This is a genomic window from Oleiagrimonas soli, from assembly GCF_000761445.1.
GTDB classification, from domain to species: Bacteria; Pseudomonadota; Gammaproteobacteria; order Xanthomonadales; family Rhodanobacteraceae; genus Oleiagrimonas; species Oleiagrimonas soli.
On the sequence record NZ_KN196471.1, the window covers coordinates 241,764 to 296,402 of the forward strand.

Annotated in this window: 43 protein-coding genes and 1 pseudogene; 24 read left to right on the top strand and 20 right to left on the bottom strand. The window is 66.9% G+C overall.

Annotated elements, in window-relative coordinates; genetic code table 11:
* Positions 1–171: 171 nt before the first annotated feature.
* The 12 genes from LF63_RS14825 to ilvN all read left to right on the top strand — a co-directional run bounded on the left by LF63_RS14825 (position 172) and on the right by ilvN (position 15,712).
* Positions 172–1,299: a homoserine dehydrogenase family protein gene (locus LF63_RS14825; protein WP_043104552.1), complete on the top strand. Its 1,128-nt coding sequence runs from the start codon at positions 172–174 to the stop codon at positions 1,297–1,299.
* The gene (locus LF63_RS14830; RefSeq protein ID WP_043104410.1) at positions 1,296–2,240 is read left to right on the top strand and encodes a homoserine kinase; all 945 of its coding nucleotides are present in this window, start codon (positions 1,296–1,298) and stop codon (positions 2,238–2,240) included. The genes LF63_RS14825 and LF63_RS14830 overlap by 4 nt, the downstream gene beginning before the upstream one ends.
* Positions 2,228–3,526 (top strand): threonine synthase, encoded by a 1,299-nt coding sequence (thrC, locus tag LF63_RS14835; RefSeq protein ID WP_043104412.1) that lies wholly within the window; start codon positions 2,228–2,230, stop codon positions 3,524–3,526. The genes LF63_RS14830 and thrC overlap by 13 nt, the downstream gene beginning before the upstream one ends.
* Before the next feature lie 681 nt (positions 3,527–4,207).
* Positions 4,208–5,818 (top strand): 2-isopropylmalate synthase, encoded by a 1,611-nt coding sequence (locus LF63_RS14840; protein ID WP_043104414.1) that lies wholly within the window; start codon positions 4,208–4,210, stop codon positions 5,816–5,818.
* Positions 5,819–6,116: 298 nt separating this feature from the next.
* The gene (locus tag LF63_RS14845; protein WP_043104416.1) at positions 6,117–7,172 is read left to right on the top strand and encodes a branched-chain amino acid transaminase; all 1,056 of its coding nucleotides are present in this window, start codon (positions 6,117–6,119) and stop codon (positions 7,170–7,172) included.
* Positions 7,169–8,590, top strand: a complete 1,422-nt coding sequence (gene leuC, locus LF63_RS14850; RefSeq protein WP_043104418.1) for a 3-isopropylmalate dehydratase large subunit — start codon at positions 7,169–7,171, stop codon at positions 8,588–8,590. The genes LF63_RS14845 and leuC overlap by 4 nt, the downstream gene beginning before the upstream one ends.
* A 175-nt stretch (positions 8,591–8,765) precedes the next feature.
* Positions 8,766–9,350 carry a 3-isopropylmalate dehydratase small subunit gene (gene leuD / locus LF63_RS14855; RefSeq protein WP_043104421.1) on the top strand — a complete coding sequence of 195 codons (585 nt, stop codon included), beginning with the start codon at positions 8,766–8,768 and terminating at the stop codon, positions 9,348–9,350.
* Positions 9,351–9,678: 328 nt separating this feature from the next.
* Positions 9,679–10,776 carry a 3-isopropylmalate dehydrogenase gene (gene leuB, locus LF63_RS14860; RefSeq protein WP_043104422.1) on the top strand — a complete coding sequence of 366 codons (1,098 nt, stop codon included), beginning with the start codon at positions 9,679–9,681 and terminating at the stop codon, positions 10,774–10,776.
* 10 nt (positions 10,777–10,786) lie between these two features.
* Complete coding sequence (ilvD, locus tag LF63_RS14865; protein ID WP_043104425.1) at positions 10,787–12,466, top strand: dihydroxy-acid dehydratase; 1,680 nt, start codon at positions 10,787–10,789, stop codon at positions 12,464–12,466.
* Positions 12,467–12,503: 37 nt separating this feature from the next.
* A complete protein-coding gene (ilvC, locus tag LF63_RS14870; protein WP_043104554.1) occupies positions 12,504–13,526 on the top strand; it encodes a ketol-acid reductoisomerase in 1,023 nt (340 codons plus the stop codon).
* A 94-nt stretch (positions 13,527–13,620) separates the two neighbouring features.
* Positions 13,621–15,429, top strand: a complete 1,809-nt coding sequence (gene ilvB, locus LF63_RS14875) for a biosynthetic-type acetolactate synthase large subunit (RefSeq protein WP_052395349.1) — start codon at positions 13,621–13,623, stop codon at positions 15,427–15,429.
* A 25-nt stretch (positions 15,430–15,454) separates the two neighbouring features.
* Positions 15,455–15,712, top strand: a complete 258-nt coding sequence (ilvN, locus tag LF63_RS14880; protein ID WP_043104430.1) for an acetolactate synthase small subunit — start codon at positions 15,455–15,457, stop codon at positions 15,710–15,712.
* A 523-nt stretch (positions 15,713–16,235) separates the two neighbouring features.
* On the opposite strand, the gene LF63_RS15380 is transcribed toward ilvN, so the two are convergent.
* Entirely contained in the window at positions 16,236–16,583 is a 348-nt protein-coding gene (locus tag LF63_RS15380) for a VOC family protein (RefSeq protein ID WP_052395351.1), read from the bottom strand.
* 216 nt (positions 16,584–16,799) lie between these two features.
* On the opposite strand from LF63_RS15380, the gene ubiA reads away from it, so the two are divergent.
* Complete coding sequence (gene ubiA / locus LF63_RS14890; RefSeq protein ID WP_043104559.1) at positions 16,800–17,693, top strand: 4-hydroxybenzoate octaprenyltransferase; 894 nt, start codon at positions 16,800–16,802, stop codon at positions 17,691–17,693.
* Between the two features lie 16 nt (positions 17,694–17,709).
* On the opposite strand, the gene LF63_RS14895 is transcribed toward ubiA, so the two are convergent.
* The 3 genes from LF63_RS14895 to LF63_RS14900 all read right to left on the bottom strand — a co-directional run bounded on the left by LF63_RS14895 (position 17,710) and on the right by LF63_RS14900 (position 19,296).
* A complete protein-coding gene (locus LF63_RS14895; RefSeq protein ID WP_052395352.1) occupies positions 17,710–18,429 on the bottom strand; it encodes a ComF family protein in 720 nt (239 codons plus the stop codon).
* A 75-nt stretch (positions 18,430–18,504) separates the two neighbouring features.
* On the bottom strand, positions 18,505–19,047 hold the full coding sequence (locus LF63_RS15625) for a YfbU family protein (protein WP_081945299.1): 543 nt from the start codon (positions 19,045–19,047) through the stop codon (positions 18,505–18,507).
* A 42-nt stretch (positions 19,048–19,089) separates the two neighbouring features.
* Entirely contained in the window at positions 19,090–19,296 is a 207-nt protein-coding gene (locus tag LF63_RS14900; protein WP_043104432.1) for a hypothetical protein, read from the bottom strand.
* 158 nt (positions 19,297–19,454) lie between these two features.
* Here LF63_RS14900 and bioB point away from each other — a divergent pair, with 158 nt between their 5' ends.
* Positions 19,455–20,480: a biotin synthase BioB gene (bioB, locus tag LF63_RS14905; RefSeq protein ID WP_043104433.1), complete on the top strand. Its 1,026-nt coding sequence runs from the start codon at positions 19,455–19,457 to the stop codon at positions 20,478–20,480.
* A 12-nt stretch (positions 20,481–20,492) separates the two neighbouring features.
* Here bioB and LF63_RS14910 read toward each other — a convergent pair whose 3' ends face one another.
* The gene (locus tag LF63_RS14910; protein WP_152569395.1) at positions 20,493–21,302 is read right to left on the bottom strand and encodes an SdiA-regulated domain-containing protein; all 810 of its coding nucleotides are present in this window, start codon (positions 21,300–21,302) and stop codon (positions 20,493–20,495) included.
* Between the two features lie 68 nt (positions 21,303–21,370).
* Between LF63_RS14910 and bioF the strand changes: the two genes are divergently transcribed.
* From bioF to bioC, 3 genes are read left to right on the top strand one after another with little or no spacing between them, the layout of a single operon-like run.
* Positions 21,371–22,567, top strand: coding sequence for an 8-amino-7-oxononanoate synthase (gene bioF, locus LF63_RS14915; RefSeq protein WP_043104436.1), 1,197 nt, complete (start codon positions 21,371–21,373; stop codon positions 22,565–22,567).
* 22 nt (positions 22,568–22,589) lie between these two features.
* Positions 22,590–23,366 (top strand): pimeloyl-ACP methyl ester esterase BioH, encoded by a 777-nt coding sequence (gene bioH, locus LF63_RS14920; RefSeq protein WP_081945300.1) that lies wholly within the window; start codon positions 22,590–22,592, stop codon positions 23,364–23,366.
* Entirely contained in the window at positions 23,363–24,250 is an 888-nt protein-coding gene (gene bioC / locus LF63_RS14925; protein WP_043104438.1) for a malonyl-ACP O-methyltransferase BioC, read from the top strand. The genes bioH and bioC overlap by 4 nt, the downstream gene beginning before the upstream one ends.
* Positions 24,251–24,311: 61 nt before the next feature.
* On the opposite strand, the gene LF63_RS14930 is transcribed toward bioC, so the two are convergent.
* From LF63_RS14930 to LF63_RS16340, 6 genes and pseudogenes are all read right to left on the bottom strand, one after another.
* Positions 24,312–25,139 (bottom strand): transporter, encoded by an 828-nt coding sequence (locus LF63_RS14930; protein ID WP_043104440.1) that lies wholly within the window; start codon positions 25,137–25,139, stop codon positions 24,312–24,314.
* A 93-nt stretch (positions 25,140–25,232) separates the two neighbouring features.
* The gene (locus LF63_RS14935) at positions 25,233–25,958 is read right to left on the bottom strand and encodes a hypothetical protein (protein ID WP_043104441.1); all 726 of its coding nucleotides are present in this window, start codon (positions 25,956–25,958) and stop codon (positions 25,233–25,235) included.
* A 212-nt stretch (positions 25,959–26,170) separates the two neighbouring features.
* Entirely contained in the window at positions 26,171–26,731 is a 561-nt protein-coding gene (locus tag LF63_RS14940; protein WP_043104443.1) for a DNA-3-methyladenine glycosylase I, read from the bottom strand.
* Positions 26,732–26,823: 92 nt separating this feature from the next.
* On the bottom strand, positions 26,824–27,558 hold the full coding sequence (locus LF63_RS14945) for an MHYT domain-containing protein (RefSeq protein WP_235205385.1): 735 nt from the start codon (positions 27,556–27,558) through the stop codon (positions 26,824–26,826).
* A gap of 120 nt (positions 27,559–27,678) precedes the next feature.
* Positions 27,679–28,147 (bottom strand): pyridoxal-phosphate dependent enzyme (locus LF63_RS16335; protein WP_235205386.1); only part of this gene is annotated, 469 nt, incomplete at its 5' end.
* Position 28,148: 1 nt separating this feature from the next.
* Positions 28,149–28,596 (bottom strand): annotated as a pseudogene (locus tag LF63_RS16340) (pyridoxal-phosphate dependent enzyme); the annotation flags it as partial.
* A 72-nt stretch (positions 28,597–28,668) separates the two neighbouring features.
* On the opposite strand from LF63_RS16340, the gene pepN reads away from it, so the two are divergent.
* Positions 28,669–31,302 carry an aminopeptidase N gene (gene pepN / locus LF63_RS14955; protein ID WP_043104448.1) on the top strand — a complete coding sequence of 878 codons (2,634 nt, stop codon included), beginning with the start codon at positions 28,669–28,671 and terminating at the stop codon, positions 31,300–31,302.
* A gap of 82 nt (positions 31,303–31,384) precedes the next feature.
* Positions 31,385–31,879, top strand: coding sequence for a hypothetical protein (locus LF63_RS15385; protein ID WP_052395357.1), 495 nt, complete (start codon positions 31,385–31,387; stop codon positions 31,877–31,879).
* Positions 31,880–31,997: 118 nt separating this feature from the next.
* Here LF63_RS15385 and LF63_RS14965 read toward each other — a convergent pair whose 3' ends face one another.
* The gene (locus tag LF63_RS14965; RefSeq protein ID WP_043104451.1) at positions 31,998–32,189 is read right to left on the bottom strand and encodes a hypothetical protein; all 192 of its coding nucleotides are present in this window, start codon (positions 32,187–32,189) and stop codon (positions 31,998–32,000) included.
* Between the two features lie 609 nt (positions 32,190–32,798).
* On the opposite strand from LF63_RS14965, the gene mnmG reads away from it, so the two are divergent.
* The gene (gene mnmG / locus LF63_RS14970; protein WP_043104452.1) at positions 32,799–34,676 is read left to right on the top strand and encodes a tRNA uridine-5-carboxymethylaminomethyl(34) synthesis enzyme MnmG; all 1,878 of its coding nucleotides are present in this window, start codon (positions 32,799–32,801) and stop codon (positions 34,674–34,676) included.
* A gap of 55 nt (positions 34,677–34,731) precedes the next feature.
* On the opposite strand, the gene LF63_RS14975 is transcribed toward mnmG, so the two are convergent.
* Positions 34,732–35,337 (bottom strand): hypothetical protein, encoded by a 606-nt coding sequence (locus tag LF63_RS14975; protein ID WP_052395359.1) that lies wholly within the window; start codon positions 35,335–35,337, stop codon positions 34,732–34,734.
* Between the two features lie 240 nt (positions 35,338–35,577).
* Here LF63_RS14975 and LF63_RS14980 point away from each other — a divergent pair, with 240 nt between their 5' ends.
* Positions 35,578–37,425 carry an autotransporter domain-containing protein gene (locus tag LF63_RS14980; RefSeq protein ID WP_043104453.1) on the top strand — a complete coding sequence of 616 codons (1,848 nt, stop codon included), beginning with the start codon at positions 35,578–35,580 and terminating at the stop codon, positions 37,423–37,425.
* A 138-nt stretch (positions 37,426–37,563) separates the two neighbouring features.
* On the opposite strand, the gene LF63_RS14985 is transcribed toward LF63_RS14980, so the two are convergent.
* The 3 genes from LF63_RS14985 to LF63_RS14995 all read right to left on the bottom strand — a co-directional run bounded on the left by LF63_RS14985 (position 37,564) and on the right by LF63_RS14995 (position 45,256).
* Positions 37,564–38,415 (bottom strand): DUF1481 domain-containing protein, encoded by an 852-nt coding sequence (locus tag LF63_RS14985; protein ID WP_043104457.1) that lies wholly within the window; start codon positions 38,413–38,415, stop codon positions 37,564–37,566.
* A gap of 268 nt (positions 38,416–38,683) precedes the next feature.
* A complete protein-coding gene (locus LF63_RS14990) occupies positions 38,684–41,746 on the bottom strand; it encodes a TonB-dependent receptor (RefSeq protein WP_043104459.1) in 3,063 nt (1,020 codons plus the stop codon).
* 462 nt (positions 41,747–42,208) lie between these two features.
* Positions 42,209–45,256, bottom strand: a complete 3,048-nt coding sequence (locus tag LF63_RS14995) for a TonB-dependent receptor (protein ID WP_043104462.1) — start codon at positions 45,254–45,256, stop codon at positions 42,209–42,211.
* A gap of 263 nt (positions 45,257–45,519) precedes the next feature.
* Here LF63_RS14995 and LF63_RS15000 point away from each other — a divergent pair, with 263 nt between their 5' ends.
* Positions 45,520–46,053 (top strand): helix-turn-helix domain-containing protein, encoded by a 534-nt coding sequence (locus tag LF63_RS15000; protein ID WP_043104464.1) that lies wholly within the window; start codon positions 45,520–45,522, stop codon positions 46,051–46,053.
* 78 nt (positions 46,054–46,131) lie between these two features.
* Here the strand turns inward: LF63_RS15000 and glyS are convergent, their stop codons facing one another.
* Together glyS and glyQ are read right to left on the bottom strand one after the other, a co-directional pair.
* Entirely contained in the window at positions 46,132–48,276 is a 2,145-nt protein-coding gene (gene glyS, locus LF63_RS15005; RefSeq protein ID WP_043104466.1) for a glycine--tRNA ligase subunit beta, read from the bottom strand.
* Positions 48,269–49,183, bottom strand: a complete 915-nt coding sequence (gene glyQ, locus LF63_RS15010; protein WP_043104573.1) for a glycine--tRNA ligase subunit alpha — start codon at positions 49,181–49,183, stop codon at positions 48,269–48,271. The genes glyS and glyQ overlap by 8 nt, the downstream gene beginning before the upstream one ends.
* Before the next feature lie 63 nt (positions 49,184–49,246).
* On the opposite strand from glyQ, the gene LF63_RS15015 reads away from it, so the two are divergent.
* Both LF63_RS15015 and LF63_RS15020 read left to right on the top strand, forming a co-directional pair.
* Positions 49,247–51,079, top strand: a complete 1,833-nt coding sequence (locus LF63_RS15015) for a GspE/PulE family protein (RefSeq protein ID WP_043104467.1) — start codon at positions 49,247–49,249, stop codon at positions 51,077–51,079.
* Between the two features lie 75 nt (positions 51,080–51,154).
* Positions 51,155–51,976, top strand: coding sequence for a BPSS1780 family membrane protein (locus LF63_RS15020; protein WP_043104469.1), 822 nt, complete (start codon positions 51,155–51,157; stop codon positions 51,974–51,976).
* A 124-nt stretch (positions 51,977–52,100) separates the two neighbouring features.
* On the opposite strand, the gene LF63_RS15025 is transcribed toward LF63_RS15020, so the two are convergent.
* Both LF63_RS15025 and LF63_RS15030 read right to left on the bottom strand, forming a co-directional pair.
* Positions 52,101–52,784: a rhomboid family intramembrane serine protease gene (locus LF63_RS15025; protein ID WP_043104470.1), complete on the bottom strand. Its 684-nt coding sequence runs from the start codon at positions 52,782–52,784 to the stop codon at positions 52,101–52,103.
* A 19-nt stretch (positions 52,785–52,803) separates the two neighbouring features.
* A complete protein-coding gene (locus LF63_RS15030; protein ID WP_043104471.1) occupies positions 52,804–54,402 on the bottom strand; it encodes an ExeA family protein in 1,599 nt (532 codons plus the stop codon).
* Positions 54,403–54,639 lie beyond the last annotated feature (237 nt).

A 54,639-nucleotide genomic window follows, 5' to 3' on the forward strand; every position in this document is an offset into this window, starting at 1 on the left:
ACGACGACCACGACCATGACGACCACCGGCACCGGTACCACCGGCCCGGGGCAGGTGTTCGTGCGCGACTGATTCCATCACGCAAACGGCCCGCCCCGCACCGGACGGGGCCGTGATGCGACCCCCGACGACGCAGGACACGGGCCTCTCCAGGGAGGCAACACCGTGAACATGCACGCATCGCAACTGGACCCCGACTGCCTGCAGCCGCGGACGCCCGCGCCGACGCCCGCCCTGCGGCGGCTGACCGTGGGCGTGGTCGGGCCCGGTCGCGTCGGCAGTGCGTTGCTGGAACAGCTGCGCGCCGCGCGCGAACGTCTGCGGCGCGAACAGCACATCGACGTGCACCTGCGCGTGGTCGCGGACAGCCGGCGCATGTGGCTGGACAGCGACGACGATGCGCTCAACGCCCGCCACGGCGGCGCGCAGACCTGGCGACCGTCCAGCCTCGACGACGTCGCAGCCTGCCTGCATGGCGCGCCGGGCGCGGTGATCGTCGACTGCAGCGCCAGCGAGGCCGTCGCCGCGCGCTACGCCGACTGGCTCGCCGCCGGCCTGCATGTGGTCACGCCGAACAAGCTCGCGCCCAGCGGGCCGCTGCCGCACTGGCGCGCACTGCAGGACCTTGCCCGCACGCAGCGCGTGCAGCTGCGCTACGAAGCCACGGTCGGCGCGGGCCTGCCGGTGGTGCAGACCCTGCGCGACCTGCTCGACACCGGCGACGAACTGATCGCGCTGGAAGGCATGCTGTCCGGCACCCTGGCCTGGCTGTGCGATGCCTACGACGGCCAGCGCCCGTTTTCCGCACTGGTGCGCGAAGCCCATGAGTTGGGCTACACCGAACCTGATCCGCGCGCCGATCTGGACGGCCTGGACGTGGCGCGCAAACTGGTGATCCTGGCGCGCGAAAGCGGTCGCGGGCTTTCCCTCGACGACGTCTCGGTGCAGTCTCTGGTGCCGGACGCCCTGCGCCACGTCGATCGCGAGCATTTCATGGACCACTTGCACCTGCTGGACGCGCCGATGGCGGCGCGGCACGCCGAAGCCGCCGCCCAGGGCGCGGTGCTACGCCACGTCGGCCGCCTCGATGCGGACGGCCGCGCCCACGTCGGCCTGGTCGCGCTACCCGCCGGACACGCCTTCGCGCAGGCGCGCGGCGCCGACAACATCGTGCAGTTCCATACCCGCCGCTACGCCGACACGCCGCTGCGCGTGCAGGGTCCCGGCGCCGGCCCCGACGTCACCGCCGGCGGCGTGTTCACCGATCTGCTGCGCGTGGCCGCGGAGGCACGCGCATGAGCGCGGACATTACCAACGAAGCCTGCGCCTGGGCGCCGGCCAGCGTCGGCAACATCGGCGTCGGCTTCGACCTGCTCGGCCACAGCCTCGACGGCGCCGGCGACCGCGCGCGCGTGCGCCGCATCGACGAACCGGTGGTGCGCATCGACGGCATCGACGGCTGCGTCACCGACTTGCCGCGCGAAGCCGCCGCCAACACCGCCGGACAGGCGCTGATCGCGCTGCGCGAGGCACTGGGCCTGCCGTTCGGCTTCGCTTTACATCTGCACAAGGGCATCGCGCTGGGCTCGGGCATGGGCGGTTCGGCGTCCTCGTGCGTGGCCGCGCTGGTCGCCGCCAATGCGTTGCTGGATGAACCACTTTCACGCGAAGCGCTGTACCCGTTCGCACTCGACGGCGAGGCCGTGGCCAGCGGCGGTCGCCACGGTGACAACCTCGGCGGCATGCTGCTCGGCGGCCTGGTGCTGACCACCGAGAAACACCTGATCCGCCTGGACGTGCCCGACGCCTGGCATTGCGCGCTGGTGCATCCGCACGTCGTGCTGGAGACGCGCCGCGCCCGCGAGGCGCTGGCCGGCGCCTACGCCATCGGCGAATTCGTCGCCCAGAGCGCGCACCTCGCGCTAGTGCTGACCGGCTGCCAGCGCGGCGACGCCGAGCTGGTGCGCGACGGTCTGCGCGACGTGCTGGTGGAGCCGCGCCGCGCGCCGCTGATTCCCGGCTTCGACGCCGTGAAGCGCGCCGCGCTGGACCACGGTGCGCTCGGCGCGAGCATTTCCGGCGCCGGTCCCAGCGTGTTCGGCTGGTTCGAGCGACGCGCCGAAGCCGAGGCCGCCGCCGACGCCATGGCCCGCGCCTTCGCCGCGCACGGCCTCGACAGCGACCGCTTCGTCGCGCCGATCAACGGCCCCGCCGCACGGCTCGAACCATGCGCTTCCTGAGCACGCGCGGCGACGCGCCCGCCGTCGGCCTGAGCGCCGCCATCGCCGCCGGCCTGGCTCCGGACGGCGGTCTCTACGTCCCCGCCGCGTTTCCGCGCGCGGACCTCGACGCCATCGCGCCCGACGCGACGCTGCCCGAGATCGCCGCCTGGCTGCTGCGCCCGTGGTTCGCCGGCGATCCGCTGGCCGCGCACCTCGACGCGATCTGCCGCGAAGCGCTGGCCTTCGACACGCCGCTGCGCCCGCTGCCGTGGGACGACACCTATTTGCTGGAGCTGTTCCACGGCCCGACCGCCGCCTTCAAGGATGTCGGCGCGCGCTTCCTCGCCGCCTGCATGCGCCGGCTGCGCGCGCCGAGCGACCCGCCGCTGACCATCCTGGTCGCCACCTCCGGCGACACCGGCGCCGCCGTGGGCGCGGCCTTCCATCGCCTACCGGGCTTTCGCGTCGTGATCCTGTATCCGGACGGCCGCGTATCGCCGCGCCAGGCGCATCAGCTGGGCTGCTTCGGCGACAACGTGCACGCGTTCCGCGTCGCCGGCAGCTTCGACGACTGCCAGCGCATGGTGAAGACGGCCCTCGGCGACACCGACCTGCAGGCACGCACGCCGCTGAGTTCGGCCAACAGCATCAGCCTCGGCCGCCTGCTGCCGCAGATGAGCTACTACGCGCAGGCAGCCTTGCGCCTGCATGCCGAGCACGGCGTCGCGCCCGACTTCGTGGTGCCGACCGGCAACCTCGGCAACGCCCTGGCCTGCGTCTGGGCGCGCACGATGGGCCTGCCCATCGGCAAGGTGCATCTGGCCTGCAACGCCAACGCGGTGTTGCCCGACTTCCTCGCCGGCGCGGACTACGCGCCGCGCGCCAGCGTCGCCACGCTCGCCAACGCCATGGACGTGGGCGCACCGAGCAACGCCGAACGTCTGCGCTGGATGTTCGACGACGACTTCATCCGAGCGCAGTTCACCGCGCAGAGCGTCGACGACGTCGCCATCCGCGACACCGTGCGCGCGCTGGCCGCCGAACATGACTTGGTCGTGTGCCCGCACACCGCGACCGCGCTGCACGTGCTCGCGCGGCTTCGCGATGCAGACCCGTCGCGCCTGCGCGTCGCCGTGGCGACCGCGCATCCGGCCAAGTTCGAAGGCGTGATTGAACCACTGATCGGTCGTTCCGTGCCGGTGCCTTCCACCCTGGACCATTTGCTGCGCCGCGTTGCCCATGCCGAACCGTTGCCGGCGGACGACGATGCGCTGCGCGAGGTTTTGCTCGATAGCGTTCGATGACACAACGCGGACAACCTGTGTCTGCTGGCCGAACGGAGTACGAGGGTATTCCCGCAGAAGTCGCTGGGTTCCGGCTTTCGCCGGAATGACGGTCGGAGGGAACCCCGGCTCCTGGAGCTTGAACTACGAACCAAGGATGTGACGCTGGCGTAGCCTCAAGGAAGCATCACCATTCCCCATAGCATCCAAATGCGACTGTCATTCCAGCGAAAGCCGGGCAAGCGTGAAGCGCGCAGAACGTCCGAAGGACAGCCCCGGAGGGGCGAGCGCAGCGAGTCACCCAGCGACCTACCGCCACACCATGATGATCCATACCGGACCAAGCTATCACCACGCATATGCAATCTAGCCATATGGACGTCTATCCATCCGCGCACATTTTTCGTTGACAGTTCCGAAAACCCTGCGTAGGTTCGGTAGACATGTCGCAGCACACGCGCCAGCACGAAAACGCCTCGACCGGCTTCGCCCCGGTCCGCGCGCTGCTGTCGTCGCTGCGTGACGTCGCACTCGTGCGCATCGAGCTAGCCCTAATCCTAGTCGTAGTCATTATTACCAGCGGAGGTGCGGGTTAAGGGCACGCGTCCACGATTAGCGCAACACGGACACAGTCAAGAACCCCGCACCCGGAAACGGATGCGGGGTTTTTTGTTGCCCTTGGCCTGCCCAGCGGAGCCTCGGATGAACCAGCAGAACCCCACATCGCCACGCGCCACCGACGACGACCGCGTTGCCGTCGACGACCATGTACGCGTCTTCGACACCACCCTGCGCGACGGCGAGCAGGCGCCCGGCTTCTCCATGAACCGGTCGCAGAAGATCCGTCTGGCGCACGCCCTGGAGGAACTGGGCGTGGACGTGATCGAAGCCGGCTTCCCGCAGGCCTCGCCCGACGACTTCGCCGCTGTCGCGCAGATCGCCGGCGAACTCCGGCGCAGCACGGTGTGCGGCCTGTCGCGCTGCCTGCCCGGCGACATCGAGACCACCGCACGCGCGCTGGAAAAGGCGAAGTCCGCGCGCATCCACCTGTTCCTGTCGACCAGTCCGCTGCACCGCGAACACAAGCTCGGCATGAGCAAGCAACAGGTGATCGACACCGCCGTCGACGCCGTGCGCCGCGCCCGCGCGCTGTGCGACGACGTCGAATTCTCCGCCGAGGACGCGCTGCGCACCGAGCACGATTTCCTCGCCGAGATCTTCTCCGCCGTGCTCGACGCCGGCGCGGTGACCCTGAACGCGCCGGACACCGTCGGCTACACCACGCCGACCGAAGTCGCCGAACTGTTCGCGTGGCTGCGCGCCAACGTGCGCGGCGCCGAGCGCGCGGTGTTTTCCGCGCACTGCCACGACGACCTGGGCCTGGCCGTCGCCAACAGCCTGGCCGCCATCGGCGCCGGCGCGCGCCAGGTCGAGTGCACCATCAACGGCATCGGCGAGCGCGCCGGCAACGCCGCGCTGGAAGAGATCGTCATGGCGCTGCGCGTGCGCGCGCCGCACTACGCCGTCGACACCCGCATCGACGCGCGCCGCCTCTATCCGACCTCGCGCCTGCTCTCGCGCCTGACCGGCCAGGCGCTGCCGCGCAACAAGGCCGTGGTCGGCGAGAACGCCTTCGCGCACGAATCAGGCATCCATCAGCACGGCATGCTCAAGCACCGCGGCACCTACGAAATCATGCGCGCCGAGGACGTCGGCGTGCCGCCCTCGCGCCTGGTGCTGGGCAAGCATTCGGGCCGCCACGCGCTGCGCCAGCGCCTGGAAGAACTGGGCTACACGCCGGACGAAGACCGTCTCGGCGTCATCTTCGACGCCTTCAAGCAGCTCGCCGACCGCAAGCGCGAAATCCACGACGGAGATCTGGAAGCCCTGGCGCTGGGCCGCGATCCGGACCAGCCCGGCCCGTGGCGCATCGAGCAGCTGCACGCGGCCTCGCACCTGCGCGGCGGCGCGTCGGCCTCGCTGAAATTGCGCCACGACGACGGCCGCGAGGTCAGCGAAGCGGCCATCGGCGACGGTCCGGTCGACGCCGTGGTGCGCGCGGTCGAACGCGCCACCGGCGAGGCGCTGCCGCTGACCGATTTCCGCATTCTCTCCGCCAGCGAAGGCGGCGACGCGCAGGGCCAGGCCGTGCTCGTGGTCGACCGCGAACAACGCCAGTGGTGCGGTCACGGCTGGTCCACCGACATCGTCGAAGCCGCCGCGCTGGCCGCGCTGGACGTGGCCAACGCCATCGCCCGCGACCACGCGCGCCAAACCCGCAAGACGCCCGCCGCGAAGGTGGTCAACGCATGAGTACGCAGACCGCCCGCATGTCATGGCCGCGCTCGCGCACATGGCGCCGCACGCGCATCCGCTACGCCATGCGCCCCCCTTCGGCCGTCATCCCGGCGAATGCCGGGACCCAGTGCCTGCCCGGCGCATCGAAGTCGCTGGGTGACTCGCTGCGCTCGCCCCTTCGTGGCCGTCCTTCGGACGTTCTGCGCGCTTCGCGCTTGTCCGGCTTTCGCCGGGATGACGAAGCTCGCGTTCTACGCACTTCACGCGACACCCACGCATCACGCGACACCCACGCACACCCCATGAGGACCCCATGAGCGACTCCACCCTGATCTGGCAGAACGGCACGCTGAAGCCCTGGCACGAGGCCACGGTGCACGTCAGCGCGCACGCGCTGCACTACGGCTCCTCGGTGTTCGAGGGCGAGCGCGTCTACGCCACGCCCGACGGCCCGCGTTTCTTCCGCCTGGCCGACCACACCCGCCGTCTGTTCGCCTCGGCGCGCGTGTACGGCATCGACATCGGCTACACGGCGGACGAGATCGACGACGCCTGCCGCGAGGTCGTGCGCGCCAATGGCATGGACGCGGCCTACGTGCGACCGGTGGTGTTCCGCGGCGCCGGCGGTCTGGGCATCCTGCCGAAGGACGACGTGGTCGACGTCGCCATACTCGCGCTGCCGTGGGGCAGCTACCACGGCGACGCGCGCGAGCAGGGCGCGGACGTGTGCGTGAGCAGCTGGAACCGCGCCGCGCCGAACACCTTCCCGAGCTGGGCCAAGGCCGGCGGCAACTACCTCAACAGCCAGCTGATCGCGCTGGAAGCACGCCGCGGCGGCTACGCCGAGGGCATCGCGCTGGGCTGCGACGGCCTGCTCAGCGAGGGCGCAGGCGAGAACCTGTTCCTGGTGCTCAACTGCGAACTGGTGACGCCGCCGACCAGCGCCGGCGTGCTGGTCGGCATCACCCGCGACAGCATCATCGCGCTGGCCGGCGAGCTGGGCATCCCCTTCGCCGAGCGCGCGCTGCCGCGCGAGGCGCTGCTGTACGCCGACGAGATCTTCCTGTGCGGCACCGCCGCCGAAATCACCCCGGTGCGCACGATCGACGGCACGCCCGTCGGCCACGGCGGCGTCGGCCCGATCACCCGCGCGCTGCAGGACGCCTTCTTCGGCCTGTTCGACGGCCGCACCGAAGACCGCTGGGGCTGGCTCACGGGACTAGACGAGCCCGCTTCGACAAGAGCTGCAAGGGACCCGAGGCACGCTGAATCTATCTCAGCGGTCATCCATGACCGCGAAAAGCACAAAGCGGCCATCCGTGGCCGCACTGTTCGAGAAGCGCCGGATCCGATGGAGGCCTCCACATGACTACCCCACGCACCCTGTTCGAGAAAGTCTGGGACGCCCATCAGGTCGTCGCCGAGAAGCCCGATGCGCCGGCCGTGCTCTACATCGACCTGCACCTGGTGCACGAAGTCACCTCGCCGCAGGCGTTCGACGAACTGCGCCGCCGCGAACTGCCGGTGCGTCGCCCGGATCGCACGCTGGCCACGCTGGACCATTCCACGCCGACCCTGCCCGCCGCCGCCGACGGCACGCGTCCCTACACCACGGCGCAGGCCGAGGCGCAGGTGCACACGCTGGAGAACAACTGCGCCGCATTCGGCATCGAACTGCACGGCTGGGACAGCGACGCGCGCGGCATCGTCCACGTGATCGGCCCCGAACTCGGCGCCACGCAGCCGGGCATGACCATCGTCTGCGGCGACAGCCACACCTCCACGCACGGCGCGTTCGGCGCGCTGGCGTTCGGCATCGGCACCACCGAGGTCGGTCACGTGCTGGCCACGCAGTGCCTGCTGCAGCGCAAGCCGAAGACCTTCGCCATTCACGTCGACCATGCGCTGCCGGCCGGCGTCTCGGCCAAGGATCTGGTACTGCACGTGATCGCCACCATCGGCGTCGGCGGCGGCACCGGCCACGTGCTGGAATTCCGCGGTCCGGCCATCGAGGCGCTGTCGATGGAAGAGCGCATGACGGTGTGCAACATGGCCATCGAGGCCGGCGCGCGCGCCGGCATGATCGCGCCGGACGACACCACATTCGCCTGGCTGAAGGGCCGTCCGCGCGCGCCGCAGGGCGATGCCTGGGACCGCGCCGTCGCGCACTGGAAGACGCTGAAGAGCGACGACGGCGCGCGCTACGACCGCGAAGTCCGCATCGATGCATCCACCGTGCGACCGACCGTCACCTATGGCACCCATCCGGGCATGGCCGCGGCGATGGACGCGCCGGTGCCGGCCGCCGCCAATGCGCAGGAATCCCGCGCGCTGGACTATATGCAGGTCACCGCCGGCAAGGCGATGGCCGGCACGCCGGTCGACGTGGTGTTCGTCGGCAGCTGCACCAACTCGCGCCTGCCGGACCTGCGCGCCGCCGCCGAGGTGCTGCGCGGGCGCAGCGTCGCCGAAGGCGTGCGCATGCTGGTGGTCCCCGGTTCCGAATCGGTGCGCCGCGCCGCCGAGGCCGAGGGTCTGCACGAAGTATTCACCGCCGCCGGCGCCGAGTGGCGCGTGCCCGGCTGCTCGATGTGCATCGCCATGAACGGCGACCTGGCCCAGCCCGGCCAGCTGGTGGTGTCGACTTCCAACCGCAACTTCGAGGGCCGCCAGGGCAAGGGCGCGCGCACGGTGCTGGCCAGTCCGGCCACCGCCGCCGCCTCCGCCGTGGCCGGCTGCATCGCCGATCCACGCAGCTTCTTCCAGACCTCGGAGGCCGCGGCATGACGCGCGTCTGTCCGAACCCGTTTGTCCTCTGCCTCCGCCCGCGGGCCACTCGATATCGGCCGGCGAAGCACCTGCGCCTCCTCCCTGCGCGCTTCGCCTCTTGCCACTCGCCCGCATCTGGCCTCCCCGGAACGGGCGGACAGAGGACTTTTTTCTCGCTTCACGGAGCCGCCCGATGAAACCGCTGACCCAACTGCGCTCGCGCACCGCTGTGCTGGCGCACACCAACATCGACACCGACCGCATCATTCCGGCGCGCTTCCTGACCACCACCGAACGCACCGGTCTCGGCGAGCATGCCTTCGAGGACTGGCGCTACCGCGCCGACGGCAGCGACAACCCGGATTTCGAGCTCAATCGTCCCGAGGCGCGCGGTTGCCAGATCCTCGTCGCCGGCCGCAACTTCGGCTGCGGTTCCTCGCGCGAGCATGCGCCGTGGGCGCTGCTGGACTTCGGCATCCAGGCGGTGCTGTCCAGCGAGATCGCCGACATCTTCCGCTCCAACGCGCTGAAGAACGGCCTGCTCGCGGTGGTCGTCAGCGAGGCCGAGCACCGCTGGCTGCTGGACCACCCCGGCGTGGAGCTGCGCATCGACGTCGCCGGCGGTTTCATCGAGCTGCCCGACGACGGCCGCTTCGCCTTCGAGCTGGACGGCTTCGCGCGCCACTGTCTGCTGCACGGCGTGGACCAGCTCGGCTTCATCCGGCAGCACGCCGCGGAAATCGAGGCGTTCGAGCAACGCGTGGAGCAAGCCGCATGACGCTTGCACCGAAAGCTTCCTCCACGCGTCCCGCCGACATGCTCCGCGGCCGCTCCACGCGCATTTCCACCGCAGGCATCTCCTTCGGTCATACCGCGGTCACTTTCTTCGGCCACGCCGCGAGCACTCCCTTCAGTCGTCATCCCGGCGAAAGCCGGACAAGCGCGAAGCGCGCAGAACGTCCGAAGGACGGCCCCGAAGGGGCGAGCGCAGCGAGTCACCCAGTGCCTGTCCGGCACATCGGAGTCGCTGGGTCCCGGCTTTCGCCGGGATGACGGACAAAACACCTCTTCCGCAACGCATCGAACACACCCGAGGAACAGATCCCATGCAAGCCCACCTGGTCACCCTTCCCGGCGACGGCATCGGCCCCGAGGTCACCGCCGCCGCCGTCGATGTGCTCAAGCACGTCGCCGCCCATCACGGCCACGACTTCCGCTTCAGCGAACACGCCATCGGCGGCGCCGCTATCGACGCCACCGGCGAACCGCTGCCGGACGCCACCCGCGAAGCCTGCCTGGCCGCCGACGCGGTGCTGCTGGGTGCGGTCGGCGGGCCGAAGTGGTCCGACCCGAACGCCAAGGTGCGTCCCGAGCAGGGCCTGCTGGCGCTGCGCGCGGCGCTCGGCGTGTTTGCCAACCTGCGTCCGCTGAAGGTGCATCCGCGCCTGGCCGAGCGCTCGCCGCTGAAGACCGAACGCCTGAAGGACGTCGATTTCGTGGTCGTGCGCGAACTGACCGGCGGTGCGTACTTCGGCGCCAAGACCCGCGACAAGGAGCGCGCCACCGACGAATGCGCCTACACCGTCGCCGAGATCGAGCGCGTGCTGCGTCGCGGCTTCGAGCTGGCCAGCCAGCGCGGTCGCCACCTGACCTCGGTGGACAAGGCCAACGTGCTGGAGACTTCGCGCCTGTGGCGGCATACCGCCGAGCAGGTCGCACGCGACTATCCCGAGGTGCATCTGGAACATCAGCTGGTCGACTCGATGGCGATGCTGATGCTGACGCAGCCGTCGCGCTACGACGTGATCGTCACCGAGAACCTGTTCGGCGACATCCTCACCGACGAGGCCGCCGCGCTGGCCGGTTCGCTGGGCCTGCTGCCCTCGGCGTCGCTGGGCGACCATCACGGCGGCCTGTACGAGCCGATCCACGGCTCGGCCCCGGACATCGCCGGACAGGACGCCGCCAACCCGCTCGGCGCCATCGCCAGCGCCGCGCTGTTGCTGCGCCACGCACTGGGTCTGGAAGCCGAGGCCGCCGTCGTCGAGGCTGCGGTCGAGCACGTGGTCGAGCACGGCCCGTGGACGCGCGACCTCGGCGGCACGGCCACCACGTCGCAGGTGCGCGATGCGGTGATCGCCGCGCTGGATCTGGACGAGGACTGCAGGCCGGCGTTCCTCGCCGGCATGCGGGCCTGCGGCTGAGGGGCGGCGCATGCGAAGCGACACGATGAAGAAAGGCCCGGACCGCGCCCCGGCGCGCGCGATGATGCGCGCCACCGGCCTGGACGACGACGCCATCGGCAAGCCGCTGGTCGCCGTGGTGCACACCTGGTCCAACGTCAGCCCGTGCAACCTCAACCTGCGCGATCTGGCCAACGAGGTCGCCGACGGCATCCGCGCCGCGGGCGGCACGCCGGTCGAGTTCAACACCATCGCCGTCACCGATGGCATGGCGATGGGCACGCCGGGCATGCGCGCCTCGCTGGTCAGCCGCGAGGTCATCGCCGATTCCATCGAGCTGGCCGTCAACGGCCACTGCCTCGACGCGATGGTGGTGCTGTGCGGCTGCGACAAGACCATTCCCGCCGCCGCGATGGCGCTGGCGCGCCTGGATATTCCGGGCGTGGCGCTGTACGGCGGCAGCATCGGCCACGGCAAGCTCCACGGCAAATCGATCACCGTGCAGGACGTGTTCGAGGCCGTCGGCGCGCACGGCGCGGGCAAGATATCCGACGCCGAGCTGACCCAGGTCGAGACCCGCGCCTGCCCCGGCGCCGGCGCCTGCGGCGGCCAGTACACCGCCAACACCATGGCGATGATCCTGACCACGCTGGGCCTCTCGCCGGTCGGCTTCAACGACGTGCCAGCCACGCACCCGGACAAGGCCGCGGTGGCGCGCTGCTGCGGCGAACTGGTGATGGAATGCTTCGCGGCCTCGCGCACGCCGCGCCAGCTGATGACGCGCGAGGCCTTCGTCAACGCTGCGCGCCTGGTCGCCGCCACCGCCGGCTCCACCAACGCCGCGCTGCACCTGCTGGCGATCGCGCACGAAGCCGGCGTGGAGCTGGACCTGGAGGACTTCAACGCCGCCTCCGAGCAGACCCCGGTGATCGCCGACCTGATGCCCGCCGGACGCTACAGCGCAGTGGAGATGTTCGAGGCCGGCGGCGTCGCCGCGATCGCCAACGAACTGCGCCGCGCCGGCATGCTCAGCGATACGCCGACCGTCACCGGCCGCCACTTCTTCGCCGAACTCGACGACGCGCCGCCGGCGCAGGTCGCGCACGATCTGGTGCGTTCGGTCGACGCGCCGATCAAGCCGCGCGGCGGCTACGCGATCCTGTACGGCAACCTCGCGCCGCAGGGCTGCATCCTGAAGCTGGCGGGCCTCGGCCGCAGCGGCTTCACCGGCACCGCGCGCGTGTTCGAGAGCGAGGAAGACGCCTTCGCCGCGGTGCAGAACGACCGCATCAAGAAGGGTGACTTCATCGTCATCCGCAACGAGGGACCGGCCGGCGGCCCGGGCATGCGCGAGATGCTCGGCGTCACCGCCGCGCTGATCGGCCGCGGCCTCGGCGACGACGTCGCGCTGATGACCGACGGCCGCTTTTCCGGCGCCACGCGCGGTTTCATGGTCGGCCACGTCGCCCCCGAGGCGGCGCGCGGCGGACCCATCGCCCTGCTGCGCGAAGGCGACCGCATCGTCATCGACGGCGAGGCCCGCACGCTCAGCACCGACGCCGACCTCGACGCCCGCCGCGAAAGCTGGAACGCACCGCCGCCCAAGGTCACGCGCGGCGCGCTGGCCAAGTACGCGCAGCTGGTCGGCTCGGCCTCGGCCGGCGCCGTCACCAACGGCTCCACCCCCTACCGCTGGCGCACGTCCGCCTGAACGCACCACCCATTCCGCATACCCCATGGAGAACATCATGAGCACCGCCACCACCGACCTTCTGCAAGACGCCCGCATCGCCGTTCTCGGCTACGGCAGCCAGGGCCGCGCGCACGCGCTGAACCTGCACGAATCCGGCCTCGACGTGGTCGTCGGCGCACGCGAGGGCGGCCCGTCCTGGAAGCGCGCGCAGGAAGACGGCCTGAAGGTCGCCACGCCCGCCGACGCGGTCAAGGACGCCGACCTCGTCGCCGTGCTGACGCCGGACATGACCCAACCCAAGCTGTACGAAGAAGCCATCGCGCCCAACATCAAGCCCGGCGCGGCGCTGCTGTTCGCGCACGGCTTCAACGTCCACTTCGGCCGCATCGCGCCGCGCGACGACATCGACGTCAATCTGGTCGCGCCCAAGGGCCCCGGCGCGCTGGTGCGCAGCGAATACCAGCGCGGTCGCGGCGTGCCGTGCCTGGTCGCCGTGGCGCAGGACGCCACCGGTCAGGCCGAAGCCAAGGCGCGCGCCTACGCGGCCGGCATCGGCGGCGCGCGCGCCATGCTCATCCAGACCGACTTCAAGGAAGAGACCGAGACCGACCTGTTCGGCGAGCAGGCCGTGCTGTGCGGCGGCGCCAGCGAGCTGGTGCTGAAGGGCTTCGAGACCCTGACCGAAGCCGGCTATCAGCCCGAGATCGCCTACTACGAGGTGATGCACGAGCTGAAGCTGATCGTCGACCTGTTCTACGAGGGCGGCCTGGCGAAGATGCTGCAGTTCGTCTCCGAGACCGCGCAGTACGGCGACTACACGCGCGGTCCGCGCATCGTCGACGCCGACACCAAGGCGCGCATGAAGCAGGTGCTGACCGAAATCCAGGACGGCACCTTCGCCCGCGAATGGACGGCCGAATACGACGCCGGCCTGCCCAACTACAAAAAGTTCAAGCAGGCCGACCTGGAGCACCCCATCGAGAAGGTCGGTGCCCAGCTGCGCGCGCGCATGGCCTGGCTGCACAAGGACAAGCAGGCCGCGGCCGCCGCCGGCGAGCCGATGAAGAAAGCCGGCTGATCCGCGGGCCGGCCTCCGCGCGGAGGCCGGCCTTCGCTTTCGCAGATGCAGGGAACACGCAGTGAACGCTTCCGCTTTGCCCGCTGAACAACCGATGTCCACACCCGCCAAGACCGGCGCCGACGTCGTCGTGCAGGTCCTCGCCGGCGAGGGCGTGGACGTGCTGTTCGGCTATTCCGGCGGCGCCATCCTGCCGGTGTACGACGCCATCTTCCGCCACAACGCCGAGCACGCCGACGCCGACGGCAAGGAACCGCTGCCGCTGGTGGTGCCGGCCAACGAGCAAGGCGCGGGCTTCATGGCCGCCGGCTACGCACGCGCCTCGGGCAAGGTGGGCGTCGCCATCGTCACCTCGGGACCGGGCGCGACCAACACCGTGACGCCGGTGCGCGACTGCATGGCCGACTCGATTCCGCTGGTGGTGATCTGCGGCCAGGTCGGCACCGCCGCCATCGGCAGCGACGCATTCCAGGAAGCCCCGATCACCAACATCATGAGCGCGTGCGCCAAGCACGTGTTCCTGGTCACGGACCCCGACCGCCTGGAGGCCACGCTGCGCACCGCGTTCACGCTGGCGCGCAGCGGGCGGCCGGGTCCGGTCGTCGTCGACATCCCCAAGGACGTGCAGAACGCCGCGCTGGCCTTCCACGGCGACGGCGAACTGCCGCTGCCCGGCTACCGCGCACGCATCGCCGCCAGCGCCACGGGCGGACTCGACGACGACGCCTGCCGTGCCTTCTTCGACGCGCTCAAGGCCTCCAAGCGCCCGCTGATCTACGCCGGCGGCGGCATCGTCGCCGGCGAGGCGGCGCCCGCGCTGCGCGCCTTCGTCGAAGCCTTCGGTGTGCCCGTGGTCACCACGCTGATGGGCATCGGCGGCATCGACACCACCGACCCACTGGCGCTGCACATGCTGGGCATGCACGGCACCGCCTACGCCAACTACGCAGTCGAGGACTGCGACCTGCTGTTGGCGCTCGGCGCGCGCTTCGACGACCGCGTCGCCGGCGTGCCCGACGCCTTCGCGCCGGGCGCGAAATTCCTCGCCCAGGTCGACATCGATCCGGCCGAGATCGACAAGGTGAAGACCGTCGACTGGCACCACGTCGGCGATCTGAAGCCGACGCTGGAGCAGCTGACCGCCTGGGGCCGTGCGCACGACGTGCGGCTCGACGTCGACGACTGGCACGCACACGTCGCCGCACTGAAGTCGCGCCACGCGATGAACTACGACCGCGACCACGCGCTGATCCAGCCCTACGCCGTGCTCGAGGAGATCAATCGCCACACGCAAGGCCGCGCCATCATCACCACCGGCGTCGGCCAGCACCAGATGTGGGCGGCGCAGTACCTGCACTTCCGCGAGCCGCGCCACTGGCTGACCTCCGGCTCGATGGGCACGATGGGTTTCGGCCTGCCCGCCGCCGTCGGCGCGCAGTGCGCGCGGCCCGACGCGCTGGTCATCGACATCGACGGCGACGCCAGCATCCGCATGAATCTGGGCGAGCTGGAGACCGTCACCACCTACGGCCTGCCGGTGAAGATCGTGGTGCTCAACAACTGCGGCGACGGCATGGTGCGGCAGTGGCAGAAGCTGTTCTACCGCGGCCGCTTCATGGCCTCGGACAAGAGTCTGCACCGCAAGGATTTCATCCAGGCCGTGAAGGCCGATGGCTTCGAGTGGGCGCAACGACTGGAGGACCCGTGCGCACTGGCCGCCACCGTCGCCGACTTCCTTACCTTCGACGGCCCCGCCTTCCTCGAAGTGATGATCGACCCGGACGCCGGCGTCTACCCGATGATCGGCCCCGGCGCGCGCTACGCACAGATGATCACCGGCGACTTCATTCCCTCGCGCGCATCCGACGACGACCACGCGCCGTCGGTCACCGCCATGTTCTGACGGAAACCTTCCGACGGAGAACACCATGAAACACACGCTCTCGATCCTGTTGCAGAACGAAGTCGGCGCGCTGGTGCGCGTGGCCGGACTGTTCTCGGCGCGCGGCCACAACATCGACAGCCTGCACGTCGCCGCCACCCGCGACCCGGCTGTCTCGCGCCTGACCCTGACCGTGCACGGCGACGCCGCGCGACTGACGCAGATCCTCAACCAGACCCGCAAACTGGTCGATGTGCTGAAGGTCGAGCACCGCAGCGAGCCGCCCGAATCGCACGCGGCGTGATGCGTATCCGAGTCGCATCCGTCCGCCCCATGGCACCCCGCCGAAACCCCAACCTCGTCGTTCCGACGAACGCCGAAACCCCAACCGTCGTCATTCCGGCGAACGCCGGAACCTAGCGCCTCTGCTGTCGCTGGTGCCTGAAGTCACTGGGTTCCGGCGTTCGCCGGAATGACGGCCGTAGGGAGTGCCTGTGGTACGACCGGAGGAAGTGCCCGCGGTGCGACCGGAGGGCGTGCCTGTCCTGCGACCATGGGGCGTCCCGTGGTGTCACCGAAGGGAATGTCTTGGGTGCGCGCGAGGAGCGCGTCGGCGGTGCCATCGGAAGCATGACCCCGACTCCGCGATCGCATGACGTGCGGCCCGACGCAGTGTCGGCACACTGCACACCGACCTGATCCTTGTTTCAGCGTTGCAGCACCTCAGGACACCCATGCAGGCTGTGTGATCGACGACCACGGACTTCCTCACGGAAACCCCGACCGATCGCTCACTTTCCGCCCGCCCCTGGTGCGGATCGCCCGCGTCAGGCGTCGGCCACGACGTCCAGCTCGAACACGTGGTGGTCGTCGTCGGTGAAGTACAGCGCGGTCTCGCCACGCGCCAACTGCACGCTGCGCCCCTGCATCTTCAGACGCTGCGCGCACGTCGCCAGTTCGTCCGCGTCGACCGCGAAGGCAATGTGGTCGCCGTTGCTCTTCGCCGGCGGTTCGCCCGCCACCAGCACCAGGCAGACGCCGCCCAGATGCACGAGCGTGTCGTGGTCGCCTTCGCCCGGCGTGATCCGCGCGTCGTCGAACAGGGTCCCGAGCCAGACGGCGGTGCGGGCGGGCTCGCGCACCATCAGCGCGATGTGATCGAGGTGTCGTGGCATGGCGTGCTCTTCCGTGAGTCGTGACTCGAAGCTAGCACGAAACGCTTGACCGACTCGTGACGGAACCCGCTCGAATGCCGCGCGGCGCACGCTACACTTGCGCGCATGAATCGTCCGCCGCGCCCCGCTCCCCGCCGCCGTCCGCCGCCGCGCGTCCCGCCGCGTGCGCGCACCGCCGTGCGACGCACCGAAGACAGCTCGCGCCGCGCCGGCCAGGTGCTCGGCTGGCTGCTGAAACGGCTGCCCGAGCGCTGGCGCGCGCCGACCTACGACATCCTGGTGCTGACGCGCATGGACCGCCCGGTCGGCGCGCTGCTGCTGCTGTGGGCGTGCTGGTGGGCGCTGTGGCTGGCGGCGATGGATTTTCCGCCGTGGAAGCCGTGGCTGATCTTCACCCTCGGCGTGTTCGTGATGCGCTCGGCCGGCTGCGCCATCAACGACTACGCCGACCGCAAACTGGACGCGCAGGTGCAGCGCACCCGCGAGCGGCCCATCGCCGCCGGCCGCATCACGCCGAAGCGCGCGCTGGCCGTGTTCTTCGTGCTGCTACTGGTCGCCTTCGGTCTGGTGCTGCTGACCAATCCGCTGACCATCAAGCTGTCCTTCGGCGGCGCCGCGTTGGCGGCGATCTACCCGTTCACCAAGCGCTACACGCACCTGCCGCAGGTGGTGCTGGGCGCGGCCTTCGGCTGGTCGATCCCGATGGCTTTCGCCGCCGTCGCCAACCACGTGCCGCCGCTGGCGTGGCTGCTGTTCCTGGCCAACGTGGTGTGGTCGACGATGTACGACACCGAGTACGCGATGGTCGACCGCGAGGACGACCTGAAGGTCGGCGCCAAGTCCACCGCGATCCTGTTCGGCGAACTCGACCGCGTGATTATCGCGATCCTGATGGCGACCTTCCTGCTGGCAATGACCATGGTCGGCCACCGCGCGCACCTGGCCTGGCCGTACTGGCTGGGCGTCACCGTCGCCGCCGGACTGATGGTCTGGCAGCAGTGGCTGATCCGCGGGCGCGAGCGCATGCCCTGCCTCCACGCCTTCCGCAACAACAACTGGGTCGGCTTCGCGCTGTGGATGGGCCTGGCCGTGGCGCTGGCGATCCGCTGACCGCCGCCGCGCCGCGTCAGCGCTGCCCCGGCAGCGGCGCGCGGGCCAGCGCCCACACGTCGACGCGCTGCACGCCGGCCCGCTTCAGCACCCGCGCGCATTCGGACAACGTCGCGCCCGTGGTCATCACGTCGTCGACCACCGCGACGTGCGCCGGCAGATTCGCGGTCAGAGGCAGCTCGAAGGCATCGCGCACGTTGCGCCGACGCGCCACGGCGTCGAGTTCGGTCTGCGCCTGTGTCGCCCGCACCCGCCGCAGCACGTCGTGCCGCAGACGCACACGCTGCCGACGCGCCAGCACGCGCGCCAGTTCCAGCGCCTGGTTGTAACCGCGCTCGCGCAGCCGGTGGCGATGCAGCGGCACCGGCACGATCAGCTGCGGTTTCGCCGGTGGCGCGCGCCGCGCCCACAACTCCGCCAGCGTGCGCCCGGCGGCGAGCTGCCCGGAAAACTTGTAGCGCGCCTCCAGCCGATCCAGCGGCCACGCATAGCGGAACGGCACCCACGCCGCATCCCAACGCGGCTCGCGGCGCAGACACGCGCCGCACTGCGCCGCCGGATGCTCCAACGGAAGCGCGCAGCGTTCGCAGCAGACGGCGTTGCCCGGCAAGTCCTCGCGGCACGCCGCGCATAGATCGAGCCTGTCGCCGGGCGCGCCGCACAGCAGGCAGCGTGGCGGCAACAGACGAAGAGAAAGATGCGCGCCGACGCGGCGCAGGTGGTTCAAGGCTTCCATGCCATTGTCTCCAATTGACTACGAACACAAACAGCTATGTTCGGCTGCAACTTCGCCCCCAACAGCCCAAATCTTCTAACGACGCTTAGCCTGAAGAACGGCAACTAACTGGTCAACTGAAAGACCGTGACCAATCAAAGTTTCTCGAATTGGGTTAAAAACAGCTAGCATCTCCCGATAGCCATCTATAGACGGATAGTGTGAATTAAGATCTCTACCCTTAAATCGTGAAAATCTATTCATTTCCTCCACAAGGAAACGAGCGATGCTCATATGCTCTGTTTCATTGTTTCCATCGAAACCAGCAAACTCCACATGCTCGCCAAATGGCTCCGCTTCGTCTTTCACCCTCTTCCTCTCAGCGTCATCAAAAGATGAATAAGCTTCCTCAATGAAAGACCACATATCTATAATATCTACAACCTCGCTTACAATCGGAGGAGTAGGCTCTGGTGAATCGCCTACAATGCTCTGCATCTCCCAAGAAAGCGCCCATGTATTACCCGTATAAATTGCCTTTGTAACAAAGCGAGCATCAACATCGCCCTGTATATTGAGCTCCTTATGGATATCTGCAAGCATTGTCAAAATTAACTTTTCAGCATTTGAAAGGCGCATAAGAAAACCTCCTTGTGTGAGCTTTTAAACCAAGATCCAAAGCTACCGCTTCGGCTTGAACAACGCCGCATCGATGATCGACCACAGGTGGATGATCCAGCCCAGCAGGAACCACCACAGCACGGCGGCCAGCACGAACATCAGCAGGGCCATCAGCACGCGACCTTGCAGCAGCTGGCCGAGGCCGGGGATGAAGAAACTGCACAGTGCGGCGATGACGTTGCCGGCGCTGCCTTGTCCGGTGCTCATGGGTGACTCCTCTCTCGTGGATGACGGTTCCGCTCGATCCTAGCGGCTCGGGCGCGGCCTCCCAAGTGCCGCACTGTCAACTCCATACGCCCGATTCAAGTTGACAGCGTCGGGCGCGCTTCCGACACTTGTCGCCTTTCCCGACACCGGAACCGTCCATGTCCGCCGAGATCCGCCACGACTGGAAGCGCGAGGAAGTCGCCGCGCTGTTCGCCCTGCCGTTCAACGACCTGCTGGCGCGCGCGCATGCCGTGCACGCCGCGCACCACGATCCGAATGCGGTGCAGGTGTCGACGCTGCTGTCGATCAAGACCGGCGGCTGCCCGGAGGATTGCGCGTACTGTCCGCAGGCGCAGCGCTACCACACCGGCGTCGAGGCGCAGAAGCTGATGAGCGTCGAGGCCGTGCTGGAACGCGCCAAGGCCGCCAAGGAAGCCGGCGCCAGCCGCTTCTGCATGGGCGCGGCGTGGCGCGAGCCGAAGGACCGCGACATTCCCAAGGTCGCCGAGATCGTGCGCGCGGTGAAGGGCCTGGGCCTGGAGACCTGCGCCACGCTGGGCATGCTCAAGGCCGAGCAGGCGCAGGCGCTGAAGGACGCCGGTCTGGACTACTACAACCACAACCTGGACACCGCGCCGGAGTTCTACGGCGAGATCATCCACACCCGCGAATACCAGGATCGTCTGGACACGCTGGAACACGTGCGCGACACCGGCCTGAAGACCTGTTGCGGCGGCATCGTCGGCATGGGCGAGTCGCGCAGCCAGCGCGCCGGCCTGCTGCAGACGCTGGCCAACCTGCCCGAGCATCCGCAGTCGGTGCCGATCAACATGCTGGTGCAGGTCGAGGGCACGCCGCTGGCCGGCACCGCCGCTCTGGACCCGTTCGAGTTCGTGCGCACCATCGCCGTGGCGCGCCTGATGATGCCGGACTCGATGGTGCGCCTGTCGGCGGGCCGCGAGCAGATGCACGACGAGATGCAGGCGCTGTGCTTCTTCGCCGGCGCCAACTCGATCTTCTACGGCGAGAAGCTGCTGACCACCTCGAACCCGGAAGCCGAGCGCGACCGCAAGCTGTTCGAGCGTCTGGACCTGAAGCCGCTGCAGATCACCGAAACCTCCGAGACCGTGCACGCCGACATTGTCGAGCCGGCCTGCGAGGCGCGCGCCGAATCGGCGGCGTGAAGCTTCGCCGTGTCAGTCGCGCCCGTAGCGGTAGAAGAGGTTCGGCTCGCTGACGATGTAGAGGTGTCCGTGTCCGTCGACCGCGATGCCTTCGGGCTGCGGCGGATGTGCATCGTCCAGCGCGCGGCGAGCGATCCGTTCGCCGCCGCGTGCGATTTCGGTCACGCGCCGGGACTCGTCGCTGAGCAGCAGCAGATGCCCGCTGGCCGCATCGAACTCGATGCCGGAAAGGTCTTTGCCCGGATGCGCGGCCTTCAGCCATGCGCTGTGATCGGTGATGGCCCGCACCGCGCCGTCGCGAAGCAGACCGCACAGCTGGAACAGCCCGCGCGGACGTCGCTCCTTGACCATCCAGAAGCAGTCGTGACGCGCGTCGTAGGCCAAGCCTTCATAGCCGTCGTTGCCATGCGCGAACAGATCGAGTCGGACTATGCGCGCGTCGCGATGCAGCGCGCGGCCGGTGCCAGCCGGCGGCAGCGCGAAGATCGCGATCTGGTTGCGGCCTTCCTCGGTCACGGCGACGCGACCATCGGCGAGCAGCGCCACGCCCTCGGTGTCCTCGAAGCCGTCGAGCGCGATGCGACGCAGCACGCGACCGTCGGTGTCGAGCACCAGCAAGGTGGACGGATGGTTGACCACGGCCAGCAACCGGTCGTGCCGCGCGTCGTAGGCCAGTCCCGAAAGGTTGTCGGCCACGCCCTGCACGCGCGTCTGCATTTGGAGACGGTAGCCGGCCAGATCGTCGGACGCGGACGACGCCTGCGCGCCCGTCGCCACGAACAGCGCCAGCATCAGACAGATCACGGCATGACGGCATGTCACGAGGTACGGCTCCCGCTGCGCGCCCGTTGCGCGCGTGACCTGCAATGTAGCAGCGCCGGAGCCCGCGCATGAACCGCCCCGACCTGCTCGATCAGCTGGCCCGCGCCGCTCAGGAACGCGCGCAACGCGGCCTGCATCGCCGCCTGCGCGCCGTCGAGCACACGGCGGCGGGCTGCTGCAGCATCGACGGTCGTGACTTCGTCGTGTTCTGCAGCAACGATTACCTGGGCCTGGCCGCGCACCCCGATCTGGTCACCGCGCTGCAACGTGGCGCGGCCGAATACGGCGTCGGCAGCACCGGCGCGCACCTCATCAGCGGCCATCACCGCGCACATGCGGCACTCGAACAAGCACTCGCCGCATGGACCGGCCGCGAACGCGCACTGCTGTTCTCCACCGGCATCATGGCCAATCTCGGCGTGATGCAGGCGCTGCTGGGGCGCACCGACACGCGCCAGCCGGGCCTGTGCCTGCAGGACAAGCTCAACCACGCCAGCCTGATCGACGGCGCGCGCGCCACCGCCGCCACGCTGCGCCGCTACCCGCATGCCGACGTCGACGCCGCCGCGCGCCAACTCGCCGCGCAACCGGACGCCGCCGCGTTGCTGGCGACCGACGGCGTGTTCAGCATGGATGGCGACATTGCGCCGCTGACCGAATTGGCCGCGTTATGTCGCCACGAGGGCGCGACGCTGATGGTCGACGACGCGCACGGTCTCGGCGTGCTCGGCCCGCAGGGCGCGGGCAGCCTCGCCAACGCCGGCCTGTCGCAGGACGATGCGCCGATCCTGATGGGCACACTGGGCAAGGCGCTGGGCACCGGCGGCGCGTTCGTCGCCGGCTCGGCCGCGCTGATCGACGGGCTGGTGCAGTTCGCGCGCAGCTTCGTCTACACCACCGCGCCGCCGCCGGCGCTGGCCGCGGCCACGCTGGAAGCGGTGCGCCTCGCCCGCGCCGCGGACGACCGCCGCGAACGGCTGCGCCACCTGATCGCGCGCTTCCGCACCGGCGCGGCGCAACTCGACCTGCCGCTGATGCCGTCGACCACGCCGATCCAGCCGCTGCTGCTGGGCGACGCCGAGCGCGCCAGCGACGCCGCGACCGCGTTGGAAACGGCCGGCTTCCTGGTCGGCGCGATCCGCCCGCCGACGGTGCCGCAGGGACAGGCGCGGCTGCGCATCACGCTGTCCGCCGCGCACCGCGACGAAGACGTCGATCGCCTGCTGGATGCCCTGCCGCACGCGCTGTCCGCCACGAATCTCTAGCTTCCCCGAGTATCCTTTTCTCATGTCCGAACTGTTCATCCAGACCCATGGTCGCGGCGACATTCACCTGGTGCTGCTGCACGGCTGGGCCATGCACGGCGACGTGTTTGCGCCGCTGATCGAGGCCCTCGATGCGCGTTGCACGATGCATGTAGTCGACCTGCCCGGCCACGGTCGTTCGCGCGACAGCGACCTTCCGCTGGAACCCGAAGCCTGCGCGCGCGCCATCGCCGAAGCCACGCCGCCCGCCGTGTGGCTGGGCTGGTCGATGGGCGGTCTGGTCGCGCTGACCGGTGCGCTGCGTCATCCCGATCACGTGCGCGGTCTGGCGATGCTGTCGAGCACGCCGTGCTTCGTGCGCAAGGACGGCTGGCCGTACGGCATGGAGCCGGACGTGTTCGCGCAGTTCAGCAGCGATCTGGACCACGACTACAAGGCCACGCTGGACCGCTTCCTGGCGCTGGAAGCCATGGGCAGCGAGCACGCGCGCGAGGAGATCCGCAAGCTGCGCGAACTCGTGTTCGCGCACGGCGAACCGGACAAGCGCGTACTGAAGCAAGGGCTGGCGCTGCTCGACCACGGCGACCTGCGCGCCGAACTGGCCTCCGTGCAGCAGGACAGCGTGTGGATCTCCGGCCACCGCGACCGCCTGGTGCCCGGCGCGGCGATGGCCTGGGCGGCCGAGCAGTGCGAGGGGCGCTACACCGACATCCCCCGCGCCGGCCACGCCGCCTTCATCGGCTTTGCCGACGCGGTGGTCGAGGCGCTCGATCCGCTGCTGCAGGAGGCCGCCGCATGAGCGATTTCCGCCTGGACCGCGCCCACGTGCGCCGCGCCTTCGGCCGCGCCGCCACCACCTACGAGCAGCACGACGTGCTGCAGCGCGAAGTGCTCGACGCGCTGCACGATCGGCTCGACTTCTATCTGCAAGCGCCGCAGCGCGTGCTCGATCTCGGCGCCGGCACCGGCCGCGGCAGCGCGCTGTTGAAGCAGCGCTACCCGAAGGCCGACGTCATCGCGCTGGACCTGGCCGTGCCGATGCTGCAGCAGGCCGCGCGTCACAGCCGCTGGCGTCGGCGCTTCGCACGCGTGGCCGGCGAGGCCACGCAACTGCCGCTGGCCGATCATTCCATCGACCTGCTGCACTCCAATCTGTGCATCCAGTGGTGCGACGATCTCGCCGCGCTGTTCGCCGAGTTCGTGCGCGTGCTCAAGCCCGGCGGCTTCATGGCCGTCACCACGTTCGGTCCCGACACCCTGCGCGAGCTGCGCGCGGCCTGGGCCGAGACCGACCAGCAGTCGCACGTAGGTCGTTTTCTGGACATGCACGACCTGGGCGACGCGATGATCAACGCCGGCCTGCGCGACCCGGTGCTGGACGTCGACCGCTACACGCTGACCTATGCCGAACCCGCCGACCTGGCGCGCGACCTGAAAGGCCTGGGCGCGACCCACGCCGACAGCGCGCGGCCGCGCGGGCTGACCGGCAAGGCGCGCTGGAAGCGCATGCTCGATCACTACGAAGCCATGCGCGACGCCGACGGCCGCATTCCCGCCACCTGGGAAGTGGTCACCGCGCACGCCTGGGGACCGCCCAGCGGCCAGTCGCGCCGCGCCGCGGGCGGCGGCGAAATCGCCAGCTTCTCGCTCGATCAGCTGCGCGGCTCGCGGCGCAAGCGCTGACCCGCAAAAAGCAACGGGCGCCCGAAGGCGCCCACTGGTGAAACGTCGGAACCGCGCCGGATCAGAACGTATAGCGCAGCGACGCGCCGCCGCCCCAGTCCGGGCTGCCGTCAGAGAAACCGGTCATGACGTAGGCCTGCAGGCGCAGGTTGTCGTCGAGATTGTGGTTCCAGTAGCCGGTCAGCTCCTTCTGCGCGTAACCGCCGTCGGCGATGCGCTCGCGGTAGTAGTAGTACGCGCCCAGGCTGTTGGCCTTGCTGAAGCGATAGCTCGTGCCGACGTTGGCGTTGGCGCCGTTCTTCAGCTTGATGTACTGCGAGCTGCCGTAATTCATGTAGCCGACGCCGCCAAACACGGTCCAGTTGCCGATGCCCTTGTAGGCGTCCAGATTCAGGCCATAGTCGTTCTTGCCGGTGCCCAGGCCCTTGTTCTCGTCGGCGGTACCGAACTTCACCTTGGCGCCCAGATCCATGCCGAAACGGTCGGTCTGATCGTAGAACAGGTTGTAGCTGGCCTGCGCCACCACGTCGCCCAGACCCGACGCACTGCCGCTGCCGGTCTGCGTGGTGGAGGTCGTGGTGCCGCCGTTGCCGAGCAGACCCTTGCCACGGCCGAGGCCGAGCGGATTGCCGTTCTTGACCTTGCCCACGCCGGGCACGACGTCGCCGGTGCCGGAGATGTGGATGTACGGCACGGTCAGCTTGAAGCGCCACTTGCCGGTGTCGTAGCCGAACGTCAGCGGCACCGACCAGATGTCGGTGGTGGTGTCGGTGCCGTATTTGCCGGAAGTGTAGTCGGCGCCGGCGGTAAGACTGGGCGTGCCGGCCAGCGCCGGCATCGCGACGAATGCGGCCAGCAGGCCGAGACTAAGCGTCCGCATGCGGATCATGGTTCTGTCCTTCGGGGGTGGTGCGGCCGAACGCGGCGGCGTCCGGCCGGTACATCAGTGGAGAAATCGCTGAATCGCGGGGCGTGCTTGCGATCAACCGCCCGGACGGCCGGCGTGATCCGGCAGGTCGGGGCGCTGCGGACGCTCGGGGCGATCCGGACGCTGCGCGATGTCCGGGCGCGACGGATGATTCGCGCTCGCCATGCTGTTGGCGTGATCGGACACCTTGGCCGCCACGCTGTCCGGCTTGCCGTGGGTCATGCCGGCCCGGCTGTGCGTGGTGTGCGACGCCGACACCACGGCGCCCAGGTTCACGCCCAGCGCCTTGGCGATCTGGCCCCAGCCCTGGCCGGACGCGCGCAGCGCCAGCACGCCCTGCAGGTCGACGGTGCTGCCGTCGCTCAGCGTGACGGTGCCGCCGTTGAGCGCCGCTTCCAGCTGATCGGCAGTCGGGTCGGTGATGCCGGCAGCGGCCAGGTCGGCCTGCGCCAGCGCCAGACTGATGTTGACGTTGCCGTAACCCATCGCGCCGGTCGCCGGCGTGAAAGTGGTGTCCGACGAGGTCGTGCTGCCGTCGCTGGCGGTGGTATCGGTGCTCAGCGTGATATCGGTGCCCTTACGCAGACCGTCGATTAGGGCCTGGGCGTTGCTGTCCGAACCGGCCAGCGTCGAATACTGGGTGACCATCCGCGCGCTGGCGGTGGTATCGTTCGTCGTCGTGGCGCTGCCGCCGTCGTCGGCAAACGCCGCGCCGGTCGCCAGCAGGGCCGTCAGCGCGGCCACCAGTAGCTTCCGGCCGGAAAGGCCTGGCTTGCTCATGTTCTTTACTCCCACTCGCTCGTCGGGGCCGGGTCCTGCGGCCCGAAACCTGTACGTGGCAGGTCCGTGATCCCTAGGCCGAAGGTTGTAATCCTGTTAAACCGAACGATCCCTGACTGATTCCGGGATTTCGTCCATCGGGGCGCACCGGGACCGCGAGAACGTGAAGAGCGCCGCAGAATCGCGCATGCGCGGCGCGGACGCGCGCCGGCTCAACTCACCTGCGTATGTCGGAAACACCCGGTCAGATGGTCGTTGACCATGCCCGTGGCCTGCATGAAGGCGTAGCAGATGGTCGGACCGACGAAGCGGAAGCCGCGCTTTTTCAGGGTCTTGCTCATGTGTTCGGACACGGGCGTGCTGGCGGGAATGTCGCCGTGCTGTTTCCAGCGGTTGCGCACCGGCGCGCCGTCGACGAACGACCACAGGTAACGATCCAGGCTGCCTTCTTCATCGATCACGCGCAGCGCGGCGCGAGCGTTCTCGCGCATGGCGTTGACCTTGAGCCGGTTGCGGATGATGCCCGGATCGCGCAGCAGGCGTTCGAGGTCGCGGTCGCTCATCGCGGCCACGTAGGCGATGTCGAAATCGCCGTAGACCTTGCGATAGTGGGCGCGCTTCTCCAGCACGGTGCGCCACGACAGCCCCGCCTGCGCGCCTTCCAGGCACAGGAACTCGAACAGCATGCGGTCGTCGTGCAGCGGCGCGCCCCACTCGGTGTCGTGGTAGTCGCGCTCGATGGCGCTGTTTTCGGCCCAGCGGCAACGTTTCATGGACGGCGTTCCTGATTCGGTACGCCAAGCCTAACCGGCCCTTTCTGCGGGCGACAGATGCGGCCGTTTCGGCGGCCGCACCAGGCCGTGCATCACGAGTCGATGGCGAACACTTCACGGTTGCGCAGTCCGGCGATCAGCACGCCGAGCAGCATCACCACGATGACTCCGAACACCAGCATGCCCAGGTACAGGCTGTCGATGCCGTGCGCCTCGGCGACCTCCGGCGTGCCCAGCACCGCGAAGCGTGCCGCGGCCATGCCGACGTAGTGCATGCCGCACACGGCCAGCCCCATGACCAGCGCGCCGAACATCGACTGCAGCACGCTGCTGCGCTTGTAGGCCATCCACAGCGCCGCCACCGACGCCACGATCGCGATCAGGATCGACAGCGAGGTGATCGCGCCGTTGTAGACCGTGGTCGCGGGCATGCGCATGGCGGCCATGCCCATGTAGTGCATCGCGGCCACGCCGATGCCCATGTAGGTACCCGCGGTCAGCAGGTTCAGGCGCGAATGATCGCCGCGCGAGGTCAGCGACAGGCCGATCAGGCAAGCGATGACGGCCACCACGGCGGACAGCGCGGTCAGGCCGGGCGCGTAGTCCACCTTGACCGGCATGTTCAGCGCCAGCATGCCGATGAAGTGCATCGCCCAGATGGCGCCGACACCGACCACCAGGCTGGCAAGAATCAGACGCTTCCAGCGTCGGGTCGTGTCGTGGATGTCCTGAATGCCTGCCATCAGGCGCAGCGCGGTGAACGACCCCAGCACCGACACCACGTAGGACATCAGCACGAGGACGTAGTCGTAGGAATGGTGAACCATGCGTATACCCCTGTTTCTAGTCATGGCCGCTCCCGCAGATGGGCAGCGACGACGCAGGTACGCAGTGGCGCGACTTCCGGATGCAGCGCGTGTGTGTAGCCAGGGCCGAAACGCGCCGGTTCAGAGGAACGGCAGCGCGTCCAGATCGACGTTGCCGCCGGTCAGCACCACGCCTACCTCGCGTCCGGCAAAAACGTGCGGATGCGCCAGCACCGCCGCCATCACGGTGGCGCTGGAGGGCTCGACCACCTGCCGCAATTCGCGCCACAGCAAGCGCATCGCGGCCAGCACCTGGGCGTCGGTCACGGTGAGCACGGCGACCCCGCAGGCCTGCAGAACGGCGAAATTGGGCGCGCCCACGGTCGCTCGCAAGCCGTCGCACACGGTGTCGGGCACGAAGTCGGTCACGCGTCGTCCCGCGCGCAGCGAGCGGGCGGTATCGTCCGCGCCGGCCGGCTCGGCCGCCAGCAGGGTCAGGTCCGGGCGAAGCGCCTGCGCGGCGATCGCGCAGCCTGCGGCCAGTCCGCCGCCGCCGACCGGCGTCAGCAGCATGTCCAGCGACGGGACTCCCTGCAGCAACTCGAGCGCCNCCGTGGCGTCGGCGACCCGCGCAGCCTCGGCCTCGCGCGCGGCCTGCGTCGGGGCGCAGCGATAGATTCGCGCCCCGGCGGCCTCGATCGCCGCGACCTTGGCGCGCACGGCGCCCTCGGGCACCACCACATGCGCCGGAATGCCGCGCGAGGCGGCGGCCAGCGCCAGCGCCTGGCCGTGGTTGCCGGACGAATGCGTGACCACACCGCGCGCGGCCTGCGTCTCATCCAGCGACCAGACGGCGTTGCACGCGCCGCGGAACTTGAAGGCGCCACTGTGCTGCAGGTGCTCGCATTTGAAATGCAGGCGCGCACCGGCCAGGACGTCCAGGGCATCGCTGCGCAGGATCGGCGTGACCCGCGCCCGCGCCGCCAGTCGCGCGGCGGCGGTGCGTACCTCGGCCAGTCCAGGCAGGGCGGCATGCTCCAGGTGATGCGATGCGGACATGATGACTCGTAAGTGTTTGTAAAGAACTGCCATGTTAGCCTTTGCGCCCCCACCCCACACCCCTGGTACTGCATGCCCGCTTCTGCATCCCTCGTTCGCCTGTCCGAGTACACCGCACCCGACTGGCGCGTCTCCAGCGTCGAGATGGAGGTCGATCTCGACATCGCCTCCAGCCGCATCCGCACGCGCCTGACCGTGCACGGCGACACGGATCGTCCGCTGCACCTGGACGGCGAGGATCTGGAACTGCTGGAGCTGAAACTGGATGGCGAAACGCTGGCCGACGCGCACTACCGAAAGACGGACAGCGGCCTGGAAATCGACGGCGTGCGCAACGGCAGCGTCATCGAGACGCTGGTGCGCGTGAAGCCGGCCGAAAACACCAAGCTGGAAGGCCTGTACCTGTCCGGCGCCGCCGACACCGGCTTCCTGCTGACCCAGTGCGAAGCCGAGGGCTTCCGCCGCATCACCTTCTTCCCCGACCGTCCCGACGTGCTGGCCACCTACACCGTGACCCTGCGCGCGGACCGCGCGCGCTTCCCGGTGCTGCTGGCCGGCGGCAATCCAGACGGCGCCGGCGATCTGGACGATGGTCGCCACTGGGCGCGCTTCGTCGACCCGCACCCCAAACCCTGCTACCTGTTCGCGCTGGTCGCCGGCCGCCTGCAGAAGATCAGCCGCGCCTACCGCACCGCCGACGGCCGCGACGTCACCCTGAACCTGTGGGCCGAGGCCGGGGCCATTGAGCAGTGCGGCTACGCGATGGACGCGCTGGAACGCGCGATGCGCTGGGACGAGCAGACCTACGGCCGCAACTACGATCTGGACGTGTTCCACGTCGTCGCCACCCATGACTTCAACATGGGCGCGATGGAAAACAAGGGCCTGAACATCTTCAACGCCAAGTACCTGCTGGCCGCGCCGGACATGAGCACGGACGACGAATACCGGCACGTCGAGGCGGTGGTCGCGCACGAGTATTTCCACAACTGGAGCGGCAACCGCGTCACCTGCCGCGACTGGTTCCAGCTCAGCCTGAAGGAAGGCCTCACGGTGTTCCGCGAGCAGAGCTTCTCGGCCGATATGAACTCGGCGCCGATCAAGCGCATCGAGGACGTCTCGCTGCTGCGCCGCGCGCAGTTCACCGAGGACGCCGGCCCGCTGTCGCATCCGGTGCGCCCCAGCGAATACCGCGAGATCAACAACTTCTACACCGCCACCGTGTACGAGAAGGGCTCCGAGCTGGTGCGCATGATCGCCGGCCGCCTCGGCGCCGAGCGCTTCCGCAAGGGCATGGATCTCTACTTCGAGCGTCACGATGGCGACGCCGCCACGCTCGAGGATTTCCTCGCCGCGCTGGGCGAGGCCAACGGCATCGATCTGACGCCGTACCTCGCCTGGTACGGCCAGGCCGGCACGCCGCGTCTGCGCGCGCTGGGCGAGTACGACGCTGCGCAGCGCCGCTACACCCTGACCTTGCGCCAGCGCACGCCGGCGACGCCGGGCCAGCCGCACAAGCAGCCGGTGCCGATCCCCGTCCGCGTGGCCCTGTTCGACCGCGGCGGCGCGATGCTGCCGCTGCAGCTGCAGGGCGAGACCGAAGCTTCCGGCCACGAGCGGGTGCTGGAACTGGACGGCGTCGAAGGCGAGTTCGTGTTCGAGAACGTGCCCGCCGCACCGATTCCCTCGCTGTTGCGCGGTTTCTCCGCGCCGGTCGTGCTCGAGCACGACTACCTGCCGGAAGATCTGGCCACGCTGCTGCGCGCCGATCCCGACGGTTTCAACCGCTGGGCGGCGGGTCAGCAGCTGTCGAGTCGCGCCTTCGACGCGCTGCTGGCCGGCGACGCCTCGTCGGCCGCCCTGCGCGCCTGGTGCGATGGGCTGGCCTCGCTGTTCGACGACACCGAACTGGATCCGGCCCTGTTGGCCGAGCTGCTGATGCCAGCCGCGGAAATCGAACTGGCCGAGCGCATCGAGCAAGATGTCGATCCCGATGCCGTGCGCGCCGCGCGCGAGGCGCTGCTGCACCACCTCGCCGAGCGTATCGGCGGCGATCGTCTGGAAAGCCGCTTCGACGCGCTGCAGTCGGTCGCGAGCGATGACCTCGATGCGGCCAGTCAGGCGCGCCGTCGTCTCAAGCAAGCCGTGCTTCGCCTGCTGCACGGCGTGCGTCCGCAGGCCGCGCTGCAGCGTGCGGACGCGCTGCACGCGCAGGCCGGCAACATGACCGACCGACTGCTGGCGCTGCAGATGCTGCTGCGGGGGCCGCAGGCCGACGCGGCGGCGAGTGCGTTCCGTCAGCGTCACCACGCGCAGCCGCTGGCGATGGATAAATGGTTCGCGGCGCAGGCCCAGGTCGCCGGCGCACAGACGCTGGACCGCGTGCAGGCGCTGCTGCACGACGACGCCTTCACGCTGCGCAATCCGAACCGCGTCCATGCACTGCTGGGCACGTTCGCGCGTAGCAACCCGACCGGCTTCCACCGCGCGGATGGCGCGGGTTATCGCTTCCTGACCGCCAAGCTGGCCGAGATCGACGCCCTCAATCCGCAGGTGGCCGCGCGCCTGGCGACCGCCTTCAACGGCTGGCACCGGCTCGAACCGATGCGCCGCGAGGCGGCGCACGACGCGCTGGCGACGCTGGCTTCCGGAAACGATCTGTCGCGCGACCTGGCAGACATCCTGCAACGCGCCCTGGAAGGCTGATGCGCCGTCTACCTGGGGTTAACGTAGGTCGGTCTAGAGTGAATCCGTGTTCCACTCGCGCACGGTGTGTCCAGGGGGTTGCATGAAACGCCTCATTCTCTCCGCACTGACCGTCACGGGCCTGCTGGCCCTGGGTGGCTGCGTTCTCACCCCGGCCTACCAGTACAGCGGCGGCAGCGACGGCTACTACTACGGTCAGTCGCCCTACGCCGCCGACCAGACGGTGATTTACGGCAGCGCCGGCCCCGTGTACTACAACGACCCCTGGTATACGCCGTATGCCTGGGGTCCGGGCGTCAGCACCAACATCTACTACTACTCCGGCGGGCACCGCCGCTATCGTTATGGCGACCATGATCGCCATGACCATCGCTACGATGGCGATCGTCGCCGCTACGACCATGACGGCGACCGCGACCGGCGCTTCGATCGTCACCGGAACCCTGCGCCGCAGTACCGCCAAAGCAATCGCCTCGGCGCGCGCGGCGTGGAACTGATGCACCGGCAGCAGCAGCAGAACGGGTCGACCTCATCGCGCCGCTCCGACAGCCGGAACGACCGCCGCAGGCACCGCTAACCGCGGATCGTCGCCGCAAAGCAAAACGCCACGCCGTGAACCGGCGTGGCGTTTGCGTAGAAGTACGGATGCGCCCGCAGAGCGCATCCATGAATCGGATCGTTGGGTCGTCGGCCGATCAGGCCGACAGGCGACGCACCGCGTCCTGCAGCTTGGCCAGACGCGACTCCAGACGCTGCTTGCGCAACGGATCGACGTCCCCCGACTGCAGGCCCATCGTTTCCATCGCCAGTTCCACGCGCCCCATCTCGATCAGCAGATCGTGATGCAGTGCCATGGCGTCGTTCTTGCGTTCTTCGTTCGAAAACATGGTCTATCCCCTGATGAACATGCATGGCGTGTTCACGTAGGTGAATGCATCAATCATGCCAAGCATCGATGGCGTCGAGCCGCCGTCTCACCTAGCCTTTTTTCCTATGGAGAACTGACGCAGAGCGTCGTAAAGTGCCAACAACCGCACACCATGTGCCCAAGGGGCGGAATGGAGTCATTGTCGGTTCACGATGATGCGTCCATGATCGGTCCCATGAACGGCAAAGGCTGACGCAGAGGGGCAGCCAAGCAAGCCGCTTACGATCAAAAAGTTTCTGGCACCCGGCACACGGTCATCCTGGATTCCCCCTGTTCCTGAGGACCGCCGGGTGCCAGATCCTTCCTTTTCCTGCTTGGGGCAGGGACTGCCGGATCGGACGGCAGGTGCTTCCCCTCGCCGGCACGCAGCCGGCCCCTGAAACCAGCCTCAGCGCGCGTTCCGCAGCGCCTATGCCCGGCGAGGGTGCAGGAGGAACGTTGCATAGTTCATGCCAAGCACGCGATCCACGGCGCGTCCCATCGATGCGCCGTGCGCATTCCTGCATGGCGCCGGCCGGCCAAGGCCCGCTAAAATACTGAACTTCCAGTCTTTCCACGCACACCTGCCATGCAGCATCCGCATTACTACGACGTCATCGTGATCGGTGGCGGTCACGCCGGTACCGAAGCCGCGCTGGCCGCGGCCCGCTGCGGCGCGGATACGCTGCTGCTGACGCACAACCTCGAAACCGTCGGCCAGATGAGCTGCAACCCGGCCATCGGCGGCATCGGCAAGGGTCACCTGGTGCGCGAAATCGACGCGCTCGGCGGCATCATGGCGCACGCTGCCGACTGCGCCGGCATCCAGTGGCGCACGCTCAACGCCTCCAAGGGACCGGCCGTGCGCGCCACGCGCTGCCAGGCCGACCGCAACCTGTACAAGGCCGCCATCCGTCACGCCGTGGAGCAACAGCCGAACCTGAGTCTGTTCCAGCAGGGCGTCGACGACCTCGTGATCGAGCAGGGCCGCGTCACCGGCGTGGTGACGCAGATGGGCCTGCGTTTTCGCGCGCGCGCCGTGGTGCTCACGGTGGGCACCTTCCTCGCCGGACGCATCCACATCGGCGAGAGCCAGTACAGCGGCGGTCGCGCCGGCGACCCGCCCGCGACCGCGCTGGCCCGCCGCCTGCGCGAGCTGCCGGTGGCCGCCGACCGCCTCAAGACCGGCACGCCGCCGCGCATCGACGGCCGCAGCATCGATTACAGCCAGCTGCAGGAACAGCCGGGCGACACGCTGACGCCGGTGTTCTCCTTCCTCGGCGATCGCCATCGGCATCCGCGCCAAGTGAGCTGCTGGATCGCCCACACCACCGAACGTACCCACGACCTCATCCGCGCCGGCCTCGACCGCTCGCCGCTATACAGCGGTCAAATCGAAGGCGTCGGCCCGCGCTACTGCCCTTCGATCGAGGACAAGGTCGTGCGCTTCGCCGACAAGACCTCGCATCAGGTGTTCGTCGAGCCGGAAGGTCTGGACAGCTTCGAGATCTATCCCAACGGCATCTCCACCTCGCTGCCCTTCGATGTGCAGCTGGAGCTGGTGCGGTCGATCCCCGGCTTCGAGCGGGCACATATCACGCGCCCCGGCTATGCCATCGAATACGACTACTTCGATCCGCGCGGCCTGCATCCCTCGCTGCAGACCCGCGCCATCGAAGGCCTGTTCTTCGCCGGTCAGATCAACGGCACCACCGGCTACGAGGAAGCCGCCGCGCAGGGCCTGATCGCCGGCCTCAACGCCGCGCGCCTGACCCAGGACCATGCACCCTGGACACCGCGCCGTGACGAAGCCTACATCGGCGTGCTGATCGACGACCTGACCAGCAACGGCACCCTGGAGCCCTACCGCATGTTCACCTCGCGCGCGGAGTACCGCCTGCATCTTCGCGAGGACAATGCCGATTTGCGCCTGACCGAGCGCGGTTTTGAACTGGGTCTGGTACCGGCCGAACGCCACGCGGCGCTGCAGCGCAAGCGCGAAGCCGTCGAACGCGAACGCGCACGGCTGCAGGCGCTGCACATCGCGCCGGGCCAACCGTTCGGCGAAGCACTGACCGAGCGTCATGACGTGCGGTTGAGCCGCGAGTGCAGCGCGCTGGATCTGCTGCGTCGTCCGGAGCTCGATTACGCGAGCCTGACCGCCATCGACGGCATCGGTCCCGGTGTCGATGACGAGGCCGTCGCGCTGCAGGTCGAAGTGCAAACCAAGTACGCCGGCTACCTCGAACGCCAGCGCGAGGAAATCGCCCGCCAGCAGCGCAACGAGCACACCGCGATTCCGGACGATTTCGACTACGTTCGCGTACGCGGCCTTTCCGCGGAGGTACTGGCCAAGCTGCAGCATGCGCGCCCGACCACGATCGGTCAGGCTGCCCGCATCAGCGGGGTCACGCCCGCCGCCATCTCGCTGTTGCTGGTGCATCTCAAGCGGCGTCGGGCCGCTTGATCGAACGATGGCCACGCCCCTTGCGGCGGCGCGGCCATCCAATCGCTATCGCGACTCAGAGGCCGTCGGCGGCATGCAGCGTCAGTTCCGCCTTCTGCTCGGCGCTGGCGCGGTTCCACTTCTGCATGTATTTCGCCTGCTTGGCATTCACGTCCGCCTCGTGCGCGGTGTACCACTGGTCCGCCGCCGGCGTCTTGATGACGAAACTGGTTTCGTGCTGCCAGCTCTGGAAGCGCTCGGATTGCAGCGAGTACTTCGCTGCCGGATCGTTGTGGATCGGCAGCAACGAGAAGCGCGCCTTGAACACACCCATGCGCGGCGCGACCAGCACGTAGTAGGTCTTGCCCGCATCCAGCGTCGCATTCATGAAGTCGCCGTTCTCGGCCACCACCATGAACAAATGCGTTCCCGGGTCGGCCTGGTAGGCCAGCTTGGTCTTCGCGGAAACGATGCCGATGAAGTCGTCGCCCTGCTTGCCGGTGTCATAGACCGACGACTGGATCGCGCCACCGAACGACGAAGGCCGCATGAAAACGACCAGGGCCTTCCCCGGCGCCGGCGTGGGCGCCGCGCCCGGCGTCTTGGTCATCAGGCTGGACATGCAGCCACTCAGCATCCACGCCACGGTCAGCGCCGCGGCCATGCGCACGTACTTCTTCATGAATCCCCCTATCCTTTGTGATGCGCAACCGTCCCGCACGCATGCTCCATGCCGCGTGCGCGTTGCACACCGCAAGACTATTCACAGCCTGGGGAAAGCGCAAACGCGGCACTTCTTCCGATACCGCATCGCAACATGCGCTGCCGTACGGACTGGATTATCGTTACGATTACGTTGCAATCACGCGCGCCCATGTCGGGCGCGCTCATAACAAGACGCTTGCTCAGGGAGAACTACGCAATGCCCCGTCTACGCCACCTCACCACGGCCATCGTCGCCACGCTGGCCTTCACTAGCGTCGCGCACGCCACCGACTTCAACAACATGGTCGTGTTCGGCGACAGCCTCAGCGACAACGGCAACCTGTCGCTCGCGTCCGGCGCCACCACGCCGACGCGCTTCACCACCAACCCGGGCACCGTCGCCGTCGAGAACATCGCCAACTCGCTCGGCTTCATGCTGACGCCCTCGGTCACCGGCGGCAGCGACTATGCCTTTGGCGGCGCGGGCATCAACAACAACTCCAGCGCCGGCCCGATTCCGCTGCTGAGCCAGCAGCTCGGCATGTACCTCACCGCCAACGGCGGCAGCGCCGATGCCCACACGCTGTACTCGGTCTGGGGCGGCGCCAACGACATCTTCTACGCCACCTCCGGCGCCGTCGCGCAGGATCAGATTCCGACGATGGTCGGCGCAGCGGCGGCCGGTGAAGTGAACCTGCTGGGCCAGCTGCATGCGGCCGGCGCCAAGTACGTGCTGGTGTTCAACCTGCCGGACATCGGCAAGACGCCGTCGGGCCTCGCCGCGGGTGCGTCCGCCTCGAGCAGCCTCACGTCGCTGTCGCTGATCTACAACGGCGTGCTGAGCACCGGCCTGAAGCAGCTCAGCGCGCAGGGACTCAACGTGATCCCGGTCGACAGCTACACCCTGCTGACCGAAGTCATCAACAATCCCCAGGCCTACGGCTTCACCAACGTCACCGATGCCGCCTGCGGCCTGGCCTCGACGTCCCTGCAGTGCGGACCGGCTGGTTCGGGCCTGCCCTATTCTTACCCTGACGGCGCGCAGGACAGCTACGTCTTCGCCGACGGCGTGCACCCGACCACCGCGGCGCACCGCCTGCTGTCCCAGTACGTGATCGCCGAACTCAACGCACCCGGGCAGCAATCCCTGCTCGCCGAAGCGCCGCTGGCTTCCAGCGCCGCTCACCTGCGCACGGTGCGCACCAACGCGCTCGACTCCCTCGGCGCCAGTGACAGCCGCCTGTTTGCCAACGTGACCTACGGCAACCAGGACTTCGACGCCACCGACAACTCGCCCAAGGCCAGCAGCAACAACGTCAACCTGACCCTCGGCGTGACCGCACCGGCCGGCGACCACGTCCGCATCGGCGCCGCCCTGGGCGTGTCGCGCAACAATGCCGACATCAGCGGCAACCGCGGCGGCTACAAGCTCAATTCCGTCCAGGCGACCGGCTTCGCGTTCTATCACGTCGGCGGCGGCTACGTCGGCGGCTACGTCGGCTTCGCACAACTGGACTACAACGATGTGCAGCGCCGCTTCCAGCTCGGCGCGATGCAGCGTACCGAAGCCGCCCGCACCGATGGCTCACAGCTGCTCTCCGGCCTCATGGGCGGTTACGATTTCCACGCCGGCTCGCTGCGCACCGGACCGTTCGCCCGTCTGGAATGGCAGAAGGTCAAGGTCAACGGCTTCCAGGAATTCAGCGGCGACAGCTCCGCGATGTGGTTCGATGCGCAATCCCGCTTCTCCTTGCAGGAAACGCTGGGCTGGCGTCTTCGCGGCGACTGGGTGGTCGGCGAGCTGACCATGCATCCGTACGCCGAGGTTTCCTGGACCCGCGACGAGCGCGCCGGCGCGCGTACGGTCGAAGCCGGCCTCACCGGCATGAACGGCAGCTTCGCCTTCACCGGCTTCGTTCCGGACAAAAGCTGGGGCAATGCCGATGTCGGCATCATGACCGAATTCAGCCCGACCACGTCCGGCTGGATCGGCTATCAGGGCCATTTCGCCGACAGCAATCAGAAGATCAACAGCTTCAACATGGGCTTCAAGATCAACTTCTGATCGCAACCGATCGTCCGGTCGCCAACAAGGGCGACCGGGATTGGAGATTTGCCGACAGTAGATAAAAAAGACCGGGCGATATGCCCGGTCTTTTTGTTTGCGCACCGTGTCGCGCCGAAGCGGCGCGCAGGGCGTTCGTCAGCGCTTCTTCTTCGCCGGCGACTTGTCGCGCGCCAGCTTGAGCATCGCTTCGGCCGAGCTCTTCAGCTGGGCGGCCTCGTCATCAGACATGGTGGTGGTCTTGCCGGAAGCCTGATGCTCCTTGACCACCAGATTGCCGGCATCGTCCCAGCCCGCACGCATCACTTCGCTCGGACGCGCGTTCTGGCTCGGCTTACGCTGCATCACCACGTACCAGGGCTTGCCGTCCTTGTAGGCGTAATCGGTGTTGGCGAAGCCCTTGTCGCCGTAATCCGTGTTTTCCCGCACGAACACGATCTTGCCCGCTTCGTTGCGGAAGGTCTGCCAGCCGTGCGACACGTCCTTCTCGAGCTGACGACCATTGCTGATCTGGTAAGCGCCGAGATTCTTCTTCAGCTTCTCGAAATCGCCGGTCATCTTCTCTTCCGGCGTCTCGTTGGCCGCCAGTTTGATGTTGACCTGCGCCGGCGCATCACGCGTGATGACCGGTGCCTGCACCGGCATGTTGAAGGTGCGCTCGCCATCGGTCAGCGAGACCTTGACCAGGTAGATATGCGCCGGATTGATCTTGGTCGCATCGAAATCCAGCGTGAACTGCACCGGCATCTGATCGACCGGCGATATCGTCTTCGTCGCCAGCGGCTGGGTGCCATCGGCCGAAGCATCGACCAGTTCGATCTTCATGCTGGCCTGCTGCGACAGTTCGCGCGGTTTCAGCAGACCGACCGTACCCGAGACGCTGTGTACCGCCTTGGTCGCCGCCTGATTCGGATTGTCGGAAGGAGTTTTGTTGCAGCCAGCGGCACCGAGCACGGCCAGCATCGTCAGCGTCAAGGCGATCCTGCGCATGGATTGAAACCTCTTGTGAAACGTTGTGTCAGGGCAAAAAGACGTCCTCACCAAGAGCGGAGAGTGAGCGACGCTTGATGGGGGAAGCTCCAAGCATAGCGGGAACAAGTAGGGAACTGAAGTCTAACCTATACACCACCCCTGAAGCTTGAGGGAATGGGAGGACCCGGTGCTATTTCACTCAGATGTGTGAGGAACAAAAAAAAGCGCCACCCTTGCGGGTGGCGCTTGAAATTGACTCGCTAAAATTCGCAGATTCAGCTTTACATCAGTAGTCGTAAGACGCTGAGAGCTGAATCGAACGCGGAGCCTGGAAGTACAGACCAGAGTCGTACGTGTTGCTGATGGCCAGAGAGTAACGCGGATGCAGATTCGGATCCGTCTGCAGCGTGGCTTGCTCATTGGTCACGTTGTAGATGTTCATCTTGAACGCCAACTTGTGATCAGCAAAAGCCGGTCGATAGGTCACGCCCAGGTTGAGCGTCTTGGTCCACGGCAGACGCTCGGAACCGGGGGAAAACACCTTGCCACGGCACCAGTGGTAATCGGAACCGTAACCCAGACCAACATCACTCTGATCCGGACCGTAGAAGCCCAGGCAGGACTTCGGACCACCGGACTGGATACGCAGCGTACCCGAAACCAGCCACTCCGGCGTTACCTGCCAAGCACCGTAGGCCTTGATCTGATGACGACGGTCATTGGCGAGATCGCCACCGGCACCGCTCATGATCTGGACGTAATCCCAATCCTCGGTTTTCGAGATATCGGTCTGTCCCAAGTCAGAACGAACCTGACCTTCGGCATTACCGTAGCTACGCGAGAACACATAGTCCACACGACCCGTCCACGTACCGTCGAACGGATGTTCCAGATACAAATCCAGCGCGTAGTACTTACGCTTCGGCTTCGGGAACGTACCCCAATCGGCGTTGGTCATGTTGACGCTGATCGAGCTGGAACCGTCCGCGGTCAGAACCTTGAACCTGTTCGATCCACCCGGATTGAACAGACGGCAACCCGGATCGGCCCACTGGTAATCATCCGGATTCAGGCCCATGGCTGCGATCTTGTCGGCAATCTTGCCTGTATCGCAAACGTCATCAATGATCGTCTGCAGCTTACGATACGTGGCCTTTGCACCATAGACCCAGTTCGGACCAAGCGTCTTGTCGAAGCCCAGAATCAACTCATCCTGGTACTGCGCACGCAGGTTGGTGGACGTCACAGTGCCCGGATTGGGAACCAAGCCATACTCGTTGTTCGACGAGACGGGACCCGGAGGCGGCGCACCATTAACGCCCGGGACTTCCTTCAGACCCGTCGGCTCACCGTTGGCATCAATGCCGGTGTAAGTGAAGTACTGATCCGTTGTGGTCGACGCCGTAGCGGCACGCTCACCCACAGCCTGCGGCAAGGCCAGGTAGTAACGACCCAAGTTGCCGTAAATCTTCAGCGAAGAATCGCCATTCACGTCCCAGCTGAAACCCAGACGAGGTTCCCACTGATTCTTTTCGTCGACAAAGTTCTGACCAATGTTGTTCTGGTTGCTGAACTCGTCATTACGAATACCCAGATTCAACAGCAGGTTGTCGCTGATCTGCCATTTATCCTGGATGTAGTACGCCTTTTGCTGCGCACCCAGGGACGTGATGGTCTTGAAGATGTCCTTGTAGACATAGTAGCCGTTACCACCGGCAGGCCCCACTCCCAGCGGCGCACGAATGTTGTCGCCCGGATTGGCCGAGCGAGCGTAGATCCAGACGTAGCCCGGACCCGAGCGCTGACGGCCCTGATCGGTAGCGCCGTAGGAAACGTTGTCGATACCGGCTTCCAGCAGGTGATCGCCCAGCTGATAGGAGAAGTCGACACGCAAGTTCTTCGACTTCTGCGCTGCATTCGGAGAACCGATTGTGGCAACCGTCTGGTTATTGCGGATAGCGGTGCCACCGGTGATCGCCGGATCCTGGCTCAGCGCGCCCGAGATGAACGGCAAGTCGGTCGCATTCGGAACAATCGTCGGGTTCTTGACGTTGGTATAACCGTACAGAACGCTCAACGTTGCCGCATCGCTCAGGTAGCTGGTGTAGTGGAAGATCCGGGTCTCGTACGAGTAGTCCAGATAACTCAGCGGACCCGAAGACGCCAGATCGGTCTTGGTATCGTTGTCGAAGAAGAAGCCTTCGCCATAACGGTTCTTCGCTTTCTGCTTCAGCTCGGTGAACTCGAAGACGTTGTTTTCGTTGATGTTCCAGTCAAGCTTGCCGTAGTACTTAAGGTCACGATTCTTGTAGTAACGGTCCTGACCGGTCGCAACGGACGTGTTGTTGCGCACACCGTCCTTGGTCTGTTCAGCAGACAGGAAAATGAACAGCTTGTCCTTGACCAGCGGACCACCGATATACGCCGAGTACTGGGTTTCCCAGCCCTTGTTGGCATTGCGGTACCACTGCAGGTCACCCGGCTTCACCTGATCGCTGGCGTAGACTTCGCCCGGCAGAGCCACGTTCTTGTAATAGGTGTTCTTCGGGTCCGCACGCAGCGAGCGCGGGGTCCATACGACCTGCCCGCCAAAGTGCCATTCATTCGTTCCACGCTTACCGACCTGATTGATCACGCCGCCATCGGAACGACCGTACTTGGCAGAGTAACCGCCCGTCAGGTTTTCCTGCTGCGAAATGCTGCCGTACGGCAGCTGGTAAGCCGAACCCGTGTAGTCGTAGAGCGCCGTGGTGTTGATACCGTTGACGTAGTACGCGTTCTCGGTCACGCCCGCGCCACCGAAAGAAACCACCGGGCCGGTAACAGAGTTACCGAAGGCACCGCTGCCACCCACAACGCCAGGAGCAAGCAAGGCGATGGACTCGGCGCTACGACCGATGGGCAGCCTTTCCAGCTGCTCGGCGGTCACAGTGAAATTCGAGCTCACGCTGGTCACGTCGATCGCCGGCAACGCATTCGCGTTGACCTGCACCGAACCCAGGTTCGTAGTGGATGCGAAGTCAACCTCGGTACCGGCGCCCACCGTGATGCTTACATTGTTGCGCGTGGAGACAGTCTCACCGCCTTTGCTCAGCGTGACGGTGTAGGTGCCAACAGGCAGATTGCCCACGGTGTAACGACCGTCGGCCGCAACCGAGACGGTACGCGTGAGACCAGATTCGCTGGTTACTTTGACGGTCTGGCCCTCAGCACTCGGCGCATTACCGAAAATGGCACCTGCAGTCGACTGCGCCAGAGCCACGCCGGTGAAACCGAGGCCAACGGCCAAGGCGACAGCAAGGGCATTACGACGAACGTGCGCCCCGCGTGCCTGATTACGTTTAGTCATTTCGATGATCTCCCCAGATCAGCCCAATTGGGCCATACAAAGCAAAGCAACCTGGCTTACACCGGTTACCTAGAACACAGCGGTCGTGTGGCAAGTCCCTGCTCCCTTTGAGCTTTGTTCAGAGAAAACATGCACTTGAAACCCAACCGCTGCAGATTAGCAACGACCGGCTACACCTCTCGAAATAGGATTCCGTGCCAGTCTGCGTTCCTGACGCTACCGCTGAACCTAACAGCATGTCAACACTTTCTTAGCAATTGCCCGCATGCGCTTGAAAGCACCCAGGGCTTCCAGCTCACGAGCTGTACGCCGCGGTGATCCGCCCCGCCCTGGCCGCGCACGTCCCGAACCGCTTCGCGACGCTTCGGCAACGCCATAAAAAAGCCGCCGGGCTCCGCCGGCGGCCAGATCTGGGGAAATCGACCGAACCTTGAGTGCCCGGCCGAATTGTTGTTATGCCTTTTACAAGGAGAAGTCGTAACGCACTCCGAGACGGACATAACGAGGTGTCTGATAGGAAATCGTGCGACCGTAGCTCGGATTGCCGCCATTGGTCTCCACGATCGAGAGCGTGCGCTGCTGCGTGAACACGTTGAAGATGTCGGCGGTGAAGGCCAGATTGTGATCGGCCCAGGCCGGACGCCACTGCGCGTTGAGGTCCAGACGATACGTCCACGGCAACCGCCCTTGCGAACCGCGCGGCGTGGCCTCCGGCGTGCCGTCGTGGTTCAGATCGCAGAAGAAGAACGAAGTGCCGTAGCCCTGACGGTCCAAGGCTCCCGGTGCATTGCCGATGCAGTTCTTCGGCCGCCCCGAAGCGATCGCCACATTGGCGCCGAACAGCCACTCTGGCGTCATCTGCCAGTAGCCGTAGGCCTTGAGTTGGTGACGACGGTCGTTGGGCAGGTAGCCGCTGGAACCGATCATCAGTTCGGGGAAGTCCCAATCTTGCGTCACGGAAGGATCGAGCTGACCGATATCCGACTTCAGCAGCCCCTCTGAATTGCCGTAGCTCTTCGACCACACGTATTCCACCTTGCCGTACCAGTTGTCCGAGAACTGGTGCGCCAGGTAGACATTGAGCGCCAGATACTTGCGCTTCAGCTTGGGAAAGCCGACGCCGTTGCTATTGCCGGCGAAATCCTCATTCGTCAGCGTCCAGTCGTGGTACGACCCATCGCCGTACTGCACGCTGAAGGTATTGGCCTGACCCGGGTTGAACAGATAGCAGTGCGCGCTCAGTGCAGCATCGATACCCAGCGCTTGGACATCGATATTGTTGCGTGCCGCATAAGCGGCGAACGGCGCTTCGTCGCAGAAGTCATCGATGATGCTCTTCAAGTTGCGATAGGTCGCCTTGGCGCCGAAGGTCCAGTCCGTCCCCAGCGCCTTGTCGAAGCCAAGGATGAATTCATCCTGGTAATAAGCCTTGAGTCCTTTGGCCGCGACAGAGCGCGGATCCGGCGCGGTCACGCCATCGGCGCCATTGGAGTACAGAATTCCCGTCACCGGCGATAGACCGCTCGGCACACCCGTGACCGGATCGACTCCTGTGAACGTGAAGTACTGGCCCTGGAACAGGGATGCCGACGCACCGCGAATGGCGACATTGGACGGAATCGCCAGATGGTAGCGGCCGGCATTGGCGTACACCTTCAGGCTCGAATCACCATAGACGTCCCACGTGACACCTAGGCGCGGCGCGAGCTGGTGGCGCTGCTTGACGTAAATCTGGCCGCTGCCGTTGTAATTGCTGAACTGCTCGTTGCGCAGACCGATGTAGGCCAGCCAGTTGCTGTTGATCTGCCAATGGTCCTCGATGTACTGCGCTTGCTGCTCGACCTTGACGTTGGCCGAAAAGTCGATGATGCGCTGCCGCACCAGGTACGGTGGAGGGTTGGCCGGAAGGTTGGCGTTCGGGTAGCCGGTCAGGTTCACGTCGGCCGTGTCCTGATACAGGTAGTACACACCGCCCTCGTACTGCAAGCCCGAGTAGGACTTCAGATTCAGGTTGTCCAGACCTGCGCGCAGGTGATGGTCCCCAAGCTGGTATTCGACGTCCAGACGCCAGCCGTCGGTGTTGTCCTTGGCGCCAGGCGACAGCACCGTGCCTCCGGTGATACCGCAGCCGTTGATAGTGCTGGGCGCGCTGCGCAGGTCGACCACCAGCGGACACGGCACGCCCGAGGCACCTAGCGGCGTATCTACATGCTTGGACTCGGTCTTACCGTAGTTGGCGGTCACCGTCAGGTTGTCGGTGAGGTAACCGGTGTACTTGGCGATGTACATCGATCCGCCCGGCGTGGCGCCGGCGCCGACGATGTCGTAATTCTTCAGGTACTCGGTGCCGAGCAGCGGACCCTCGGTCATGGTCGAGTAATCGTAGGAATACACCGTACGGTCGATCTTGGTGGTGTCGCCCAGCGCGGTGAGTTCGAACAGATTGTTGTCGGTGATATTCCAGTTGATCTTGGCCAGCCACCGCGTGGTCTTGCTGTCGGTCTTGGCGGCGGTGCCGGCCAGTTCCGAACCGACGCCGCGCGACCCGCTGGTCTCGCGCCGCTCGGCGGTGGCATACAGGAACAGTCGATCCTTGATCAGAGGACCGCTTGCATACGCCCCGTAACGGGTGCTCCAGGTGCGATTGTCGCTGCGGTCCTGAAATAGCTGTCCGTCCTTGCCATTCCCGTTGCGCGGATAGTAGATATCACGCGGCGAGTCCATCAGGGCACGCGGCTCCCAATCGACCGTTGCTCCGAAGCGCCAGGTGTTGCCGCCGCTCTTGGTAACGATGTTGACCACACCGCCCGTCGAGCGCCCGTACTCGGCGCCGTAACCGCCAGTGATGACCTGCTGCTGATCGATGGCGTCGAACGGCAACTCCGTGAAACCGAGACCGGTCAACGCATTGGTGACCGGAAAGCCGTTGACGTAGTACTGGTTTTCGGCCGCCGAAGCACCGCCGAAACTGACCACGTTGCCGTAGCGCGAGTCGCCAGACACCGTACCCGGCGCGAGCAGCGACGCGGCATTGACGGTCTGCCCCAGCGGAACTTTCTGCAATTCCTGCGCAGTCAGCACCGTGCGTGAATCGACATTGGTGATGTCGATGGCGGGCAGCGCCGAGGCCACCACCTGCACGCCCTCCAGGCTGGTCGCGCCACTCGCCGTAGCGAACGAGACATCGGTGCCCGTGCTAATGCTGACCTGCACATTCTCGCGAGTCGAGATCGTCTGGCCGTTGCGCATCAACGTGACGGAGTAGCGGCCGACCGGCAGCGAGGATGCGCGGTAGCGACCGTCGGCATCCACGGTCAATACACGCGTCTGTCCCGTATCGACATTCTGGATCTGCACCGTAGCGCCCGACCCTCCTTGCACCTGTCCGAAAATGATGCCGGTCGCGCTGGACTGGGCGAGTGCGCCGCCACTGGCGACGGAGAGTCCCAGCGCGACGGCGACCGCTATGTGGCGCAATGCATTGGGATGATTGGTTGTAGGCAGATTCATGACTGCAATGCTCCCCAGACTGGATGCCGTCGAAGCGCGACGGCGTAAAATATTGCGATTTCCAGTGCAAAGCGGGACACTCCCCATGGAGTCGGTCGGGAAGGCCGTTCTCACTTGGAACCACGCGCATCGCGCGCCGCTTGGCTGCCGTCCTGGATGTCGAGAGCGTGCGAGCTGGGGCAACATATATCGTGAAAAAGTACGGGAAGTCAACAATAATTTACGATTTTTGTTGCAAGGGCATAACTTGAGAGATTCTTAAAATGAACAATAAAAACAATAAATTAGATGTCGAGCGCGATATAGATGAATTCGCGGAGCGCATAAACGTACTGTCGAAGCGCTATGGGAGCGTATCAAAAATCGCAAGAATATGTGGGTTCTCCGAAGGCGTGGTGCGAAGCTGGCGCGATGGACGCTCGGATCCATCCCGCGCGCGCTGCGTAGCGCTGGCCAAGGGGCTGGGCATTTCGTTGATGTGGGTCGTGGCCGGCGAAGGCCCGATGCAGAACGAGGGTGAACAAGACCGCACGCCCCCCTCGATGGCGAACATATCGGCGAAACCGATGGATCCGAAGCGGCTCTCCGCGGCCGTAGAAATACTCGAATCGACGCTGCGACTGGCCGGGGCCGATCCGTCGATCGCCCGCAACAGCGATCTTCTGGCCGACTACTATGAGCTGCTCGGCCATACCGACCCGGTGCAGCGCGCAAAAATCGCGTCCGTGCTCAATCAACGCGTGATGGATCGCGTGCGCAGCCCCAGTGGGCTGCAGCACAACGAGAAGGCTGTCTAAGGTAGGCGAGGCGGCGCCCGAAAAAAGCCGGGCACACGCCATGGGCGTCCGGCTTGCACGCTCCCGGCGCAGCAGTTCCTACAGGCGCGCGATGTCGGCAATCGCCAGGAAGCGATCCTGAAGCCGTGCCAGCAGCGCCAACCTGTTGGCGCGCAGAACCGGATCGTCGGCCATGACAAGAATCTCGTCGAAGAAACGATCCACCGGCGCCTGCAGCTCTGCCAGACGTGCCAGGGCCGCAGCATAATCACGACCCTCGACAAGGCGATCGCTCTCCTGACTGGCCGCATCCAGCGCAACCGCCAGCTCGCGCTCCGCATCCTCCATGAGCTTTGCCGGGTCGACCTTTGCCGCCGCCGCATCCACGCCCTCGTCGGCCTGCTTGCGCAGCAGGTTGCCGACACGCTTGTTGGCTGCCGCCAGACTGGCCGCCTGCGGACGCCCCGCGAATTCGACCACGGCGCGCAGACGACGGTCGAAATCGACCAGGCTCGCCGGCGTCACCGCGACGACAGCCTCGAAGACGTCGCCGCCGATCCCCTGGTCGGCGTAGTAGCCGCGCAGACGATCCAGCACGAATGCGTACAGCTCCTGCCCCAGCGCTGTGCGGCGTGCGCCGGCGTCCAGGCTCGGCTTCGCGCCGTTCTTGCCCGGCTTCAGGCCTGCGGCCAGCGCCGCGTCGGGCAGCAGCTGCAGCGCCTCCGTCAACGCGGCGCGCAGGTCGATGTCGAGTTTGCCCTCGATGAGGGTGCGGGCCAGCCCCAGGGCCGCGCGACGCAGTGCGAACGGGTCCTTGTTGCCGGACGGCTTCATGCCGACCGCGAAAATGCCGGCCAGCGTATCCAGGCGCTCGGCCACGGCGAGCACTCGCGCCAACGGCTGCGCGGCGATGGCATCGCCGGCGTGACGCGGCTGGTAGAAGGCGTCCAGCGCGTCGGCCACGGCCTCGGGCTCGCCATGCGCGGTCGCGTAATAGCGCCCCATCACGCCCTGAAGTTCGGGGAATTCGCCGACCATGCGCGTCATCAGATCGCACTTGCTCAGCGCCGCGGCCTGCGTCGCCTGGGCGGCGTCGACGCCGACACGATTGGCGATCACGCGGGCCAGCTCGGCCACGCGCACGCTCTTGTCCCACACGCTGCCCAGCGCCTGCTGGTAGGTGACGTTCTTCAGCGCGTCCTGGTAGCCGGCCAGCGGCGTCTTCAGGTCCTCGTCCCAGAAGAACTTGGCGTCGGCGAAGCGCGGACGGATCACGCGCTCGTAGCCCTTGCGGATTTCCGCCGGATCCTTCGAATCGATGTTGGCCACGCCGACGAAGCGTTCGACCAGCTTGCCGTCCGCGCCGAACACCGGCACGAACTTCTGGTTGGTTTCCATCGTCGTGACCAGAGCTTCCGGCGGCACCGCCAGAAACGCCGATTCGAAGGCGCAGGCGATCGCCACCGGCCACTCGGTGAGGTTGGCGATCTCGTCCAGCAGGGCGTCGGACAGACGCGGCGCGCCGCCCAGATCGCCAGCGACGCGCGACACCTCTTCACGAACCCGCTGTCGACGTTCGATCGGATCGGCCAGCACTTTCGCGACGCGCAATGCGTCCAGCCACGCATCGGCATCGGCCACGTGCACCGGCGCGGGATGGTGGAAGCGATGGCCGTGGGTCTGACGGCCGCTGCGCAGACCCATGATTTCGGCGTCGATCACATCGCTGCCATGCAGCATCACCAGCCAGTGCGCGGGGCGCACGAAGGCGTAGTCGTGATCGGCCCAGCGCATCGGGCGCGGGATCGGCAAGGCTTTCAGCGAGGCCGCGACGATCTCCGGCAGCAACTCGGCCAGCGCCTTGCCCGGCTGCACGGCACGGTAGACGTACCACGCGCCCTTGTCGGTCTCGATCGTTTCCAGCGCGTCGACGTCGACGCCGCAGGAGCCGGCGAAACCCAGCAATGCCTTGGTCGGCTTACCGTCGGCATCCTGCCCGGCCTGCACGGCCGGACCGCGGCGCTCGATGGACTGCTCGGGCTGCATCGCCGCCACGGCGGGAATGTGTACGGCCAGACGGCGCGGCGAACAATAGCGACGGGCTGCGGCGACGTCCGCCGCGATGCCGTGCTGTTCCAGGCCCTTGAGGATGCCCTGGGCGAAAGCCTCGGACAGATCGTCGAGCGCTTTCGGCGGCAGCTCCTCGGTGCCCAGCTCGATCAGCAGCGAACGTGCCTCAGACATGCGCGTTCTCCTTCTGGTTCTGACGCAGCCCCGGGAAACCCAGCTTCTCGCGCTGGGCGACATAGGCCTCGGCCACGGCGCGCGACAGCGTGCGTACGCGCAGGATGTAGCGCTGGCGCTCGGTCACGCTGATGGCGCGGCGCGCGTCCAGCAGGTTGAAGGTGTGGCTGGCCTTCATCACCTGCTCGTAGGCCGGCAACGGCAGGCCGAGCTCGACCAGCTTCTTGGCTTCCGCCTCGCAGGTGTCGAACCAACCCAGCAGCGCCTCGACGTTGGCGTGCTCGAAATTGTAGGTCGACTGCTCGACCTCGTTCTGGTGGAACACGTCGCCGTAGCTGACGGTGCCATGCGGCGCTTCGGTCCACACCAGGTCGTAGACGTTGTCGACGTTCTGCAGGTACATCGCCAGTCGCTCGAGACCGTAGGTGATCTCACCCGTCACCGGCCGACACTCCAGACCGCCGGCCTGCTGGAAGTAGGTGAACTGGGTGACTTCCATGCCGTTGAGCCAGACCTCCCAGCCCTGCCCCCAGGCGCCCAGCGTGGGCGATTCCCAGTTGTCCTCGACCAGACGCAGATCGTGCACCAGCGGATCGATGCCCAGTGCCTCCAGCGAGCCGAAGTACAGATCGACGATGTTCTCCGGGTTCGGCTTCATCACCACCTGGTACTGGTAGTAGTGCTGCAGGCGATTCGGGTTGTCGCCGTAGCGTCCGTCTGTCGGCCGCCGCGAAGGCTGCACATAGGCTGCGGCCCAAGGCTCCGGGCCGAGGGCGCGCAGGAACGTCGCCGGGTGGAAGGTGCCGGCGCCGACCTCGGTATCGAGCGGCTGCAGCAGCACGCAACCCTGGTCGCCCCAGTACTGGCTGAGGCGCTGGATGATCTGTTGGAAGGTTGGCGCAGACATGGTCACGTCGGGCATGGGACAAAGCGCGTTAGTATACCGGTGCTGACTCCGGAGGTACGACGCATGGTCGCCAGCGCGCATTCGCCATCCACGCTAGGCCGACGCGGTCGTCTGGCGCTGGACGAAGTGTTGAACGAACTCGTCCAGGACGGCTACCTGCGCAGCGAGGACGGCGCCCAGGTCCGCATGGGACAGCTCAGCGGCCGCAGCGCCCTTGAGCTGCATCCGCTGGCGATCATCGCCGAGGCCAAGCTGGCCAACCGCAACGACCCCGCCCAGCGACAGTTGGGCATCGAACTGCTGACCGAGTGGCTGGCCGGCAAGTCCGGGCTGGACTACTGCAAGATCGACCCGATGAAGATCGACGCGCCGGCCGTGACCCGCGTGGTCAGCAACGCCTATGCCCTGCGCCATCGCATCCTGCCTATCGAGTCGCACCCCGAATACGCGGTCTTCGCCACCTGCGAGCCGTTCGAGACACGCTGGGCGACGGATCTGGCGCAGATGCTGCGCCGCGAAATCCGTCTGGTGGTGTCCAACCCGCTCGACATCCAGCGCTTTCTCAGCGAGCTGTACGGCGTGCAGCGCTCCATCCAGTTGGCGCATGACGCCAACGGCGAGGGACCGGCCGGCTCGGCGATCCTCAACTTCGAGCAGCTGGTGGATCTGGGCAAGCGCGGCGAGATCGGCGCCGACGACCGCCACGTCGTGCACATCGTCGATTGGCTGTTGCAGTACGCCTTCGAGCAGCGCGCCTCCGACATCCACCTGGAACCGCGCCGCGAAAACGGCCACATGCGCTTCCGCATCGACGGCGTGATGCAGAAGGTGTTCGAGTTGCCGTCGCCGGTCATGACCGCGGTGACCTCGCGCATCAAGATTCTCGGCCGCCTTGACGTGGCCGAGAAGCGCCGCCCGCAGGACGGCCGCATCAAGACGCGCTCGGCCACGGGACGTGAGGTCGAACTGCGTATCTCGACCATGCCGACCGCGTTCGGCGAAAAGGTCGTGGCGCGCATCTTCGACCCGGAGATCGCCTCCAAGGATTTCAGCCAGCTCGGCTTCTCGGCCACCGAGGATGCCGTGTGGCGACAGATGGTCGGCCGGCCCAACGGCATCGTGCTGGTGACCGGCCCGACCGGCTCGGGCAAGACCACCACGCTGTACTCGACACTGAAGCATCTGGCGCGCCCGGAACTCAACGTGTGCACCGTCGAGGACCCGATCGAGATGGTCGCGCCCGAGTTCAACCAGATGCAGGTGCAGCCGGCCATCGATCTCGATTTCGCCGCCGGCGTGCGCACCCTGCTGCGACAGGACCCGGACATCATCATGGTCGGCGAGATCCGCGACCTGGAAACCGCGCAGATGGCAGTGCAGGCCTCGCTGACCGGTCACCTGGTGCTGTCGACGCTACACACCAACGACGCGCCCAGCGCGGTCACGCGTCTGCTCGATCTCGGCGTGCCGCATTACCTGATCCAGTCGACGCTGGCCGGTGTGGTCGCGCAGCGACTGGTGCGCACGCTGTGTCCGCATTGCAAGAAGGAAGGCGTGCAGGATCGCATCGCCTGGGATGCCTTGACGCACGGCTACCAGCTGCCGCTGCCGGCACGCGTCAACGAACCGCAGGGCTGCCTGGAATGCCGCAAGACCGGCTTCCTCGGACGTACCGGCGTGTACGAAATGCTGCGCATGAGTCCACGCCTGCGCAGCATGGTGAGTCCGCAATTGGATCTGCTGCGCTTCGGCGAGGCCGCTCGCAAGGAAGGCATGCAACCGCTGCGCGTCTCCGCCGCCGCGCAGGTCGTGCGCGGTCTGACCACGGTCGAGGAAGTGCTCTCCGTACTGCCGCTGGACGAGATGCGGGAAGACGTCGCTCCCGATAACGACTGATACGACCGATGCGGCTTTGCCCGCATCGAGCGGCGTGCGACACTTTCCGCGAATCTTCAGGGCAGAATCGCACGCATGCGCAAAGTCGACGTTGGAGCAAGCATCGAATGGATCGGGGCGGCCTTCGCGGCCGTGCGCGCCCATCCAGCGGCATTCCTGGTCATGGGTCTGATCTTTACCGTGATTCCGCTGGTCCCGCTGCTCGGCGGCATCGTCATCCTTCTGCTCGGCCCGGCGTTGCTGGCCGGCATGATCTACGCGGCGCGCGAAGCCGACCAGGGACGCACTCCGAAAGTGGGCCACCTGTTCCAGGCCTTCCAGGACGGCGATCGCATCGGTTCGCTGATCGCGCTGTGCCTGCCGGTCTTCGCGGCCTTGCTGCTGATGATCGTCGTCGCCATGCCGATCATCATCGCGATTGCCAACAGCGGGCAGATCGACGCGCAGACCCTTTCCGATCAGGCTGCGCTCGCGGCTGCGCTGCACCCCATCCTGAGCGCCATGGCCGGACGCCTGTTGCTCACGCTGGTACTGATCGTCGTGATCGCCTTCGTGGCCGGCATGCTTACCTTTCTGGCCGCCGCCTGCATCATGCTCGGCCGCGACCCCGCATTCGTCGCGATGCGCAAGAGCTTCGCCGCCTGCGCCCGCAACTTCGGCGCCTACCTCATCACCGTGCTGCTGCTCGGTCTGGGCCTGGGGCTGCTGCGCATCGTGCTCAGTCAGCTGCTGCCGGAGATCCTGGCGGCCGTACTTACCAGCACGCCGTACTACGCCTTGCTCGGCCCGTTGACCTACGCGGCCTATCGTTCGATTTTCGGCGACGATACGTCTGCCCCCGTGAACGAGGCGGCCCCGCCCCCGCCGCCAAGCAGTTCGCATACCCTCGAAGCCTGATCGACCGGTCGGCAACGGACTGTGCGCATAACTCCCATGGCGTCATGCCGCGGATTGACTCGCATGCGTGCGGATGGGCTGCATGAAGCCCTTTGTGTGCGGGCGGAAATCGCCTTCGCCACGCTCAGCGCCGCATGCGACGCATCACCGCATGACGCGAGAGCATCGCGAACAGCATCCCGTAGACGAAGCCGGCAATGTGGCTCCACCAGACCACTTCGCCGAAATCCGGCCCGGCGTAGGTGAACGCCAGTTGCAGCAGCACCCACAGCGCGATCAACAGTGCTGCGGGCACGCGCACGAATTCCATGTACAGGCCCAGCGGCAACACCAGCCCGAGCCGCGCCCGCGGAAACAGCACCAGATAGGCGCCGACCACGGCCGACACCGCGCCGCTGCAGCCGATGATCGGGGCATGCATCCCCGCTAGCGTCAGCGCGCCGACCAGATTGGCCGCCATACCGCCGCTGAGGAACAGCAGCAGAAAACGTCGCGATCCCAGCACGCGCTCGCCTTCCAGGCCGAAAATCACCAGGAACAGCATGTTGCCCAACAAATGCAGCCACGAGATGTGGATGAACAGGGCCGTTAGCAGCCGCACGGCGTCCGGATCCAGCACCCGCTGCCACCACGGCCCCGGTGTCTCGAACAGCAGCGAGGGCACCGTGCCCCAGCGCAATACCCACGCCATCTCGCGGGCGTCCGAACTCAACATGAGCAAGGTGAACATCGCCACGCACAGCACCACCAGCAGCAAGGTCGCCCAGCGACCGCTGCGGTGACGCTTGTCGGGCACGTTCACGAACATCAGTCTGCCCCGCGCCGGTTCAGGGCACGTCCCGCGCCAGGTGCGGGCCCGTATCGTTGAGTGAGCTCAACGCGAACAGGGTCTCCGGCCCGATCACGCCGTCGACCGGAATACCGTACGCCTGCTGCAGCTTGCGTACGCGCTCCTGCATGGCCTGATCGTAGATCAGCGGGCGGTAGCTGGCGCTGCGATCGCCATCGAGCTTGCGCAATTGTCTGCGCACCCAATCCACGGCCTGACCGGTATCGCCCCGCGCCACGCTCGAAGGCATCCAGGCCGGCAGGCGGAACGGCGCCATGAAGCGGCCGCGCCAGACCGTCTCCAATGCAGCGCGCGACACTTCGACCGCACGCCCTCCGACAAACAGCCGCACCTGGTTGTCGCCCACGCCGAGCAGAAGGACCTGGCGCGTACCTGCGGCATCGCTCAGCTCGAGCAGCATCGGGCGATCGAAGCGCTTGAGCTGATCCAGGGTGCCCGTTCCGGCCACACAATCGAAGCCGGGGAACACCACCGCATTGCAACGCAGCGCATCCGCCACCGAGACGTCGGACGAGGTCACCTGCCAACGCGCCAGCAACTCGCTCCACGCCGCCATCTGCGCCGCTTGCGCATCCGGTAGCTGCGCGAGCAGCTTTGCGCCCTGCTCGCGAGCCTGTTTCTGTGTCTTCTCCACCGCGGCCTTCGTCGATACCGGGGGCGTCGGCGTATGCAGCCACCACGCCAGCCCCGCGCCAAGCAGGATCAGCACGAGTGCCGCCCGCCACCACCAGCGATAACGCCGCACCCAGTAGCGTAGATGTCCCGGCAGCACATCGCCTGCCGCGCGTTGCACCAGGCGCTCGCCCACCTGACGCACGCCGGCCTCAGCGCCCAGTTGCAAAGCACGATCGGCGATCGCGTTGACGAGGCGCGGAATGCCGCCCGCGTAGCGATGCAGATTGCGCAGCCCCAGTCGAGTGAACGGCTGATTGACCGCGCCCGCCGTCTCCATGCGATGACGCACGTAGGGTTCCAGATCGGCACTGTCGAGGCGGGTCAACTCCTCGCGCACACCGATGCGCTGCGCCAGCGCACGCAGCGTGCCCGACTGCAACCGGGTTTCCAGACTCGGTCCGGCCAGCAGCAGCACATGAATAAGCTTGTGCGCCGGCGTCTGTAGATTCGTCAGTTGCCGCAACTGCTCGAGCGCGGCATCGGAAAGACCCTGCGCCTCGTCGATCACCAGCAGCACGCGTTGCCCCTGGGCGTAGGTATCCATCAGGAAGGCGCCCAGCGCATCGATCATCAGCTGACCACGCGCGTGCTCGCCGGGTTCCAACGGTACGCGCAACGCATGGCAGACGGTTTCCAGCAACTCGTCGGCACTGACGCCGGTATAGCGGATGCGGGCAATGCGGATATCGGCCTCGGCCAGGCGCTGCAGCAGCAGCCTCGCCATCAATGTCTTGCCGCTGCCGTATTCGCCAGTCAGCAACATGATGCCGCCACTGCCGCTACGAATTTCCATTTCGAGACGCTGAAGCAAAGCGTGCAGACGCGCGGGCAGCCACACGAAGCGCTCGTCGGGCGCGGTGGCGAATGGCGATTCCTTCAGGCCGAAGTGATCCAGATACATGGGGGTACTGTAGCGAAACTGGCGAAGCTTGGATGCCGGCCGCGTCGAAGTGTTCCCGGGGACGTGGCCTGGCGCCTTGCGTGCTCAGCCATCGGGCGGCGTGCAAGGCAAGCCGGACCTTAGGAGCGTCACGGTCCCGTGGGATAGGCGATAGGCAGATTCATTCTTGCCCAGACGTTGCGCCCGTTGGTGCGTGGATGTCAGGAGCAACAAAAAAGCCCCCGACGGTAAGTCGGA

What these genes read in the sequence shown, in the direction of transcription:
- LF63_RS15385 (WP_052395357.1), top strand. Translation starts at nt 31,385, where the DNA reads ATGAAACGCCTCATTCTCTCCGCACTGACCGTCACGGGCCTGCTGGCC.
- bioB (WP_043104433.1), top strand. Translation starts at nt 19,455, where the DNA reads ATGTCCGCCGAGATCCGCCACGACTGGAAGCGCGAGGAAGTCGCCGCG.
- bioC (WP_043104438.1), top strand. Translation starts at nt 23,363, where the DNA reads ATGAGCGATTTCCGCCTGGACCGCGCCCACGTGCGCCGCGCCTTCGGC.
- LF63_RS15025 (WP_043104470.1), bottom strand. Translation starts at nt 52,784, where the DNA reads ATGTTCGTGAACGTGCCCGACAAGCGTCACCGCAGCGGTCGCTGGGCG.
- LF63_RS14845 (WP_043104416.1), top strand. Translation starts at nt 6,117, where the DNA reads ATGAGCGACTCCACCCTGATCTGGCAGAACGGCACGCTGAAGCCCTGG.
- LF63_RS14895 (WP_052395352.1), bottom strand. Translation starts at nt 18,429, where the DNA reads ATGGAAGCCTTGAACCACCTGCGCCGCGTCGGCGCGCATCTTTCTCTT.
- ilvD (WP_043104425.1), top strand. Translation starts at nt 10,787, where the DNA reads ATGCGAAGCGACACGATGAAGAAAGGCCCGGACCGCGCCCCGGCGCGC.
- leuD (WP_043104421.1), top strand. Translation starts at nt 8,766, where the DNA reads ATGAAACCGCTGACCCAACTGCGCTCGCGCACCGCTGTGCTGGCGCAC.
- LF63_RS15625 (WP_081945299.1), bottom strand. Translation starts at nt 19,047, where the DNA reads ATGCGCCTTTCAAATGCTGAAAAGTTAATTTTGACAATGCTTGCAGAT.
- LF63_RS14980 (WP_043104453.1), top strand. Translation starts at nt 35,578, where the DNA reads ATGCCCCGTCTACGCCACCTCACCACGGCCATCGTCGCCACGCTGGCC.
- mnmG (WP_043104452.1), top strand. Translation starts at nt 32,799, where the DNA reads ATGCAGCATCCGCATTACTACGACGTCATCGTGATCGGTGGCGGTCAC.
- LF63_RS14995 (WP_043104462.1), bottom strand. Translation starts at nt 45,256, where the DNA reads ATGAATCTGCCTACAACCAATCATCCCAATGCATTGCGCCACATAGCG.
- LF63_RS14830 (WP_043104410.1), top strand. Translation starts at nt 1,296, where the DNA reads ATGAGCGCGGACATTACCAACGAAGCCTGCGCCTGGGCGCCGGCCAGC.
- leuB (WP_043104422.1), top strand. Translation starts at nt 9,679, where the DNA reads ATGCAAGCCCACCTGGTCACCCTTCCCGGCGACGGCATCGGCCCCGAG.
- LF63_RS15015 (WP_043104467.1), top strand. Translation starts at nt 49,247, where the DNA reads ATGGTCGCCAGCGCGCATTCGCCATCCACGCTAGGCCGACGCGGTCGT.
- ilvB (WP_052395349.1), top strand. Translation starts at nt 13,621, where the DNA reads ATGTCCACACCCGCCAAGACCGGCGCCGACGTCGTCGTGCAGGTCCTC.
- thrC (WP_043104412.1), top strand. Translation starts at nt 2,228, where the DNA reads ATGCGCTTCCTGAGCACGCGCGGCGACGCGCCCGCCGTCGGCCTGAGC.
- LF63_RS14825 (WP_043104552.1), top strand. Translation starts at nt 172, where the DNA reads ATGCACGCATCGCAACTGGACCCCGACTGCCTGCAGCCGCGGACGCCC.
- LF63_RS14935 (WP_043104441.1), bottom strand. Translation starts at nt 25,958, where the DNA reads ATGAGCAAGCCAGGCCTTTCCGGCCGGAAGCTACTGGTGGCCGCGCTG.
- pepN (WP_043104448.1), top strand. Translation starts at nt 28,669, where the DNA reads ATGCCCGCTTCTGCATCCCTCGTTCGCCTGTCCGAGTACACCGCACCC.
- LF63_RS14840 (WP_043104414.1), top strand. Translation starts at nt 4,208, where the DNA reads ATGAACCAGCAGAACCCCACATCGCCACGCGCCACCGACGACGACCGC.
- LF63_RS15030 (WP_043104471.1), bottom strand. Translation starts at nt 54,402, where the DNA reads ATGTATCTGGATCACTTCGGCCTGAAGGAATCGCCATTCGCCACCGCG.
- LF63_RS14965 (WP_043104451.1), bottom strand. Translation starts at nt 32,189, where the DNA reads ATGTTTTCGAACGAAGAACGCAAGAACGACGCCATGGCACTGCATCAC.
- LF63_RS14900 (WP_043104432.1), bottom strand. Translation starts at nt 19,296, where the DNA reads ATGAGCACCGGACAAGGCAGCGCCGGCAACGTCATCGCCGCACTGTGC.
- ilvC (WP_043104554.1), top strand. Translation starts at nt 12,504, where the DNA reads ATGAGCACCGCCACCACCGACCTTCTGCAAGACGCCCGCATCGCCGTT.
- ilvN (WP_043104430.1), top strand. Translation starts at nt 15,455, where the DNA reads ATGAAACACACGCTCTCGATCCTGTTGCAGAACGAAGTCGGCGCGCTG.
- glyS (WP_043104466.1), bottom strand. Translation starts at nt 48,276, where the DNA reads ATGTCTGAGGCACGTTCGCTGCTGATCGAGCTGGGCACCGAGGAGCTG.
- LF63_RS14930 (WP_043104440.1), bottom strand. Translation starts at nt 25,139, where the DNA reads ATGATCCGCATGCGGACGCTTAGTCTCGGCCTGCTGGCCGCATTCGTC.
- glyQ (WP_043104573.1), bottom strand. Translation starts at nt 49,183, where the DNA reads ATGTCTGCGCCAACCTTCCAACAGATCATCCAGCGCCTCAGCCAGTAC.
- LF63_RS14985 (WP_043104457.1), bottom strand. Translation starts at nt 38,415, where the DNA reads ATGCGCAGGATCGCCTTGACGCTGACGATGCTGGCCGTGCTCGGTGCC.
- bioF (WP_043104436.1), top strand. Translation starts at nt 21,371, where the DNA reads ATGAACCGCCCCGACCTGCTCGATCAGCTGGCCCGCGCCGCTCAGGAA.
- LF63_RS14990 (WP_043104459.1), bottom strand. Translation starts at nt 41,746, where the DNA reads ATGACTAAACGTAATCAGGCACGCGGGGCGCACGTTCGTCGTAATGCC.
- LF63_RS14945 (WP_235205385.1), bottom strand. Translation starts at nt 27,558, where the DNA reads ATGGTTCACCATTCCTACGACTACGTCCTCGTGCTGATGTCCTACGTG.
- LF63_RS15000 (WP_043104464.1), top strand. Translation starts at nt 45,520, where the DNA reads ATGAACAATAAAAACAATAAATTAGATGTCGAGCGCGATATAGATGAA.
- LF63_RS15020 (WP_043104469.1), top strand. Translation starts at nt 51,155, where the DNA reads ATGCGCAAAGTCGACGTTGGAGCAAGCATCGAATGGATCGGGGCGGCC.
- bioH (WP_081945300.1), top strand. Translation starts at nt 22,590, where the DNA reads ATGTCCGAACTGTTCATCCAGACCCATGGTCGCGGCGACATTCACCTG.
- LF63_RS15380 (WP_052395351.1), bottom strand. Translation starts at nt 16,583, where the DNA reads ATGCCACGACACCTCGATCACATCGCGCTGATGGTGCGCGAGCCCGCC.
- LF63_RS14940 (WP_043104443.1), bottom strand. Translation starts at nt 26,731, where the DNA reads ATGAAACGTTGCCGCTGGGCCGAAAACAGCGCCATCGAGCGCGACTAC.
- leuC (WP_043104418.1), top strand. Translation starts at nt 7,169, where the DNA reads ATGACTACCCCACGCACCCTGTTCGAGAAAGTCTGGGACGCCCATCAG.
- LF63_RS14975 (WP_052395359.1), bottom strand. Translation starts at nt 35,337, where the DNA reads ATGAAGAAGTACGTGCGCATGGCCGCGGCGCTGACCGTGGCGTGGATG.